56 protein-coding genes and 2 pseudogenes (2 of these 58 only partly in view) are annotated in these 56,671 nt (G+C 67.3%); 30 read left to right on the top strand and 28 right to left on the bottom strand.

Annotated features, from left to right (window positions below):
* Positions 1–16, top strand: the final stretch of a protein-coding gene (locus tag OQF70_RS04900) for a PH domain-containing protein (RefSeq protein WP_280536201.1). The gene continues 1,655 nt to the left of window position 1, outside the view; the window shows 16 of its 1,671 coding nt (coding positions 1,656–1,671); its start codon lies beyond the left edge, outside the window; the stop codon is at positions 14–16.
* 33 nt (positions 17–49) lie between these two features.
* Here OQF70_RS04900 and OQF70_RS04895 read toward each other — a convergent pair whose 3' ends face one another.
* The 5 genes and pseudogenes from OQF70_RS04895 to OQF70_RS04875 form a co-directional block, all read right to left on the bottom strand.
* Positions 50–805, bottom strand: coding sequence for an ABC transporter permease (locus OQF70_RS04895; protein ID WP_280536200.1), 756 nt, complete (start codon positions 803–805; stop codon positions 50–52).
* On the bottom strand, positions 802–1,980 hold the full coding sequence (locus OQF70_RS04890) for an ABC transporter ATP-binding protein (protein WP_280536198.1): 1,179 nt from the start codon (positions 1,978–1,980) through the stop codon (positions 802–804). Before OQF70_RS04890 ends, OQF70_RS04895 begins: the two co-directional genes overlap by 4 nt.
* 104 nt (positions 1,981–2,084) lie before the next feature.
* A complete protein-coding gene (cyoE, locus tag OQF70_RS04885; RefSeq protein WP_280536196.1) occupies positions 2,085–3,560 on the bottom strand; it encodes a heme o synthase in 1,476 nt (491 codons plus the stop codon).
* A 152-nt stretch (positions 3,561–3,712) separates the two neighbouring features.
* On the bottom strand, positions 3,713–4,156 hold the full coding sequence (locus OQF70_RS04880) for an FAD synthase (RefSeq protein ID WP_280536194.1): 444 nt from the start codon (positions 4,154–4,156) through the stop codon (positions 3,713–3,715).
* 110 nt (positions 4,157–4,266) lie between these two features.
* Positions 4,267–4,749 (bottom strand): annotated as a pseudogene (locus OQF70_RS04875) (Mov34/MPN/PAD-1 family protein); the annotation flags it as partial.
* A gap of 121 nt (positions 4,750–4,870) precedes the next feature.
* Here OQF70_RS04875 and OQF70_RS04870 point away from each other — a divergent pair.
* Positions 4,871–6,928 (top strand): OB-fold nucleic acid binding domain-containing protein, encoded by a 2,058-nt coding sequence (locus OQF70_RS04870; protein ID WP_280536191.1) that lies wholly within the window; start codon positions 4,871–4,873, stop codon positions 6,926–6,928.
* Between the two features lie 102 nt (positions 6,929–7,030).
* Here OQF70_RS04870 and OQF70_RS04865 read toward each other — a convergent pair whose 3' ends face one another.
* From OQF70_RS04865 to OQF70_RS04855, 3 genes are all read right to left on the bottom strand, one after another.
* Complete coding sequence (locus tag OQF70_RS04865) at positions 7,031–8,842, bottom strand: phospholipase D-like domain-containing protein (protein ID WP_280536190.1); 1,812 nt, start codon at positions 8,840–8,842, stop codon at positions 7,031–7,033.
* A gap of 66 nt (positions 8,843–8,908) precedes the next feature.
* The gene (locus tag OQF70_RS04860; protein ID WP_280536189.1) at positions 8,909–10,240 is read right to left on the bottom strand and encodes a HEAT repeat domain-containing protein; all 1,332 of its coding nucleotides are present in this window, start codon (positions 10,238–10,240) and stop codon (positions 8,909–8,911) included.
* A gap of 160 nt (positions 10,241–10,400) precedes the next feature.
* Positions 10,401–10,619 (bottom strand): hypothetical protein, encoded by a 219-nt coding sequence (locus tag OQF70_RS04855; RefSeq protein ID WP_280536267.1) that lies wholly within the window; start codon positions 10,617–10,619, stop codon positions 10,401–10,403.
* Between the two features lie 138 nt (positions 10,620–10,757).
* Between OQF70_RS04855 and OQF70_RS04850 the strand changes: the two genes are divergently transcribed.
* The gene (locus OQF70_RS04850) at positions 10,758–11,840 is read left to right on the top strand and encodes an NADH:flavin oxidoreductase/NADH oxidase (protein ID WP_280536188.1); all 1,083 of its coding nucleotides are present in this window, start codon (positions 10,758–10,760) and stop codon (positions 11,838–11,840) included.
* A 51-nt stretch (positions 11,841–11,891) separates the two neighbouring features.
* Positions 11,892–12,836, top strand: a complete 945-nt coding sequence (locus OQF70_RS04845; protein WP_280536187.1) for a hypothetical protein — start codon at positions 11,892–11,894, stop codon at positions 12,834–12,836.
* Between the two features lie 126 nt (positions 12,837–12,962).
* On the opposite strand, the gene OQF70_RS04840 is transcribed toward OQF70_RS04845, so the two are convergent.
* From OQF70_RS04840 to OQF70_RS04830, 3 genes are all read right to left on the bottom strand, one after another.
* Positions 12,963–13,382 (bottom strand): hypothetical protein, encoded by a 420-nt coding sequence (locus OQF70_RS04840; RefSeq protein WP_280536185.1) that lies wholly within the window; start codon positions 13,380–13,382, stop codon positions 12,963–12,965.
* Positions 13,379–14,539: a thiolase family protein gene (locus OQF70_RS04835; protein WP_280536183.1), complete on the bottom strand. Its 1,161-nt coding sequence runs from the start codon at positions 14,537–14,539 to the stop codon at positions 13,379–13,381. The genes OQF70_RS04840 and OQF70_RS04835 overlap by 4 nt, the downstream gene beginning before the upstream one ends.
* Before the next feature lie 95 nt (positions 14,540–14,634).
* Positions 14,635–14,829, bottom strand: coding sequence for a heavy metal-associated domain-containing protein (locus OQF70_RS04830; protein WP_280536265.1), 195 nt, complete (start codon positions 14,827–14,829; stop codon positions 14,635–14,637).
* Positions 14,830–14,953: 124 nt separating this feature from the next.
* On the opposite strand from OQF70_RS04830, the gene OQF70_RS04825 reads away from it, so the two are divergent.
* From OQF70_RS04825 to OQF70_RS04815, 3 genes are all read left to right on the top strand, one after another.
* Positions 14,954–15,550 (top strand): AsnC family transcriptional regulator, encoded by a 597-nt coding sequence (locus OQF70_RS04825; protein ID WP_280536182.1) that lies wholly within the window; start codon positions 14,954–14,956, stop codon positions 15,548–15,550.
* Between the two features lie 85 nt (positions 15,551–15,635).
* Positions 15,636–15,971 (top strand): DUF5798 family protein, encoded by a 336-nt coding sequence (locus OQF70_RS04820; RefSeq protein ID WP_280536180.1) that lies wholly within the window; start codon positions 15,636–15,638, stop codon positions 15,969–15,971.
* Between the two features lie 113 nt (positions 15,972–16,084).
* Entirely contained in the window at positions 16,085–16,624 is a 540-nt protein-coding gene (locus OQF70_RS04815) for a TIGR00725 family protein (protein WP_280536178.1), read from the top strand.
* A gap of 52 nt (positions 16,625–16,676) precedes the next feature.
* Here OQF70_RS04815 and dph2 read toward each other — a convergent pair whose 3' ends face one another.
* A complete protein-coding gene (dph2, locus tag OQF70_RS04810) occupies positions 16,677–17,720 on the bottom strand; it encodes a diphthamide biosynthesis enzyme Dph2 (RefSeq protein WP_280536176.1) in 1,044 nt (347 codons plus the stop codon).
* Between the two features lie 204 nt (positions 17,721–17,924).
* On the opposite strand from dph2, the gene OQF70_RS04805 reads away from it, so the two are divergent.
* From OQF70_RS04805 to OQF70_RS04790, 4 genes and pseudogenes are all read left to right on the top strand, one after another.
* Positions 17,925–18,575 carry a dienelactone hydrolase family protein gene (locus OQF70_RS04805; protein ID WP_280536174.1) on the top strand — a complete coding sequence of 217 codons (651 nt, stop codon included), beginning with the start codon at positions 17,925–17,927 and terminating at the stop codon, positions 18,573–18,575.
* 123 nt (positions 18,576–18,698) lie between these two features.
* Entirely contained in the window at positions 18,699–19,073 is a 375-nt protein-coding gene (locus OQF70_RS04800; protein WP_280536172.1) for a YlbF family regulator, read from the top strand.
* A gap of 84 nt (positions 19,074–19,157) precedes the next feature.
* Positions 19,158–19,835, top strand: a pseudogene (locus tag OQF70_RS04795) (hypothetical protein); the annotation flags it as partial.
* A 253-nt stretch (positions 19,836–20,088) separates the two neighbouring features.
* Positions 20,089–20,718, top strand: coding sequence for a transcriptional regulator (locus OQF70_RS04790; protein WP_280536171.1), 630 nt, complete (start codon positions 20,089–20,091; stop codon positions 20,716–20,718).
* A 78-nt stretch (positions 20,719–20,796) separates the two neighbouring features.
* Here OQF70_RS04790 and OQF70_RS04785 read toward each other — a convergent pair whose 3' ends face one another.
* From OQF70_RS04785 to OQF70_RS04775, 3 genes are all read right to left on the bottom strand, one after another.
* A complete protein-coding gene (locus OQF70_RS04785) occupies positions 20,797–21,834 on the bottom strand; it encodes a sodium:calcium antiporter (RefSeq protein WP_280536264.1) in 1,038 nt (345 codons plus the stop codon).
* 76 nt (positions 21,835–21,910) lie between these two features.
* Positions 21,911–22,171: a hypothetical protein gene (locus OQF70_RS04780; protein ID WP_280536170.1), complete on the bottom strand. Its 261-nt coding sequence runs from the start codon at positions 22,169–22,171 to the stop codon at positions 21,911–21,913.
* A gap of 120 nt (positions 22,172–22,291) precedes the next feature.
* A complete protein-coding gene (locus OQF70_RS04775) occupies positions 22,292–23,233 on the bottom strand; it encodes a peptidylprolyl isomerase (protein WP_280536169.1) in 942 nt (313 codons plus the stop codon).
* Between the two features lie 231 nt (positions 23,234–23,464).
* Here OQF70_RS04775 and cyaB point away from each other — a divergent pair, with 231 nt between their 5' ends.
* A complete protein-coding gene (gene cyaB, locus OQF70_RS04770; protein ID WP_280536168.1) occupies positions 23,465–24,052 on the top strand; it encodes a class IV adenylate cyclase in 588 nt (195 codons plus the stop codon).
* Between the two features lie 43 nt (positions 24,053–24,095).
* Here the strand turns inward: cyaB and OQF70_RS04765 are convergent, their stop codons facing one another.
* Positions 24,096–24,770, bottom strand: a complete 675-nt coding sequence (locus tag OQF70_RS04765; RefSeq protein ID WP_280536166.1) for a uracil-DNA glycosylase family protein — start codon at positions 24,768–24,770, stop codon at positions 24,096–24,098.
* A 77-nt stretch (positions 24,771–24,847) separates the two neighbouring features.
* Between OQF70_RS04765 and OQF70_RS04760 the strand changes: the two genes are divergently transcribed.
* Positions 24,848–24,994 carry a hypothetical protein gene (locus OQF70_RS04760; RefSeq protein ID WP_280536164.1) on the top strand — a complete coding sequence of 49 codons (147 nt, stop codon included), beginning with the start codon at positions 24,848–24,850 and terminating at the stop codon, positions 24,992–24,994.
* An 84-nt stretch (positions 24,995–25,078) separates the two neighbouring features.
* On the opposite strand, the gene OQF70_RS04755 is transcribed toward OQF70_RS04760, so the two are convergent.
* Positions 25,079–26,338, bottom strand: coding sequence for an ABC transporter ATP-binding protein (locus OQF70_RS04755; RefSeq protein WP_280536163.1), 1,260 nt, complete (start codon positions 26,336–26,338; stop codon positions 25,079–25,081).
* A 209-nt stretch (positions 26,339–26,547) separates the two neighbouring features.
* On the bottom strand, positions 26,548–28,782 hold the full coding sequence (purL, locus tag OQF70_RS04750; protein WP_280536162.1) for a phosphoribosylformylglycinamidine synthase subunit PurL: 2,235 nt from the start codon (positions 28,780–28,782) through the stop codon (positions 26,548–26,550).
* Positions 28,783–28,997: 215 nt separating this feature from the next.
* Here purL and OQF70_RS04745 point away from each other — a divergent pair, with 215 nt between their 5' ends.
* The 4 genes from OQF70_RS04745 (at position 28,998) to OQF70_RS04730 (ending at position 34,136) form a co-directional block, all read left to right on the top strand.
* A complete protein-coding gene (locus tag OQF70_RS04745; RefSeq protein WP_280536263.1) occupies positions 28,998–30,821 on the top strand; it encodes an SLC13 family permease in 1,824 nt (607 codons plus the stop codon).
* Between the two features lie 291 nt (positions 30,822–31,112).
* On the top strand, positions 31,113–31,877 hold the full coding sequence (locus OQF70_RS04740) for an NAD(P)-binding protein (protein WP_280536161.1): 765 nt from the start codon (positions 31,113–31,115) through the stop codon (positions 31,875–31,877).
* Between the two features lie 80 nt (positions 31,878–31,957).
* A complete protein-coding gene (locus tag OQF70_RS04735; protein WP_280536160.1) occupies positions 31,958–33,088 on the top strand; it encodes an aminotransferase class I/II-fold pyridoxal phosphate-dependent enzyme in 1,131 nt (376 codons plus the stop codon).
* A gap of 76 nt (positions 33,089–33,164) precedes the next feature.
* A complete protein-coding gene (locus OQF70_RS04730; protein ID WP_280536159.1) occupies positions 33,165–34,136 on the top strand; it encodes a mechanosensitive ion channel domain-containing protein in 972 nt (323 codons plus the stop codon).
* Between the two features lie 79 nt (positions 34,137–34,215).
* Here OQF70_RS04730 and cdd read toward each other — a convergent pair whose 3' ends face one another.
* A complete protein-coding gene (gene cdd, locus OQF70_RS04725) occupies positions 34,216–34,650 on the bottom strand; it encodes a cytidine deaminase (RefSeq protein ID WP_343218144.1) in 435 nt (144 codons plus the stop codon).
* Between the two features lie 115 nt (positions 34,651–34,765).
* Here cdd and OQF70_RS04720 point away from each other — a divergent pair, with 115 nt between their 5' ends.
* Positions 34,766–35,869, top strand: a complete 1,104-nt coding sequence (locus tag OQF70_RS04720; RefSeq protein ID WP_280536157.1) for a DUF4382 domain-containing protein — start codon at positions 34,766–34,768, stop codon at positions 35,867–35,869.
* 125 nt (positions 35,870–35,994) lie between these two features.
* Positions 35,995–37,248, top strand: a complete 1,254-nt coding sequence (locus OQF70_RS04715) for a Glu/Leu/Phe/Val dehydrogenase (RefSeq protein WP_280536156.1) — start codon at positions 35,995–35,997, stop codon at positions 37,246–37,248.
* 65 nt (positions 37,249–37,313) lie between these two features.
* Here OQF70_RS04715 and OQF70_RS04710 read toward each other — a convergent pair whose 3' ends face one another.
* On the bottom strand, positions 37,314–37,700 hold the full coding sequence (locus OQF70_RS04710; RefSeq protein ID WP_280536155.1) for a thioredoxin family protein: 387 nt from the start codon (positions 37,698–37,700) through the stop codon (positions 37,314–37,316).
* 157 nt (positions 37,701–37,857) lie between these two features.
* Between OQF70_RS04710 and OQF70_RS04705 the strand changes: the two genes are divergently transcribed.
* The gene (locus OQF70_RS04705; protein ID WP_280536154.1) at positions 37,858–38,790 is read left to right on the top strand and encodes a PLP-dependent cysteine synthase family protein; all 933 of its coding nucleotides are present in this window, start codon (positions 37,858–37,860) and stop codon (positions 38,788–38,790) included.
* 18 nt (positions 38,791–38,808) lie between these two features.
* Here the strand turns inward: OQF70_RS04705 and OQF70_RS04700 are convergent, their stop codons facing one another.
* The 5 genes from OQF70_RS04700 to OQF70_RS04680 form a co-directional block, all read right to left on the bottom strand.
* Entirely contained in the window at positions 38,809–39,261 is a 453-nt protein-coding gene (locus OQF70_RS04700; protein WP_280536153.1) for a DUF5804 family protein, read from the bottom strand.
* A gap of 92 nt (positions 39,262–39,353) precedes the next feature.
* Complete coding sequence (locus OQF70_RS04695) at positions 39,354–40,556, bottom strand: methionine adenosyltransferase (RefSeq protein WP_280536152.1); 1,203 nt, start codon at positions 40,554–40,556, stop codon at positions 39,354–39,356.
* 578 nt (positions 40,557–41,134) lie between these two features.
* A complete protein-coding gene (locus tag OQF70_RS04690; RefSeq protein WP_092815221.1) occupies positions 41,135–42,202 on the bottom strand; it encodes a TFIIB-type zinc ribbon-containing protein in 1,068 nt (355 codons plus the stop codon).
* Between the two features lie 278 nt (positions 42,203–42,480).
* Positions 42,481–43,701, bottom strand: a complete 1,221-nt coding sequence (locus OQF70_RS04685; RefSeq protein WP_280536151.1) for an asparagine synthase-related protein — start codon at positions 43,699–43,701, stop codon at positions 42,481–42,483.
* Between the two features lie 6 nt (positions 43,702–43,707).
* Entirely contained in the window at positions 43,708–44,391 is a 684-nt protein-coding gene (locus tag OQF70_RS04680; RefSeq protein ID WP_280536150.1) for a PHP domain-containing protein, read from the bottom strand.
* A 161-nt stretch (positions 44,392–44,552) separates the two neighbouring features.
* Here OQF70_RS04680 and OQF70_RS04675 point away from each other — a divergent pair, with 161 nt between their 5' ends.
* The 10 genes from OQF70_RS04675 to OQF70_RS04630 all read left to right on the top strand — a co-directional run bounded on the left by OQF70_RS04675 (position 44,553) and on the right by OQF70_RS04630 (position 54,565).
* A complete protein-coding gene (locus OQF70_RS04675; protein WP_280536148.1) occupies positions 44,553–44,867 on the top strand; it encodes a hypothetical protein in 315 nt (104 codons plus the stop codon).
* A 113-nt stretch (positions 44,868–44,980) separates the two neighbouring features.
* Positions 44,981–46,351, top strand: a complete 1,371-nt coding sequence (locus tag OQF70_RS04670) for a geranylgeranyl reductase family protein (protein WP_280536146.1) — start codon at positions 44,981–44,983, stop codon at positions 46,349–46,351.
* Positions 46,352–46,521: 170 nt separating this feature from the next.
* Positions 46,522–48,516: a histidine kinase N-terminal 7TM domain-containing protein gene (locus tag OQF70_RS04665; RefSeq protein ID WP_280536145.1), complete on the top strand. Its 1,995-nt coding sequence runs from the start codon at positions 46,522–46,524 to the stop codon at positions 48,514–48,516.
* Positions 48,517–48,577: 61 nt separating this feature from the next.
* Complete coding sequence (locus OQF70_RS04660) at positions 48,578–48,784, top strand: DUF5800 family protein (protein ID WP_280536144.1); 207 nt, start codon at positions 48,578–48,580, stop codon at positions 48,782–48,784.
* A gap of 3 nt (positions 48,785–48,787) precedes the next feature.
* Complete coding sequence (locus tag OQF70_RS04655; protein WP_280536142.1) at positions 48,788–49,981, top strand: redox-regulated ATPase YchF; 1,194 nt, start codon at positions 48,788–48,790, stop codon at positions 49,979–49,981.
* 246 nt (positions 49,982–50,227) lie between these two features.
* Positions 50,228–51,292 (top strand): aliphatic sulfonate ABC transporter substrate-binding protein, encoded by a 1,065-nt coding sequence (locus tag OQF70_RS04650; RefSeq protein ID WP_280536141.1) that lies wholly within the window; start codon positions 50,228–50,230, stop codon positions 51,290–51,292.
* Positions 51,292–52,125, top strand: coding sequence for an ABC transporter permease (locus OQF70_RS04645; protein ID WP_280536140.1), 834 nt, complete (start codon positions 51,292–51,294; stop codon positions 52,123–52,125). Before OQF70_RS04650 ends, OQF70_RS04645 begins: the two co-directional genes overlap by 1 nt.
* A gap of 1 nt (position 52,126) precedes the next feature.
* Positions 52,127–52,840 carry an ABC transporter ATP-binding protein gene (locus tag OQF70_RS04640; protein WP_280536139.1) on the top strand — a complete coding sequence of 238 codons (714 nt, stop codon included), beginning with the start codon at positions 52,127–52,129 and terminating at the stop codon, positions 52,838–52,840.
* Between the two features lie 109 nt (positions 52,841–52,949).
* A complete protein-coding gene (gene dacZ / locus OQF70_RS04635; protein WP_280536138.1) occupies positions 52,950–53,759 on the top strand; it encodes a diadenylate cyclase DacZ in 810 nt (269 codons plus the stop codon).
* The gene (locus tag OQF70_RS04630) at positions 53,759–54,565 is read left to right on the top strand and encodes a mechanosensitive ion channel domain-containing protein (protein WP_280536137.1); all 807 of its coding nucleotides are present in this window, start codon (positions 53,759–53,761) and stop codon (positions 54,563–54,565) included. The genes dacZ and OQF70_RS04630 overlap by 1 nt, the downstream gene beginning before the upstream one ends.
* A gap of 57 nt (positions 54,566–54,622) precedes the next feature.
* On the opposite strand, the gene OQF70_RS04625 is transcribed toward OQF70_RS04630, so the two are convergent.
* The 3 genes from OQF70_RS04625 to purD form a co-directional block, all read right to left on the bottom strand.
* The gene (locus OQF70_RS04625; protein WP_280536123.1) at positions 54,623–55,084 is read right to left on the bottom strand and encodes a transporter; all 462 of its coding nucleotides are present in this window, start codon (positions 55,082–55,084) and stop codon (positions 54,623–54,625) included.
* A 429-nt stretch (positions 55,085–55,513) separates the two neighbouring features.
* Positions 55,514–56,020 (bottom strand): acyltransferase, encoded by a 507-nt coding sequence (locus OQF70_RS04620; protein WP_280536261.1) that lies wholly within the window; start codon positions 56,018–56,020, stop codon positions 55,514–55,516.
* Between the two features lie 391 nt (positions 56,021–56,411).
* Positions 56,412–56,671 carry the final stretch of a phosphoribosylamine--glycine ligase gene (purD, locus tag OQF70_RS04615; protein ID WP_280536122.1) on the bottom strand. It continues 1,024 nt past the right edge of the window, so the window shows 260 of its 1,284 coding nt (coding positions 1,025–1,284); its start codon lies off the right edge, out of view; the stop codon is at positions 56,412–56,414.

Below are 56,671 nucleotides of genomic sequence, written 5' to 3'. Positions count from 1 at the left end.
CGACGCCGACCGGTAACCGGATCCCGACGCCGACCGGTGACCGCACCCCTCACTCGGCGCGCGGGAGCAATCGCGCCCCGACGGCGAGCGTGAGAACGGCGATCGCCGCGAGCACGGCCAGATCCCCGGCCCACGGCCCGCCGTCGTAGGTGATCGCTCGCACGCCGCGCGCGAAGTAGGTCAACGGCGAGACCGCGACGGCCGGCAGAAACCACCCCGGGAGCAGCGACGGCGGGACGAAGGTTTCAGACAGGAAGAGAAGCGGGAGGGCGATCGTGTTGCTGGCGGCGATCACCCCGTCCTGCGTGTCGGCCACCGATCCGAGGACCGCGCCCACGCCACAGAACGCCGCCACGCCGACGGCGACGAACGCGGCAACGGCCGCCAACGCGGGAGTGATGCGAACGGCGGCGTCCGTCACGAGCAACACGAGTCCGAAGACGAGCAGACTTGCAACGCCGATGATCGCGACGTTCACGAGCGTGTGTGCGAGCAACCACTCGACTCGGGTCAGCGGCGTGGTCGCCAGTTTTTCGAACCGGTTCCCGTCACGATGGCGGGCGATCTCGGAGCCGACCCGCGAGAGGGGGGTAAAGAGGACGACGACGCCGATGTAGCCGGGGAGGTAGTAGCCGGCCGGCTCGGCGAACAGGCCGCCGCCGGTCGGCTGTGTCCGGACCAGCGCCCCGAAGATCACCACGAGGATCACCGGGAAGAAGAACGTGAAGAAGACCGCCGTTCGCCGCCGCAGGAACGACCGGGCCGCCGCGATCGTCTCCGACCGAATCCGACGCAGGCGGCTCATCGACTTCCTCCATCGGTCGCGGCACGCGACGAGGACGGCCCCGATCCGGCGGTCGAGTCGGCGGTGTCGACAGACTCCCCGGTTCCGGTGGGGCGATAGGCTTCACCCGTGAGTTCGAGGTAGACGTCCTCGAGCGACGGCTCGCTCCAGGACACCGACTCGATGTCTATCTCCGCAGCGGTCAGCGCGTCGAGCACGTCGTTGATCCCCTCGAGCGGAACGTCGTCCACCTCGATCGCCGTCCCGTGGGTCCCATCGGCTGTCTGACCGGCAGTCGGGTCGGCAACCGAGTCGGCGTGTGCCCCCCGCTCCCGGATCTCGAAGTGGGTGTTCGTTCGGATCGCGGCGACGCCGGCTTCGCGAGCGGTCACAGCGTCGGTGGGTTCGTCCGTCTCCGGAATCTCAAGCGTGACCGAGAGCGTGGGGTGCCCGCCGTACTCCGCGATCAGCGACGCCGGCGAGCCGACGGCGACGATCGTCCCCTCACGCATCAATCCGACGCGATCGGCGAGTTGCTCGACCTCGCCCATCGCGTGGCTCGTCAGGAAGACCGTCGTTCCGGCCGCGGCGGCCGCCCGGATCACGCGGTGGATGTCCCGGCGACCGGCCGGATCGATGCCGGTCGTGGGCTCGTCCAGAAAGAGCACGTCCGGGTCGTTGACGAGCGCGGTCGCCACACACGCGCGCCGTCGCTGTCCCCCCGAGAGCGTTTCATACCAGGCGTCCGCGTCCGACTCCAGCCCCACGTCGGCCAGGACGGCATCGACGTCGCGGGCATCCGTGTACAGTCCGGCATAGTACGACACCAGTTCACGGGCCGTGAGCCGCCCGGGTGGATCGAACGACTGCGGAAGCAGGCCGATCCGTTCCGGATCGACCGCCGCCGGTTGGGCCCCCAGGACGCGCACGGTCCCGTCGACCGACGTCGTCCCGGTGAGCGCCCTGACGAGCGTGGTCTTGCCGGCGCCGTTCGGACCGATGAGCCCGAACACCTCGCCGCGACCGACCGCGAGGTCGGCCCCAGAAAGTGCCGTCACGTCGCCGTAGGACTTGTGCACGTCGGCGGCGTGCAAGACCGGCTCGCCGTCGTCGGCCCGTCCGCCGTCGTTGGTTCCGCCGCCCGCATCGGCAGTCGTCCCGCCACCGCTCCCGTCGGCGTCGGAATCGGTTCTCATACCCGTCGGTCGGAGTCGAGTCCGCCTAAGGGATTCGCTTTCCCGCATCGGGATGGACGTCACGATGGAGGACGCGGCTCCGATGCGGGGCGAATACGTCGAGGCTACACGACGAGCGAGTCGAAGACGACGGCCAGCAACACGAGCCCGAGATACGCGTTCGACGCGTGGAACGCGCGGAACGCCGCCGTTTCCGTCTGTTCGTAATGAAGCCTGACGACGGCCCACAGAAAGACTGCGCCGAGCGCGACGCCGACCACGAGGTAGACGACCCCCAGCGCGTCGGCGGTCGCGGCGAGAACCGCCGCGGCCACGAGCGTCGCACCCAGGTACCACAGGATGTGTCGACGTGTCGTCGTCCCGCCGCGGACGACCGGCATCATCGGGAAGCCGCCGCGCTCGTAGTCGTCGCGGTACGCCAACGCGAGGTTGTAGAAATGCGCCGGCGTCCACAGGAAGATGAGCGCGGCCAACAGCAGTCCGCCACCGCCGATCTCGCCGGTGACGGCTGCCCAGCCGATCAGTGCCGGCAGCGATCCTGCTGCCCCACCGAGAACGGTGTTCTGGACGGTGTTCGGCTTCAAAACCAGCGTGTAGACGATACTGTAGAACGCGATCGCGGTGGCGCCGAGCGCGGCCGCAAGCGGATTCACCAGCCAGAACAATCCCACCGAAATCGCCGTCAGCGACAGGCCGAAGGCGATCGCGTGGCTGACCGGGATCAGATCGAGCGCGAGCGGACGATCGGCGGTTCGCTGCATCCGCTTGTCGACGTCACGTTCGAAGACGTGATTGAACGTTCCCGAGGCGCCGATCGCCAGCGATCCGCCGACCAGGGTGAAGGCGATGGTTCGCGGCGTGAACGCCGCTCCGTCGACCATTCCGCTGGCGAGCGCCATCGCCGCCGCGGCGACGAGACACAGCAGCCACATCAACCGTGGTTTCATCAGCCGGAAATACGCCCGTGCGGTCGCCACCCGTCGCGGCCAGCCACCGGCCGGGATGGACGGGGATTCGGAGGCGGAGGCGTCGTCGATGTCGGGGTCGAGGGATACGGTCGGGTTGGCGTCGCCGGTCGAACCGGGCTCAGCGACGGGATCGTCGTGGACGGATCCGGGAGGCGTCGGGTCCTCGTCGGGATCCCCGGTTTCGGCCTCGAGCCACCACGTCAACGCCGCAAGCGACGTGGCAAAGATGGCGATCCCCGTCACCAGATGTAGCACCGAGACGGATCGCGTGATGTCCGTGGTCGCGATGTAGGCACCGAACCCCGCCTGTATCGGGTACGCGAGAAGGACGAGCGCCGTCGCGGCTTTAACCCGGGTCGCGGCGCGGTCGCGAAAGACCGCCACCGCCGCAGCGACCACGAGGAGGCCGACGACGATCGCGGCCACGCGATGCCCGATCGCGATCCACCCGATCGGGTCCGTCGGCGTCGTGTATCCGGTTCCACAGGCCGGCCAGGCGGTACAGGCGGTGGTCGCATCCGAGAGGGCCGTCGTCGCGCCGACGACCAACAGGAGATAGATCCCGATCGTCGCGGCCGAGAGCAGCGCAGGGACGCGGTCGGGTACGCTCACTGATCCTGGCTTCGGGTCGACCACATATATCTCCCGCGTTTTGGCGAACGTCTCCTCGGCCGATCCGTCAAGTCTGTCGATCCGTCAAGTCTGTCGATCCGGCCGATGAGAACCACGGATCGATCGCCCCGATCGATCGTCCCCGGAACGCCCTACCGATCGGCGTCGCCGCCGCGTTCGGCGAGAATGCGGTCGATGATGGCGCCCGTGGAGAGGACCTCGTCCGCGTATTGTTGCTCCCGGGGACTCGCTCGCTCGACGCGGCAGTCGATACCCCGACTCGCGAGCTGTTCGGCAAGCGCCTCCGGGTCGTGGTGTTGGTCATATCCGAGGACGATGACGTCCGGATCGAGCCGTTCGACGGGGACGAAGATGTCGGATTCGTGGCCGAGATGGGCCGTGTCGACCGCGGCAAGGGCGTCGACCATCTCCCGTCGCTGTTCGTCCGAAAGGATCGGCGGACGCTTGTGGGTCACGTTCGCCGCCCGAGCCACGATGACGTGCAGTTCCTCGCCGTAGGTCGCGGCGTCCTCGAGGTAGTGAACGTGTCCAGGATGCAGGAGATCGAAGGTTCCCTGTGCGAGGACGCGGGTCACCGCAACCACCCGCCGGCGTCGTCCCCGTCGTTTGCGTCGTCATCGCGGTCGGAGCGGTGCGTCTCCCCGTTCTCGACGTCCGTCGCCGTGTCGACGTCGACGCCTTCCGCCTCCAGTTCCCGATCGATGTCCGCCTGCGTGAAGTCGAAGAAGTGTGACTCCGGTAGATCGACGTCGAGGACGTCTATCGTCGTCGGATCGCCCTCGTTGTCGAAGACCCGCCAGTCGCCCCACTCGTAGGGTGCGCCGACGATGATGTGGACCTGTCCCTGTCCGAACGTCGCCAGATCGGCCGCGCTCGGACGGAGCGCTCCGTTCGGGTGGGAGTGAACCGATCCGACCGATTGGACGTCGTTCGGCTTCATGTTCGTTCGCACGGTCGCGCTGACCGGGTTCGACTCCGTCCCCGGAATCACGAGGACGTCCGTGATAACCTGTCCGGATCGGTCCGTATCCAGGTCGAGCTTGCGTGCGTCCTCCGCGCGGAGGAACCCCATATACTCGTTCGGGTGCGTGTCCTCGCACGCCTCGAGGATGAACTCCATCGTCTCCCGGGCGATCCCGAGAAGTTCGTCCGACCGGAACAGGCGCATACGCCGACCTCCGAGCCGTCGCTTCAAAGGGATTCCGGAGTCATCGCCCGCCGCACACCGACACTCACACGCGAAACCGAAGATAGCAACCTTAACACCGGCCCGTCCGCAATCGATCGGTATGACCGACCAGACCGCCGGGGATTCCGGCACGCGGGACGATTCGAGTCCCGAACCCGAGGCCGAACACGCCGAGGGGACCGATGCGTTCGAGTACGTCGACGACGCCGAGCCGACCGACGATACCGATGTGGGAACCGCGTCCGACGCGAGCGCCGAGGAGGACGTTCCCGCCGATCCCGGCGCAAGCCCCGAGGACGACCGGCCGGTCGTCTACGACCTCGCACCGGACTGCACACGCGTCGACGTCGAGACGGACGCCTACTACCACGCCGAAGTCAACGGTGTCGTGGAGTACGGCGTCTTCGTCGACGTTTCGGATGCGGTCTCCGGACTCGTTCACGAATCGAACCTTGAGAACGACTACGATGTCGGTGATCGATTCGTCGTCGAGCTCGAGGAGATACGGGAGAACGGCGACATCGCCTTCGACGACGTGTCGCTGACCGACTACCGAACCGAGATAATCGAGCACGAACCAGCCATCACGCGCGTTCGCGGCCTCGAACCGGCGACGAACGTCACGATCGAGGGCGAGGTCGTGCAGGCCAAACAGACCGGTGGGCCGACGATCTTCGCCGTCTCCGACGCCTCCGGGATCGTCTCCTGTGCCGCCTTCGAGGAGGCGGGCGTTCGGGCGTACCCCGAGATCTCCGTCGGCGACCTCGTCCGGGTCGGCGGTGACGTCGAGATCCGGGAGGACGCCCTCCAGATCGAGGTCGAGTCGATGACGCCGATCTCCGGCGATCGAGATGGCGAGGCTCGAGCGCGGCTGGAGTCGGCGATCGAGGAGCGGGCCGAGCCCCGCGACGTCGACCCGCTCGTGGAGTGGGACGCGTTCGCCCCGATCCGGGAGGACCTCCGCGACCTCGCCCGGCTGTTGCGGCGGACCGTTCTTGAGGGACGACCGATCCGGGTCCGTCACCACGCCGACGGCGACGGAATGTGTGCGGCGATCCCGGTCCAACACGCGCTCGAAAACTTCGTGCAGACGGTCCACGAGGACCTGGACGCGCCGCGACATCTGTTCAAGCGGCTGCCCAGCAAGGCGCCCTACTACGAGATGGAGGACGTCACCCGTGACCTCAACTTCGCGCTGGACGGCCAGGCGCGCCACGGCCAGAAGCTCCCGTTCCTGCTGATGCTCGACAACGGGTCGACCGAGGAGGACGTCCCAGCCTACGAGAACCTTGCCCACTACGACATCCCGATCGCGGCCGTCGACCACCACCATCCGGACCCGGAGGCGGTCGAGCCGCTGTTGGACGCCCACGTCAACCCGTACCTCTACGACGAGGATTACCGGATCACCACCGGGATGATGTGTGTCGAGCTCGCCCGACTGATCGATCCCACGATCGACGGCGAGTTGAACCACGTTCCGGCGGTCGCGGGCCTCTCCGATCGGTCGAAGGCCGAGACGATGAGCGACTACCTCGAGCTGGCTGACGCGGCCGGCTACGACCGCGACGACGTCCTCGACATCGGCGAGGCGCTCGATTACGCCGCCCACTGGCTCCGCTATTCGGAGGGCAAAACGCTCGTCAACGACGTCCTAAACGTCGGCTGTGAGGACGCTGATAGACACGAGCGTCTCGTGGAGTTCCTCTCGGAACGCGCCGAACGCGACGTCGACCGGCAGCTCTCGGCGCTCGATGGCCACGTCGAACACGAGCGGCTCGCCTCCGAAGCACACCTCTACCGCGTCGACCTCGACGAGTACGCCCACCGGTTCACCTACCCCGCGCCGGGGAAGACCACCGGCGAACTCCACGACACCCGGGTTCAGGAGACCGGCGATCCGGTGATAACGATCGGCTACGGTCCGGACTTCGCCGTCCTGCGCTCGGACGGCGTCAGACTCGACATCCCGCGGATGGTCACCGAACTGAACGATGAGCTTCCGGAGGCCGGCGTCTCGGGCGGCGGTCACCTCGTCGTCGGCTCCATCAAGTTCGTGAAGGGACGGCGGGAGGAGGTCATCGAGTCGCTCGTCGAGAAGATGGCCGACGCCGAGATCGACGAGGCGCTCTCCTCGGCGACCGTCCTCGAGGAGTAGGTCGGTACCCCGCCGTCGACGACGCGTAACGGGTTGCTGTTCGGATTCCGCAACACCTGCACGGTTTTAAGCAGACGATCCGTACCGGCTTCACCACCAGCCTCAGGTGAATCTCACCCGCCGACGGACCAGCACCAGCGCCGCGCCGCCGACGGTCACGAGTCCCCCCGTGATTCCGATCGGGAACCGGACGCTGCCGCCGCGCCAGTCGGCGACGAACACCGTGTGGAAGTAGTCCGCGGCCGTGGCGCTCTCGAACGCGACCAGTACCTCGCGGTTCCGGGTCGCGGCTGACGGGTTCCAGTTGAGGCTCCCGACGACGACGGTGTCGTCGGCGACGAGACCTTTGGCGTGGATCTTCGCGTACCGACTCCGAGGCTCGGTCACCGCAACCGACAGCGGGATCGAGTCGGCGGCGGCTCGGGCGTTCAGCCGCGCTGCGAGCGCCTCGTTCTGCTCCGCGTCGTACCACGCGTTCGAGAGGAGGAGACGACTGTCGACGCCCCGCTCGGCCGCCCGAATGACGGCGTTCAACAGCCGCCACTCGGGGCCGTCGCTTCGGGGGACGGTCACGAGCACGCGCTCGTCGGCGGCGTCGATCCGCTCGACGATCCCGTCGGCCGCGTTCTCAGGGGCGAGCAGCAGCTCCACGTTCGAGGCGGTGGTCCGGTGGGGTTCGAACCGCGACGGATAAGTCCCGTTGGCTCGCCCGCCCTCGTGGACGGTCACGGTTTCGCGGGCCCGTCGCCACGGCACCGCGTCGACCGCGGTCGCATCCCGGTCGAACACCGACGCAAGCTCGTCGGCAAACCCGCGGTCGAACACGGTGACGCCCCAGCCGCGGTTCCCCGCGCCACCGGTTCCGGAGGGCTTCCAGTTCTCAGTGAGAACGACCGCTCGACCGTCGACGACAGCGTACTTCGGGTGGTGGTAGGCGAACCGGGATCGCGGTCCAGCCAGGACGCGTGGTTCGATCCCGGCCGCGGCGAGGCGATCCAGCGTTCGCGCGGTCTCCGCGGAGAACCCGCCGACCGGATCGCCCTCGACGAGAACCCGAACCGTCACGCCGCGTCGGTGCGCCGCGATCAGCTCGTCGGCGATCCGCGTCGACGAGAACGTGTAGCCGGCGAGAAACAGCCGATCTTCGGCCCCCTCGATCGCCGATAACGGCGCGTCGCTCGCGTCCGGAAGGACGAACGCCTCCACCGTCGCGGAGCGGTTCGCCGGGTCGTCGGACGGATCGATGCTGTCGGAGCCGTGCGGTCGGTACCCGTACGGGCGCCACCCGTCGCCGCGGAGTCCCTCCCACGACCGGTTCCAGACTTCGGCCTCCCGAGCCCGTTCGTAGGCGACGACGTCGACCGGCTCGCCGTCATAGGCGAGGACGATCCGGTCGCCGGATGCCGACAACGGAAAATACCCGGGCAACCGGTGAACGGGAACGTCGACGTGGACGCCTGCGGCATCCGGTGCCGTACTCAGGGCGACCCGACCGGAGACGTTCGACGGGAGCCGCGTGTCGTAGTAGCCGTCCGAGAGGGTCCAGTTCCCGGCGACCGGCAGGTCAACGATCAGGTATTCGCCCTCGTTACCCGCCGCGATCGGGTTCGGATACAGTTCCACGATGACCCCACCGGAGGCGACCGAGGCGTTCTCCCGATCCGTGGCGCTCGCCGTCCGTCCATTCCTGGCGGTCGTCGTCCGTCCATTCCTGGCGGTCGCCGTCTTTTCACCCCTGACGGTCGCCGTTTCCCCGTCCACGGTCTCGCTCGGCGCCGGCGTCGTCGATGCTGACGCGCCGTCGGCGACCGTCGGGACGCTCACGCCACCGATCGCCGCTCCAAGCAGGAGTGCGACGACGAGGAGGAGACGGCACCACCGCGGGCCAGTCGATGTGGCATCGATCGAACGCACGGGACGTCTGGCGCGTGTTCGCTTATAAAACTCCGGAGAAGAAACGGGGTCGAATACCGAAACGACTTACGTGGGCGTTGCAGCGGTCTCGAGGGCCGTTTCGGCCTTCTCGGCCTCGGTTTGAACGATGAAGACGCGTTCGTCGGTGTACTCGGCGACCGCCTCGAGGGCGTCCGTCGTCCCGATCTGGCGCAGTGCCCAGGCGGCCGCGGCGCGGACGTCGTCTGAGTCGTCGGACTCGAGGGTCTCCGCCAGTGGTTCGATCGCGCGTGCATCGCCGAGGAGACCGAGCGCGCGGGCCGCATACGGGCGAACCTGGTCGTTCTCCATCTCGAGTTTGTTCGCGAGCGGCTGCACGGCCTCGGTCGCGCCGATCTCGCCGAGCGCCTTGAACGTCACCTTCTGGAGCTGCGGGTCCGAGTCCTCGTCGACGTACTCGACCAAGGTCTCGGTGGCCGCCTCGGCCGCCATCTTGCCGAGGATCCGGATCGCCGGCTTCTCGCGTTTGCCGGCCCGCTGGAGCATCCGGTCGACCGCGTCGTCGGTCGCCGCGCGTTTGCCCATCCGTTCGAGGGCCTCGAGACAGTGTCGTTCCATGAACTCCGACTGGAAGGCGTCGAGCGCGAGGAGGATCATCTCGACGTTGCCCTCCTGTTCGTGGACCTTCAGCGCGGACCACTCGACCGGGTAGTCCTTGTAGTGGCCGAGCACGTCGTAGAAGCCCTGCGCTTGCAGCTGTTCGTTCGTCTTCAGGTCGTCCCACTCCTCGGCGGCCTCCAGGTCGTCCGATAGCGTCTCGACGCTCTCCACGAGCGCGTCGATCGTGTCGGCGTCCGCGTCCGCATCGAGGTCGGCGTCCGCGACCGCCTCGGCGATGGACTCGAGGGTCAATACGAGCGCCTCGACGTCGTCCGTTTCGGGCTCGACGTCGACGTCGATCTCGTCTGCGACGTCGGCAGCGAACGACTCGATCGCGGCCTCGACATCGACGGTGCCGGCGTCGGTCCATTCCGTGTCCTCGATCGTCTCGATCGACGTTTCGATGGACGCGACGACGTCTCCGGCGTAGGGACCACGAGCGTCCTCGAGGTCGGCACGGAGGTCGTCGATCCGGGACTCGAGCGCCTCCTGGGGATCCGCGGCATCTTCGTCCTCGTCCTCGGTCTCCGCGTCCCCCAGGTCGGCGTCGGTGAGCGACGATTCGGCGTCATCGAGAAGCGCCTCGACGTCGTCGAGATCCGCCTCGGTCTCGGCGTCCGCCAATAGCGTCTCGATCTCGTCGAGATACTCGGTCAGGCTCTCCTCGGTGACGTCCTCGGGGAGCTCGGGTGCCGCCGCGTCCTGTTCCGTTGACGCCTCCTCGGGGGCGTCGTCCGCGTCGTCCTCGCCGTTGCTCATATACCGAAACTGCGCGCGTAGTCCATTAAGTCGTTTCCCTTCGCGCGTCGCCGCGGTTGGTCACCCACGAACCGACTGGCCACCACGAACTGACTGACCACCCACGAACCGATGAGTGCCACGTGTGGTCGCGGTCGACTCCCGTCGACGCCGTCGATCGCTACCGTTCGGGTTCGACGGCGAGATCGGTCGCGATCCAGCCGTCGGTATTATCAGCTTCGGAGAAGACACGTTTCCCCGGCGAGGTGCGAGAGACCGTGACTGCCGGGCGTGAAAACGTTTCAGCCGGATCGTGGTCGTTTCGTCGATCGCCGTCACCGACGACGGGTCCGTCGGCCGGCGTCGGTCGATCGCTGTCGGTCCCGTTCCCGTGGGGCATTATCGGTCCGTATTTCGCTCGAACACATAACGGTTTTGGCCGGCCTAAATAGGTAGGTGATCAGGAACGTCACCGATCTTCGGCGCTGCCCTCGTCGGCGATCGGTGCGACTTACCGTTCCGGAACCGTTGGTCCGATATGCCGTCGTTGTTCTCCCCGGTCACGCTCCGGGATACCGAGATACGGAACCGCGTGATGGTGTCACCGATGTGCCAGTATTCCGCCGAAAACGGGTTTCCGACGGAGTGGCATCGGGTCCACTTGGGATCCCGCGCGGTCGGCGGTGCCGGGATCGTGATGACTGAGGCGACCGCCATCGAACCACGGGGGCGGATCTCCCCGCAGGATCTGGGAATCTGGTCGGACGACCACGCAGAGGCGCTCGAGCCGATCACCTCGTTCATCCGGTCGCAGGGGGCGACGCCCGGGATCCAGCTCGCACACGCCGGCCGGAAGGGTTCGACCACACGACCCTGGGAGGGACACGACCCGCTCGGGCCCGAGGAGGGCGGCTGGGAGACGATCGCCCCAAGCGGGCCGTATCCCTATCCGGACGCCGAGCCGCCGCGTACGCGGACGATGGATCACGACGCCGTCACGGACGTGATCGACGCGTTCGTCGCCGCGGCCGAACGTGCGCTCGACGCCGGCTTCGAGATCGCGGAGGTCCACGCCGCCCACGGTTACCTGCTTCACGAGTTCCTCTCCCCCGTCGCAAACGATCGGGATGACGAGTACGGCGGAAGCTTCCGGAACCGAACGCGACTGACGCGGGAGGTAACGGCGGCGGTCCGGGACGTCTGGCCGGACGGCAAGCCGGTCTTCGTCCGGGTCTCCGCGACCGACTGGCTCCCCGACCGTGAGGCGTGGGACCTCGCGGACTCGATCCGGCTGGCGCCGGCGCTGGCCGAGGCGGGTGCGGACCTGATCGACGTCAGCAGCGGCGGCACCCATCCGGATCAGCAGGTCCCCGAGGCCGGACCGGGCTACCAGGTTCCGTACGCCGAGTCGATCCGTGAGGACACCGACGTGCCGGTCGCGGCGGTCGGCAAGGTGACCGAGCCGACCCACGCCGACGCGCTCGTGCGGAACGGACGTGCGGACGTGGTCGCGCTCGGCCGGGAACACCTCCGCCATCCGCAGTGGGCGCTCGAGGCGGCCCACGAACTCGGCGCCGAGATCGAGTGGCCGGTCCAGTACGGCCGCGCCCGATTCGAGTAGCCTCGTCGTCTCCCCACCCCACTTTTGGTGTGGGACGACGTATCCCGGATAATGGCTCCCTCCGACCGCGATCGCCCCGACGAGACCGGACCGACCGATGATGAACCCCTCGAGGACCGGCTCGCCGAGCTGACCGACGTGCTCGCCGAGCTCCGGTCGGACCTCGAGGCCGATCGTCGGGGGTCGGGGCGATGGTTCGGTTCCGACAGCTCGATCTCGGGGTCGGACCGACGTCCTCCGTTCCGTCCGCCGAACCCGGTCGAGCTGTTGCGGCTCACCGAACGCTACACGATCCCGACGTTGATCGCGCTCCTTGAGACGACGATCCGGTCGCTCGAGCTGCTCCAGGCGTCGCTTCGCCTCGCGGATCCTGACGGCAAGCTCCGTCCGACGGACGATCGCTCGATACCCGGGCGTCGCGGCAGCGATCGATCCCGAACCGGGGACGATCGGCTTGCGGACGTTCGCGACGGCGCGGCCGCCGGGCTCACGCGGTCGCTCTCCGAGCTTCACCGTGCCCTCTCGGAGTCGGATCTCCCGCGAGAGGAAACCTCCCGGGAGATACTCGAGGACGCACGCGAACTCACCGCCGAGATCGAGGCGCGACTGGCGGACGCGGAGACCAGTGATCGAGCCGGGACTCCGGATCGATCCGGGCGCGATTCCGCGGCGGAGCCGGTCTCGATCGACGTCACGGAGCCCACACAGGACGCCGATTCGGACGACGATCAGAACGGAGGACCGGACGACGGGCAGGACGAAGGCACGGACACGCCCGGCGTCGACGTCGACGCCGAACTCGAATCGATAAAGCGGAGTCTCGATGACGACGACGTCTCGGAAGCGACCGACCGGGATGAGACGAAACCGGACGGGACGAAACCGGACGAGACGAAACCGGACGAGACGAAACGGAACGACGAGACCGATGGTGATACTGGGGATGGTTCCGGAAGCGTAGACGAGGATACGGACGAGGGCCTCCACCGGGACTGACGGGTGACGACGTCATACTGTACCGGAGGTCGGGCCCGCAGTCCGATCGTATATCCAGCCGACGATGTGCCGATCCCGGTGTACACCGGTGATGGACGCTTCGACTCCGGGACGCACCGATCCCGACTACTCGATCGGCTCGAACCGGAACCCGTCCCAGTCCTGGCTGTCGGGCTCGCGGATCCCGGCGTCGGGGTCACGGAGCTCCTCGACGTAGACCGGCGTCACCGGATCGCCGACCGCGACGTCGGTGTCCTCCACGACCTGGCCGATCGCTCGGACCGGCGGACCGTCGTATTCCGTGCCGAGATCGAACTCCACGATCGCGAGGGTGTTGGGCGCGCGCACGCCCGGCGGCGTCGCGGTCGACTTCGTCCAGGTGACCACCGTCGCGTCGTACTCCCGGAGGTCGACCGTCCCGACGCGCTCCGCCCCGTTCGGGCCGACCGGATGCGGCGGGTAACTCACCGTGCCGTCCGCGTACTCCGCCGCCTCGAAGACCGGGTCGTCGGTCTCCTCGTCGCCCGCGGCGTGCGACCCGCTCATCGTCCCGCCTCCATCACGGTCGTCGTCACGCAGTTGCCGAACCCGCCGACGTTACACGCCAATCCCACGTCGGCCTCGACCTGCCGTGCCCCGGCCCGTCCGGTCAACTGGGAGAATATCTCGTAGACTTGGGCGACGCCGGAGGCACCGAGCGGGTGCCCCTTGGACTTCAACCCGCCGGAGGTGTTGATCGGCAGCTCGCCGTCCCGATCGGTGACGCCCTCCTCGACGGCGCGCCACCCCTCGCCCTTCTCGAAGAAGCCGAGGTCCTCGGACTGGAGGAACTCCAGGATGGTGAACATGTCGTGTAGCTCCGCGACGTCGACGTCGTCGGGCCCCATCCCGGCCATTTCGTAGGCGATGTCGCTCGAGTCGACGACGCCGCCCATCGTGGTCGGGTCCGCGCGCTCGTGGACGACGTGGGTGTCGGTGGCGCCGCCGATCCCCGCGATCGTGACGTAGTCGTCGGCCGGGACGTACTCCTCGGCGACCGATTCCGGGCAGAAGAGGAGCGCGGCCGACCCGTCCGTGATCGGACAGAAGTCGTACAGGCGCAGCGGGTCGGCGACGATCGGCGACTCGAGGACGGTCTCCAGATCGACCGCCTTGCGGAACTGCGCGTGGGGGTTGTCGACGCCGTTGCGGTGGTTCTTGACCGCGACTTTGCCCAGCGACTCGCGGGGCGCGTCGTAGGTCTCGAGGTAGTGGCGGGCGGTCAGTCCCGCGAACGAGGGGAGCGTCACGCCGTGTTTGTACTCGACCGGATGCGTGAGCGAGGCGATCACGTCGGTCGACTCGGCCGTGCTCCGATGGGTCATCTTCTCGCCGCCGACGAGCATCGTCAGCTCGGAGGCGCCGGAGGCGACCGACTGCCAGGCGGCGTACACGCCCGCGCCGCCCGAGGAGGAGGTTTGGTCGATCCGAGCGGTGTAGGCGGGCGTCGCCGCCAGGTCGTGGGCCAGCGCGTTCGGGATGCCGGTTTGGCCCTCGAACTCGCCGCTGGCCATGTTCGATACGTACAGGTGGTCGAGCTCGCTCGCGTCGACGCCGGCGTCGGCGAGACAGGCCGTCCCCGCCTCCGAGAGGAGATCGAGCACCCACCCGTCACGCTCGCCGAACTGCGTCATCGACGCGCCGATGATCGCGACACGGTCCATACCGGTCGATGCGACGCCCCGGTCGTATACCTTCCCCTTCCCGTTCCGGTTCCCGTCGCCGATCCCGTCCTCGCGGGCGAATCCCGTGGTGAGCGTCAGGCGTCGACGACCTCGTAGCCCGCGTCGTCGATCGCGGCCACGACCGTCTCGGTCTCGGGGTCGCCGGAGACCGTGACGATCCCGGCCTCGTGGTCCGCGGTTGCGTCCTCGACGCCGGGGACCTCCGAGAGCGCCTCGACGACTGCGGTTTCGCATCCGTCACAGGCCATTCCTGACACCGTGTATTCCATCATACCGATACCTTGGGCCCGATGATTGATGTCGATTTCCCTTTCGATCCGAATTCGATCACCCCAATTCGAACCAGAAACCCATAGTCGATCGAGGTTTAAACCTGTATAGCCAAAGCGTCCTATGCGAACCCTCGACGACACCGACCGCGAGATCCTCGCGCTGTTGAGCGAGGACGCCAGACGCCCGTTCAGCGACATCGCCGACCGCGTCGACCTCTCGGCGCCGGCGGTCTCGGACCGTGTCGATCGACTCGAGGAGATCGGCGTGATCGAGGGATTCACGCTTCGGGTGGATCCCGGAACGCTTTCGAGCGGCGTGGCCGTGCTCGTCCGGCTCGACCTGCCGCTCTCGGTCGTCGACGACGCCTACGGTGCCCTCCGCAAGCACGACCGCGTCGACCACGCCTTCAGAACGGTCGACGGCGAGGTGGTGTGTACCGCCACCCTCGATCCGGCGGCGGTCGGTGACCTGCTTGCGGACGTCCTCGACGACCCCGACACAGCCAGGGACGTCTCGGTGCGACTGCTCGAATCCCACGCGTGGGATTCGACGATCGGCCCGGACGTCGACCTCACGATCGACTGTGTGGAGTGTGGCAACTCCGTCACCGAGGAGGGGGAATCGGCGCGGATCGACGGCACGCTGTATCACTTCTGTTGCGGGTCCTGTCTCTCGCGGTTCCAGGATCGATACGACCGGATCGAGGAGGGCGCGTGACCGGATCGGGAGAACGGAGGCGGATCAGGATCACGGTCGGTCCGCGAACGGAAACGCACACATACCTCCGGCCGTATCGGAGCGTATGGGACTCGGCGGCACGGCCAAGAAGATCCAGACGCTCGCGGAGAAGGCGGAACAGACCTATCAACGACTCAACGATCTGCGCGAGGAGGTCGAAAAGACCCAGGAGACGGTCACCGAGACCGGCGATCGGGTCCGCCAGCTCGAGACCGAGATGGCCGAACAGCGCGCGGTCCTGGACGCGGTCGCCGAGGAGGTCGGCGTCGACCTCGAGGCGGTCAGCACCGACGCACACATCACCGAGGCCGAATCGGATGACGAAGCCGACGACGCCGGCGATGACGGCAGCGCCGACACGGACGACGGTGACGGTGAGACTGCCGACGACGACTCCTGACCGGCGTTGAAACGACGCCCGAACGACGCTTGAACGGCCTCGACACGGCGCCGCCATTGGGAGCCGAACCGGCGAACCGATCCGCCTAACTCGTTCTTCGGCCAGGTTCGGATATGCGCGTCAGCGTCATCGGCGGGAGTTCGATCGACGACTCGGAGGCACGGATCGCCGAGGCGGTCGGCCGCGAACTGGCCGATCGGGGCCATACCGTCGTCTGTGGCGGCCTCGGCGGGACGATGGCGGCCGTCTGTCGCGGCGCCCGGACCGCCGACGATCCGGCCGAAACGATCGGGATCCTCCCCGGTAACCGCCGGTCGGCCGCGAACCGGTTCGTCACGGTTCCGATCGCGACCGGGATCGGCCACGCGCGGAACGCGCTCGTGGTCCAGAACGGCGACGCCGTGATCGCACTGGCTGGAGGCGCCGGAACCCTCTCGGAGATCGGAATGGCCGCCGCCTACGACCGCCCCATCGTCGGACTCGGAACGCACGACTGTGATGGGATCGATGCACTTGATCGGTTCGAAGCGGTCGAAACGCCGGCTGAAGCGGTCGCGGCTGTCGAGGAGGAGACCCGCAGGATGGCCGTCGACGAAGCTGTACTCGACGACGCAGCGGTCGACGAGGCGTCGATCGACGACGATCGGAGCTGAGAACTTCCCTCGGTCGCACGGCGAGAAAAGCCTTGTCAGGGGGCGAGGGACGTCACCAAGTGCCGTGGAACGTGTCGAACTCGATGTCCTCGAGGGGACGCTGGCCGACGGCGGCCTCGTACTCGCCGGGCGTCAACATCGGCTTGTGGAACTGCGGGCCGTCGTCGGTCGTGATCCGGGGACAGCCCGTGTTGACGAACGCGTCCATGTCGAAGTTCCGGAGCCGATCCGGGGTGACCTCGTCCATCGTGATGAGGTAGGCGTCGTCGTTGTTCTCGAGGATCTCCTCGGCCTGTTCCCAGCGGCCCTGTCCGATCTTCGTACAGAAGATCACGCCCCACGTTTCGGCATCCATCGCCCGGTGAACGGCGCCGTAGCGCTGTTTGAGGAACTTTTCGTGGTCAGCGATCGTCACGACGTTATTGACCGGGTCGGCGATCACGACGTTCTTGTCGGGATGTTCCATCGCGAGCCCCACTGGGTGGAACTTCCCGCCGCCGACGTACAGCACCTGGTCGGCGTCGATGTCGGCCGACGCGTAGTTGCAGCCGAGCACCTGTCCCTCCTTGGTGAGTCGGTCGTCGCCGCGGCGCGTGTGGACCTCGTAGCCGCGCTCCTCGAGCCATTCGGTCATCTCGTCGAACCGGTTCATGTGCTGGGCGGTCGTGACGAGACCGACGTTCGGGTCCACGTCGGTGTCGGCAAGTTCCCCGAGTGACTCCTCCATGATCGGGAACGGGTCGACGTTCGAGAAGAGGGGGACGTAGATGATCTTGTCCGACTCCTTCATCGGCGTGTGACCGAAGTGGACGAAGACGTCGGTTCGCCGCATCAGGTAGGTGTCGAGGTCGCAGGCGCCGTAGCAGGGCTGCCCGGAGAGCATAAACGTAACGTCGTCGGGCGCGCGCTCGCGAAGGTCGTCGGCGACCTTCGGGCCGCGCCGCTTGAGTCCCTCGGGGAACTGCAGTCCGACGGTCGAGGCGTCCCGCTCCTCGATCGCGTCGATGACGCGCTCCAGCTCGTAGTCCCACTCCCGGTCGTGTTTGAGGGCCATCCCCGTCCGCGTGAGATCGCCTTCCGTTGACCCGCCGCTCATACCCGATCGATACCGTCCACGACGGTTAAATCGCCCGTTCGGGCCCGCTATCCCGTGCCGTTCTCTCGCACGCCGGCGCCGCCACCGGTCTCGGTCCCACCAGCCTCGCCTCCACCGGTCCCGCTCCAACCAGCCTCGCCGCCACCGACCAACATCGCCGTCCGAGCCGACACGCACATCCCGACGGCGGGCGAATGAGGGGGTATGAGCGAGATCCCGCTTGAGCACGTCCACGTCGCGCCCGATGACGACCCGGCCGGGAAGCCGGCGGTCTTCGTCCTTCACGGACGCGGGGCCGACGAACAGGACCTCCTGCCGATCGCCGGCGAGCTCGGCGACGACGTCCACGTGGTCAGCTTCCGGGCCCCCGACCCGCTTCAGGGCGGATACACGTGGTACGAGCTCGACCTCTCCGACGGCGGCCTCCATCAGAGCCAGCCGGATCCGGAGGACTTCAGACGGAGCCTCGATGCGGTCGCCGAGAGCGTGTCGGCGGCGGTCGACGCCTACGACCTCGATCCGGATGCCCTCGGACTGCTGGGGTTCAGTCAGGGCGCGATCACGAGCCTGAGTCTGATTCTCGAGTCGCCCGAGACGTTCGCGTGGGTCGTCGGGCTGCACGGCTATCTGCCCGACTCCCATACCGACCTGGAGCCGGACGGGATCGCGAACAAACCCGTCTTCATCGGCGGCGGAACCGGTGATCGTGTCATCCCGATCGAGCGCGTTCAGGGCGCGGCCGAGCGGTTCGAGGAACTGGGCGCCGACGTCACCTCCGAGACGTACCCAGCCGGTCACGGGGTCGGCCCCGACGAACTCGCCGACGTCGTCGCGTTCGTCGACGCCCATCGCTGACGCAGCGCCGATGATTCGGTACCGGACGCACGCCATCGGACGCCCGGTGTCGGTGTCCGGTGTCGGAAACCCGGATCCGTCGCATCCGGCAGGTTGAAACCGTCGCATCACCAACCCAAACCTATGAGTGCCGAAGCGATCACCGTCGAGGACCTCGGCCGACAGCTCGGCGACCGGATCACCCAGCTTCCGGAGTACGAACGGTTCGAGGCGGCCAGGACGGCGGTCGAGAACGACGACGCGGTCCAGGAGAAGATCGACGAGTTCGAGGGGCTCCGCCAGGAGTTCATGGCCGCCCAGCAGACCGGCCAGGCGACCCAGTCCGGACTCAACGAGGTCCAGCGCGTCCAGGAGGATCTCCACTCGATGCCGAAGATGGCGGAGTACCTCGACGCACAGGAGGAACTGACCGACCGGCTTGCGGCCGTCAACGAAGCGATCTCCGAGCCCCTCTCGATCGACTTCGGCGGCGAAGCCGGCGGCTGCTGTCACGACTAGGCCGTCGACCGTCCGATCGTACCCAGTCCGAGTGGCGCGTTCCCGTTCCTCCACCTTTTTATTCGATGCCGAGCCACCGGCCCTATGATCGCGGTTGCCGGCGGGAAAGGCGGGTGTGGAAAGACGACGACCACCCTCGGGCTCGCGCGGACGCTCCCCGGACCGATCCGTGCCGTCGAGGGCGACTGGGACATGCCGAACCTCCACGCGCTCGCCGGGGCCCCTCGTGACCCCACACACACTCCCGGTGAGACACAGCGCACTCCCGGTGACCTCCCACACACTCCCCGTCAGTCCCAACCGGCCCCGGGAGAGCCGTCGACCCGCAGCTCGACGATCGGCCACCGACTCGACGACAATGTTCAGGTCGTCCCGCCGCCGATCGATCCCGGCGACGCGGACGCATCCCGTCATCTCGAGCGCTGTCGTGAGTCGAGTAGCGAGTCGGTCGCCGCGACGCTCGTCGACTGCCCCTCCGGGGCCGGCCCGGACGCGGCCGTGCCGCTGTCGGTTGCCGATCGGACCCTGCTCGTGACCACGCTCTCCCCGCCGGCGCTTCGCGATACGGCAACGACCGCCGCGATGGCGCGGCGGCTTGACGCCGACCCGATCGGTGTCGTCGTGACGCGGGCCGAAACCGTGCCGGAAGACGTCTCGGCGCTCCTGTCGACACCCGTCCTCGGCGCCGTTCCGGCCGTTCGCCCGCCGGTCGTGTCCGACTCCCGCGTGCGCGCCGCATACCGGGAGATCGCGGACGAGCTCCGATGGTCGATCGGTGACGACACGTCCCCACGATCGATCGGGAACCGGAGTGAGGACGTGGTCCCGACGACCGAGCGCACGCCCTCAGCCGATCCACGGGCTGATCGGACGGCACCCGATCCACGGGGTGATCGAGCGGCGCCCGGTCCACGGGACGACCGGACGACGTCCGGCAGACGGACGACCGACGTCGACCCGTCGAACTGGGCGTATCCGCGATAAACGGTTTAACCCTGGAACGCGTAGTCGACCTATGGCGCGGCTCCCGACCGGAATCTCCGTTCTCGACCGCCAACTCGGCGGCGGCATCCCGAGCGGGAGCATCGTCGCGCTGACGGCGTCGCCGGCGAGCCAGGTCGAGTTGTTCCTCTACGAACTCACGGCCGCCCGCGGCACCCTCTACCTCACGACGATCCGGTCCGAGGAGGCCGTTCGTGACGGGATCGAACGGTCCACGACGCGCGTCGGCGACCCGACGATCCGGGACATCGGCGGGGATACCGCCCTGGATCTCGACCACGCAAACGACCTGATCGCGACGCTTCCGGAGGAGGCGAACCTCATCATCGACGCGGTCGACCCGCTCGAACGCCACGACACCGCCCGCTACCGACGGTTCCTCAACACCTTACAGACGCATATGACCAACACGGGCAGCGTCGCCGTCATCCACGCGATGAAGGGCCGGGACATCCCGTCGAACCGCGATCTCACGGAACACGTCGCGGACGTCGTGTTCGATCTCCACACCGAGGTCACCGCCAACGAGGTCATCAATCGCCTCGCCGTGCCGAAGTTCCGTGGCGGCGCCGCCCTCGACGAGCCGGTGAAGCTCAAACTCGCGGAGTCGGTCACCATCGACACGAGCCGCGACATCGCCTGAGGGCGTGTCCGTCGTTCAGCCGCTGGGTGGGTGGATCCGTTCCCCCGCTTCAGCCGCATCGCGTCGTCCGACGTCGTTTCAGCCGACGTGTATGAGCCCGGTGAGGCCGATCGTCTCGGCCACCATCCACGCGATGAACAGCGTGTAGATCGCAAGCAACGCGGCGGACTCGGTCGCGGTGAGCCGGAGCCCGGTTCGAAGGAACGCGAACAGGACCACCGTCGCGAGCGTCAACACGCCGAACAGCGGGGCGGCGACCGCGAAGTTCACCGGGACGCTCCCGACGAGCAGGACGCCGATCGGGATCGCGACGAGGAGATCGAAGGTGTTGGATCCGAGCACGTTCCCGAGGCTCGTGATTCCTTTCTCGTCCGTCGCGGACCGGATGCTCACGAGTGCGTCGGGGAGGCTCGTGGCGGCGGCGACGATCGTCACACCTGCGAGGAACTCGGGGATGCCGAACGTCGTCGAGAGCGACTCGACGCTCCCGACGAGCGTCTGGACGGCGATCAGAATCCCCAGGAGGCCGCCGGCGAGCCGTGCCCACTCGCGACCGACCGAGATGTCGGTCGGGGGCTCGCCCGCGACGTGGTCGCCCACGTCCTGCCACTGGATGAAGAGATACAGCCCGTAGAGTCCGAGCGGGATCGCGGCCAACGGTCGGGTGAGCTCCCCGACCAGCGCCGGCGGCTCCGGCACCGGAACGTAGATCACCGCGAGCGCGAAGGTCACGACGAGCGCGGAGATGGCGATCATGTAGAACTGCGCCTCCTTGTAGACGATCGCCCGGTTCGTATCGAGGTCCTCGTCGGTCGCAAGCGCCGACAGCGCCGGGATCACGAGCACGTTGAAGATGGCCGACCCGACGATCGCTCCCACCCCCATCTCGAAGACGCCGGCCAGGGCCGTCACCACGACGCTTGCGAACTCCGGGAAGCTCGACCCCACCGCCACGACGATCGAGCCCTGGACGACCGCCGGCAGGCCGTATTGTGCCGACAGCGCCTCGGCCGCCTCCTCGAGCCAGCCGCTTGCGACCCAGACGATCGCGGTGGCGATCGCGATGACCACGACGTCGGCGGCCGGCGTCGACGGGAGGAGACCGCCGAGTGCCAGCGGCACGCCGCCCGTCATCGGCATCGGTCTCCCGTCATCGGCACCGGTCCCCACATCCGCGACGCTCGTCCACCCGTCATCCGAGAATCCCGTACCCGATCGCCGCGAGCGCGCTTGCCACCGCGAGCAGGCCCCAGTTGCGAACCGTATCGAGGGCGGTATAGGGGCCGCCCTTGCGGGTGAACAGGTACAGCAGATACACCCCGATCGGCGCGAGGGTGGGCACGGTTCCGGGGTCGGTGACCGGAACCAGGCGGCCGACCACCGCGACCGCGATCGTCGAGACTGCGGCGACGGCCGCCACGATCACGTCCTCACGGGCGTCTTCGAGGTCCATACGCGTGGCTGTGTGTGCGACCGTTCAAAAGACATCGGTTCGCCGTGTGAACGCCCACGGTCGCCCGTTCCCGGCCGGCGGGCCGGTCGGCGGGCCGGATGGCGTGGGTGGCGTGTAGCGTTACTCCTCGTCGAGGTCCTCGAGTTCCTCGGCCAGGTCGTCGGCGTCGACGTCGACGTCCTCGAGGGCGTCCTCGATGTCGCCGGCGCCGCCGCCACCCATACCGCCCATCATTCCGCCGAGACCACCCATCCCGCCGCCCTCGATGACCTCCTCGATGACGACGCGGTCGAGGTCCAGCCGGTCCATCAGGTCCTGGGCGACCTGCTGTTTCTGGAACATCCACTGCTGGTTCATCTGCATCCCGGGGGAGGCCTCGATGTAGAGGACGTCCTTTTCGACCTCCTCGGTCTCGGGCTCCTCGTCGTCGTCCTCTGCGGGAACCTCTTCGGTCTCGGTGACCGTCTCGATCCGGACCTCGGGCTCCTCCTGGAGGTACATTCCGAGCATTCCGGTGGCCTTCTCCGCGCGGTCCTCGATGACCTCGAGAACCTCGTACTCGTACTCGAGGTCCTCACCGGCCAGCGGATGGTTGAAGTCGACCCGCGCGCGGCCGCCGATGATCGTCTCCAGGCGGCCCTGCTGGCCGTCGATCTGGATCTGTGCGCCCGGGTACCGCTCGTCCTCGCCGATCTTGTCGGCCTTCACCGTCTCGACCTCCTCGGGGTCGTACTCGCCGAACGCCTCCGCCGCAGGCACGTCGACGGTCCCCTCGTCGCCGGCCTCGGCGCCGATGAGCGCGTCCTCGACGCTGGCGAAGACGTGGCCGGCGCCGATCGCGATGATGCGCGGCTCGAAGTCGTACTCCTCGGTGTCGATCTCGGCCTCTTCGGCGACCGCCTCGTCGGTCGTGTCGATGACCTGGTCGTCGTCGGCGGTTCGGATCGTGTAGGCGATACGGACGAAATCGCCGTCCTGCAGGCCGGTTGCTGCGTCCTCGGTCTCCTCGCTATCGGCCTCGCTGGCGTCCGCGGCCGCGTCGGCCTGCTCTTGGTCACTCATACCCCAACGATCCCCCGTTGCACCCTTAAGAAGCACGGTTCTCCCCCACGAGTCCGTTCGGATTCGTTCGGGTATGACTCGGGAATTCGGGGAGTACAGACGACACGCGCCCAGTTCCCGGGTATCCAGCTACTGCTTCCGGACAGCGGTCGTTGCCCCTCGGGTGACCGTGGCCCCGTCGTCGACGCCGCGAACGGCGGCCTTTTCATCGGCACGGTCGTCGAGAGGTGTATGTACGAGGTCGAGCTCAAGGTGGCCGCCGATGTCGCTGCCGTTCGCGATCGGCTCGCGTCGACCGACGCCGATCGATTGGAGGCGATCCGGCAGGTCGACACGTACTACGACGCACCCGACCGCGACTTCGCTGCGACCGACGAGGCGCTTCGGATCCGGGTTGAACGACCGCTTGCCGGGTCGGAAGCCGCTGGGTCACGCGCGGATGATGACGGCACGACGCCGCGAACGAAGGTGACGTATAAGGGGCCCCTCGTCGACGAGGCGTCGAAAACGCGCGAGGAGCACGAGACGACCGTCACCGACGGCGAGGAGCTGGCGGCGATCCTCGACGGGCTCGGATACACGCCGGCCGCGACCGTCGAGAAACGCCGCGAGTTCTACCGGCTCGACGGATACACCCTGACGCTCGACCGCGTCGACGACGTCGGCGAGTTCGTCGAGATCGAACGGGAGATCGAGACCGCGGACGGGATCGACGCCGCTCGCGATCACGCCGGCGACCTGCTCCGAGAGCTCGGCCTCGACCCGGACGACCAGATCCGAACGTCCTACCTCGGGTTGTTGCTCGACGGTGACGCCTGACCGGCGGTGAGGGCGTGTTCCGGATCGGACGGTGCACCACCGGTCACCGCACGTAGTAGGGGTCCTCGCCCGCGATGAACCGACCGAGATCGCTCTCGCGCCGGTAGTCGGTTCGACGGAGTTCTCGGAGTCCCGCCGCGAGCCGGTCCGCGTGGTCGGACCCCCAGTCCCGCGGATCGCGGATCGGAACGACCAGCCAGCCGGAGCCGAGCAGTTCGGTTCCGTGGACCGCCTCGAGGCCGCCGGCCGCGTCGATCTCGGCCCACGTTTTGGCGGTGTAGGACTCGATGACGTGACGGGTGGCTCGGTCGCCGACCGGCAACAGGACGTGGGCGGCGATCGCCCGCAATTCGGCGTCGAAGACCGGTTCGAGCTCCGCATAGGAGTCCTCGGACGGGTCGGCGACGCTCGTGTCCGGAACACACGAGTGGAGGTACGACAGGAACGTGCTCCCGACGTCGATCCACGGCGTCGTCTCGGCGTCGTCATCACCGGATGCATCGGTGCTGACGAGCCCACCGTCAGCGAGCGCACCGAAGAACCGTTCGGACCACGTCTCGCCCGTGAACGGGACCCCCGACGTCCGCCCGCCGTGAACGCCCGGGTGATCGCCGATCACGTGGAAATCGGCGTTTGCGTCGCCGTATCCCGGGACGTACTCGGCGCAGTCGGGCCGCATTCCGAACGGGTTCCGGAGCCGATCGGTGACGTTTCGCACGCTGACGGCTACGACGGTGCCGCCCAAATGGCGTTCGGATCGGATCCGTTTTTGTGGGTCCGCTCCGATCGGCGAGTATGGCAGACCACTCCGCGGAGCCCGACCCGGACGCACGCGTCACCTCACCGATGCAGGAGTTCACCGGCAGCCAGGCGCTCACCGGCGGCGTCGTTCTCCTGATCGGTCTCGCGATCGCGTACCTCGTCCCGGCGCTGTTGCTCTAGCACCCACGGGGACGCCGTCGCGCACGCCATCCAAGAATCAGTCGTCGACTCCGGTCCCGCCCGGTTTCAGGATCGGTCGGTTTTCTACCGCGGGTACCAGGCCAACGGGTGATCGGCGACGAGGTCGACCGACACCTGCTCGTCGAGGTCGAACTCCTCGGAGTGGTTGTGCAGGCAGTGGACCGACTCCCCGGAGTCGAGCTCGACCCGGTAGATGAACGAGGGACCGACGTACTGCCGGGAGACGACGGTACCGTCGGCGACGCCGTCCGCCGCGGGGGACGCTCGGAGGTCATCGGGGCGGACGAGGACGTCGACCGGCGCGCTGTCGTAGACCGTGTCGTACCCCTCGAGCGTTGCGGCGTTGAACCGCCCGATGCCGGTCTCGACGGAGCCTTCACGGAGGTGTCCCTTGAGGAACGCCGCGCGACCGAGGAAGGAGGCGACGAACTTCGACTCGGGCTGTTCGAACACCGACTCGGGGGAGCCGATCTGCTCGAGCTGGCCGTCGTGCATCACGGCGATCCGGTCGGAGATCGAGAGCGCCTCCTCCTGGTCGTGGGTCACCGAGACGGCGGTGACGCCCGCCGCCTTGAGGATCCGTCGGACCTCCTCGCGCATCTCCACGCGGAGCCGAACGTCGAGGTTCGAGAACGGCTCATCCAGAAGAAGCACGTCCGGCTTCGGAGCCAGCGACCGGGCCAGCGCGACGCGCTGTTTCTGGCCACCCGACAGCTGGTCCGGCGTCTTCTCCCCGTGATCCGGCATATTCACCAGATCGAGCAGCTCGTCGACGCGTGCCTCGATCTCGGCGTCCGACCGGTCCGAAAGGCCGAACGCGATGTTCTCCCGAACGGTCAAATGGGGGAATAAGGCGAAGTTCTGGAAGACGATCCCGACGTCGCGGTCCTCCGGCGCAGTGCTTTGGTCCGGTTCCGCGACGCACTCGTCGCCGATCGCGATCCGCCCCTCGCTGGGCGTCTCCAGGCCGGCGATCATCCGGAGCGTGGTCGTCTTCCCGCAGCCGGAGGGGCCGAGCAGGGTCAACAGCTCCCCGTCTCGAACCGCCAGGTCGACGCCCGAGACCGCCGATTCGGGGCCGAACCGCTTGTGGACGCCGTCGAGTGCCAGCACGGTCTCGCTCGCCGTGACGACCCCGTCGGGGTCGGAGCCACCGATCGGATCGGACCGCGACGTCGTCCGCGAACGGTCGTCGGTCGCGGTCCCGGGGTCGAGCGTGGCACCCGACCCGGACGATGGCCTCGCGGTCGACGCCGAGGCCCCATCACCGTCCGTATCGGTCGGTTCGGCCGTCCCGCGAACGGAGCTGCGTTGGTGTGACATGGTCAGAGAGGGTGAAACGCCGCGAAGGGGTTCGTTGCTGATTCATACTTTAGGAACCCCTAAAACCGTTTCGCTGGTCCCGTGTTGACACACATCATATATTGCCCCGTCGGTCAGTCGCTTGCACATCGTTGGCCCACATCGATCGGCGGGAACGTCCGAATCGATCGTCGGAAACGTCCGACTCGATCAGCGGGAAAGGACCCGACTCAGGCGATCTCGCGTTCGAGCACGTCCCGCAGATCGCGGACCTCGGCGGCCGTCGTCTCGACGCGGTCCTCGCCGACCGCCAGCCGGAGTCGCCCGCCGTCCGTTACCGATCCGAGCGTGTGGACCGGGACGTCGCCGGCCAGCTCGGCGACCGCCTCCGAGTCGGTCGTCTGGACCACGAGCCGACCGGGCGTCTCCTCGAAGGCGGCGACGTGGTCGGGCAGTTCGACGTCGGCCCCGGCTTCATCCGTGACGAGCTCGGCGAGCGCGACCGCCAGCCCGCCATCGCTCACGTCGTGGGCGGCGACCGTCGACTCGTGACGGGCGACCTGCGCGAGCGTGTCGATCAGTTTCGCGGGATCAGTTTCGGGAAGCGTCGGGAATCGGTCGGTGCCGCCGACCTGCGCCAGATACTCCGAGCCGCCGAGCGCGTCGCCGCTGCCGCCCACGAGGAGGAGCTCGGAGCCGTCGTCGACGGTCGCGTCGAGCGCGGCGGGCGGCGCGTCGTACCCGCGCTTCGTTCCGAGCAACGCGAGCGTCGGCGTCGGCGGGATCGGGCCCTCGACGCTGTCGTTGTACAGCGAGACGTTGCCGCCGACGACCGGCGTCTCGAGGGCGGCACACATCTCGGCCAGCCCGTCGACGATCGCGGTGAACCCGCCGTAGACGTCCGGCTTCTCGGGGTTGCCGCCGTTGAGGCAGTCGACCGCCGCGAGCGGAACCGCGCCCTTCGCCGCCAGGTTCGTCGCGTTCTCGAGCGCGACCGCCCGGGCGCCGTCGAAGGGGGCTGTCTCGGTCCAATTCGGGTTCGCGCCGGAGGAGAGCGCGAGCCCGACCCCGGTCGCGTCGGTCACGTCGGTCGCATCGGTCGCGTCGGTCCCGTCGAGGGCGTCCGCCTCGGCCGCTTCATCGATCGCCATGATCGCCGCGTCGTCGCCGGGTGTGAGCGCGGTTCGCGTGCCGACCTCGTGGTCGTACTGGCGGTAGACCCAGCGCTTGCTCGCCGTCGAGGGCGCGGCGAGGACCGCCTCGAAGGCCGCCTCGAGGTCGACGTCGGGAAGATTGCGGGTCGCGCGCTCTGGCTCGACCGCATCCAGATCGTTCATCGGCGCGCCATCGGCAAGGAACTCGGCGTCGACGTCGACGACCGTCTCGCCCTCGAAGGTGCAGGTGTAGGTCCCCTCGGTCACCTCACCGATGACCGAGCACCCGAGGTCGAACCGCTCCGCCAGCTCCCGAACGCGCTCGACGTTCTCGGGGGCGACCTCGTAGCACATCCGCTCCTGGGATTCCGCGAGGAGAATCTCCAGCGGCGCCATGTTCGGTTCGCGCTGGTGGACCTGATCGAGTTCGAGACGCGCGCCGAGTCCGCCCTTCGCGACCAGCTCGGAGGAGGCGCCGCCGAGGCCGGCCGCGCCGAGGTCGCGGGCGGAGACGACGAGATCCTCATCGAGCAGCGCCTCGTTGCACTCGATCAGCAGCTTCTCCGCGTAGGGGTCGCCGACCTGCACGGCCGGCCGGTCCTCGGTCTCGGCGTCCTCCGCGAGGTCCTCGGAGGCGAAGGAGGCGCCGCCGAGACCGTCACGCCCGGTCGCGTTGCCGACGAGGACGAGCGTGTTCCCCGGCTCCTGGGCCGTGGCGGTCACGAGCCGCTCCTCGTTCGTCAGGCCGACGCAGGCGACGTTGACGAGGGGGTTGCCCTCGTAGCCCCCGTGGAAGGCGACGCTGCCCCCGACCGTCGGGACGCCGATGCAGTTGCCGTAGTGGGAGATCCCCTCGACGACGCCCTCGAAGAGGTATTTCGCGTGGTCCCGGTCGAAGGACCCGAAGTACAGCGAGTCGAGCAGGGCGATCGGGTACGCGCCCATGCTCATCGTGTCGCGGACGATGCCGCCGACGCCGGTGGCCGCCCCGTCGAAGGGGTCGACGTAGGAGGGGTGGTTGTGGCTCTCGACGCCGAAGGTGACGTAGGTGTCGCCGTAGTCGTCGCCGTCGCGCTCGCCCGCGGGCGTCTCCGCGGCGTCGGGCGTCGGCAGCGCGAGCACGGCGGCGTCGTCGCCCGGACCGATCACGACCGCGTCGCCCTCGCTCTCGAAGGCGCCCAGAAGCGGTCGCGAGGAGCGATACGCACAGTGTTCGCTCCAGAGGTTCTCGAACAGCTCGGCCTCGGCTGGGGTGGGATCGCGTCCGAGCTCCTCGCGCACGAGCTCGGCGTCCGCGTCGGACAGGCTCATTCAGTTGTATGGTGATATCGGCCGTTCTAATGTCTTTCCATACCCACATTCGTGGATCAGGAGTGGCGGACCGGTGGTCCAGCGAGACGGGGCGAATCAACCGGAGCGGTTCGGGTCCACCGGGGTTTTTACTCGATCGCCGTCTCCCTTCGGTATCGATGTCGCCGACGGCCACAGGATCGTTCGAAGCGATCCGTTCCATCCCGCTACAGTCGATCCCCGAGGTCACGCCGGGGATGCTCGTGGTCTTCGCGATCGTCGCCGCGGCGCTGGTGCTGTTCGTGACCGAGCCGCTTCCGATCGACATCTCCGCGCTCGGCGTCCTCGTCGCGCTCATCGTTCTCGAGCCGTGGACCCACGTCGACCCGGCCACCGGGGTGAGCGGGTTCTCCAGCGCGGCGACGCTCACGGTGCTCGCGATGTTCGTCCTCAGCGAGGGGATCCGCCAGTCGGGGCTCATTAACCTCGTGGGCGCGGCGGTCGCCGACCGGTTCGGCGACAGCCAGTTCAAGCAGCTGCTTGCGGTCCTCGGTATCTCCGGCGGGACGGCGGGGCTCATCAACAACACCCCGGTCGTGGCGATCATGATCCCGATGGTGAACACGATCGCGAAACGGACGGGGATCTCGCCCTCCAAGCTGTTGATGCCCGTCTCCTTCATCGCGATGCTCGGCGGGACCCTGACGCTCATTGGGACGTCGACGAACATCCTCGCCTCCGACGTCTCCGCCCGCCTCATCGACCATCCGTTCTCGATGTTCGAGTTCACCTCCCTCGGCGTCCTCGTGTTGATCACGGGCGCCGTCTATCTGGCGACGATCGGCCGCTACCTGCTGCCCGAGCGTGTGGCCGTCGACGACGAGCTGATCGCGGAGTTCGATATGGCCGAGTATCTGACCGAGGTCGTCGTTCGGCCGGAATCCCCGCTCGTCGGAAAGACGATCGATCAGGTCCTCCAGGAGACGGATCTCGACGTCGACATCGTCCAACTCGTTCGCGGCGATCAGGTCTTCACCGAGCCGCTCGCGCGCAAGGAGGTTCGCCCCGACGACGTCTTCGTGCTCCGAACCGATCGCGAGAGCCTGCTCGAGCTGCTGGACGCCGAGGGACTCGACCTGGCGCCCGACGCCGAGGTGACCGAGGAGGTGCTGACCGCCGAAGCGGAGGCGATCGAACCGGAGACCGACCAGAGCCTCGTCGAGGTCGTCGTCGCGCCGGGAGCGTCGCTGGTCGGCGAGACGCTCGAGACGCTGAACTTCCGGAACCGGTACGACGCGACCGTCCTGGCCATCCGTCGGGGCGGGGAGGTCATTCACGCCCGGATGGACGAACGGCGGCTGCGCGGCGGCGACACCCTGCTCATCCAGGCGACCGAGGACACGATACGCCGGTTCGGCGCTGACCGGAATTTCGTGCTCGCGCGCGAGCTGACGCGCCCCGACTTCCGAACGGAGCGGATCCCGGTCGCAGTGGGAATCATCCTCGGTGTGGTCGCGCTCGCGGCCCTCGACGTCCTTCCGATCATGGTGTGTGCGCTCGGGGGCGTGGTCGCGATGGTGGCGACCGGCTGCGTGAAGCCCGGCGAGATCTACGAGGCGGTCGACTGGAGCGTCATCGTCCTGCTGGCCGGACTCATTCCCCTGGGCGTCGCGATGGAACGCACCGGCGGCGCCGAGTGGCTCGCGAGCCTCGTCGTCGTGGGCGCGAGTGACCTCGCACCCGTCGTCATCCTGGGCGCGTTCTACCTCTTCACTGCGCTCATCACCAACGTGATCAGCAACAACGCAAGCGTCGTGTTGATGATCCCCGTTGCGGTCGATACGGCCGAGGCGATCGGCGCCGAGCCCTTCTCGTTCGTGCTCGCGGTCACGTTCGCGGCCTCGACGGCGCTGATGACGCCCATCGGCTACCAGACGAACCTGATGGTCTACGGCCCGGGCGGCTACCGGTTCACCGACTTCCTCCGCGTTGGTGCGCCCTTGCAGGCGATCCTCACCGTCGTGACGACGCTCGGGATCGTCACGATCTGGGGGGTCTAGAGTTCGCCCACGCTCCTCGTCGTGGGTTCGACCGTCGTCGTGGGTTCGACCGTCGTCGTGGCTTCGATCATGTTCGTTGGTTCGATTACGTTCGTGGGTTCGGTTGCCGCCGTGTTCGAACGTCGGGCTGCATCACCGACACGTGTTCGGACGTCGAGTTGATATTCTATTATATGTTTAAGGACAAGTGATATAAAACCCGATACGGGATCAAAAACCGGGATTCAACCAATGGACGAACATCATATATGGGATATGAGATACAAGCGTTGTATTTCTCTTGGTGAGTGAATGGGAAGACGACATCAGCCACACGTCGTCGTCCGGACGATCGCGAAACGCCCGCTGTTGCGTCGCACGCTGCGGCCGATCGCGGCGTTCGCGGTCGTCGTGGCGGCCGGAATCGTGGGGTTCAGTCGGCTGGATGGCGTCGGCCTGGTCGACGCCGCGTTCTGGCTGCTCGACCCGACGAGCATCGAACTGCACTTTCAGGCGCACGACGGGCCGGCACGGGTCGTCAAAGCCTACGCGGTCGCGGTCCTCTCCGGGCTCGTCGTGACTGGGATCTGGATCGGCGAAACGGCGGTTTCGGCGACGTTCGGCGGTCGAATACGGACGGAACTCGAACGTATGAACCACGATCGACACATCGACGCGCTCGACGACCACGTCATCGTCTGCGGATACGGCACGTTCGGCCGGACGATCGCCGCCGGACTCCGTGCGGACGATCGGGACGTGGTCGTCGTCGAACACGACGACGCACAGTACCAACGCGCCCTCGACGACGAGCTGCTGGCAGTCAACGACGACGCCAGACGCGCCGAGACGCTCACGCGGGCCGGCGTCGAACGCGCAGCAACCGTGGTCGGCGCGATCGACGATTCGAAGGAGAACGTACAGATCGCCATCGAGGCTGACGAGCTGTCCCCGACGACCGAACTGGTCGTTCGAGCGGGCGATGCGACCGACGAGGCGCTGGCCCGACGAGCCGGAGCCGACGACGTCATCGTCCCCGAGATCGTGAGCGGCGAGCAGGTCCGGAAGTCCCTGTAGCGCGTGCCGGACGCGAGCCAGCTCGGTCCGACGGACCACAGGTAACAAGAATTATTCGCGACCGGATCGCTGCGTTAGATATGGCACCAGCGACGTTCTCCGACCGGATCGAGCGGATCCCACCGAGCGGCATTCGCGACGTCTTCGAGGCGGCCGACGAGGACGCGATCGATATGGGGATCGGTCAGCCCGATTTCCCGACCCCGAACCACGCACGCGAGGCCGCCGTCGAGGCGATCCGGGCCGGACGTGCGGATAGTTACACGCCGAACCGCGGCCTGGAGTCGCTCCGGGAGGCGATCGTCGCCAAACACGAACGCGATCAGGGCGTCTCGGTCGACGTCGACGACGTGATCGCGACCGCCGGCGGCAGCGAGGGACTCCACCTCGCGATGGAGGCCCACGTCGATGCGGGCGACGAGGTCATCGTTCCCGACCCCGGGTTCGTCTCCTACGCGGCGCTGACGAAGCTCGCGGGCGCGGACCCGGTTCCCGTCGAGCTGCGGGACGACCTCACGCTCGATCCGGCGGCCGTCGAGGACGCGATCACCGAGGACACCGCCGCCTTCGTGATCAACTCGCCGGCGAACCCGACCGGCGCGGTCGCGCCCCGCGAAGACGTCGCGGAGTTCGCCCGCATCGCGCGCGAACACGACGTGCTGTGCATCTCCGACGAGGTCTACGAGTACACCGTCTTCGACGGCGACCACCACTCGCCGATGGAGTTCGACACGGGCGGGAACCTGGTGGTCGTCCACTCGGTCTCGAAGCTCTACTCGATGACGGGCTGGCGGCTCGGGTGGGTCACCGCGACGAGCGAGCGGATCGACCGAATGTTGCGCGTCCACCAGTACGCACAGGCGTGCGCGTCGGCGCCCTCACAGTTCGCCGCGGAGGCCGCACTCACCGGCGACCAGTCGGTCGTCGACGAGATGACGGCCACGTTCGAACGTCGGCGTGACGTCCTGCTCGATGGGCTCGCGGAGATCGGCATCGAGTGTCCAACGCCGCGCGGGGCCTTCTACGCGATGCCGGCGGTGCCCGAGGGCTTCGTCGACGAATGCATCCAGCGCGGGCTCATCATCGTCCCCGGGGACGCCTTCGGCGACGGCGGCGCCGGCCACGCCCGACTCTCGTACGCGACCGACGAGGCGACCATCCGCGACGCGCTCGACGTGATGGCCGACGCCTACGACGCCGTCACCGAGTGACGCCCTCCCACCTCGTGGGAGGGAGAAAGACCCGGCGGGCACAACCGTTTACTTGATGGGCCCGATCGATCGGGGAGTGAACCGACGCGTCGCCATCGGATCCGTGCTCGCCGGGATCGTTTCTGGGGCCGGCGCCGGCCTGCTTTCCGCCGCGGATCCGTCCCCGACGAGCCCGATCGCGACGCTTCCGACGCCCCTCGGAATTCCCCTGGTCCCGACCGCGAGCAAGGGGCTGCTCCTCGCGGCGATCCTGCTCGTCGCGTACGGGCTCTACGTCCTCACGCTCGCCGCCCTCACGCGCCACGCGAGCAAGCGGCGCGCCCACGACGCGCGGAACGTCCTGCGGCTCGCGTTCGGGCTCGCCGCGACCGTCACCGCCCTCGCGGCCCTGACCCAGCAGTGGCTCGGCCTGCTCCTCTCGCTCGGCGTCGTCGGGTTCGCGATCACGTTCGCGCTCCAGCAGCCGCTGTTGTCGTTGATCGCGTGGGGCTATATCCTCCTCAAACGACCCTACGGCGTCGGCGATCGGGTCCGGATCGGCGACGCGAAGGGCGACGTCATCGCCGTCGACTTCCTGGTCACGACGATCTGGGAGATCAACGGCGAACTCGTCACGACCAACCAACCGTCGGGACGCGTGATCACCGTCCCGAACAGCCTCGTACTCTCCTCGGAGGTCGTCAACTTCGGTGGGGGCGGGTCCCCGTCGGTCTGGAACGAGATCCCGGTCCAGGTGGCCTTCGAGACCGACCTCGCGTTCGCCCGCGAGCTGATGCGCGAGGAGGCCACGGACTACCTCGGCGAGGAGATGGCCCGCCACGTCGCCACCTACCGTGAGGCGCTCGCGGAGACGCCGGTGGAGCTGGAGGTCGCTGACGGCCCGTCGGTGAACGTCACCCAGCGCGAGAGCTGGGTCGAGCTGCGGCTCCGATACCTGGCACATCCCCGCCGCGGCCAGCGGGTGAAAAACGAGCTGTACGAACGGATCCTGGACCGGTTCAACGAGCATCCCGACCGGATCGCTTTCCCCGTGAGCCGGAACCGGTGACTGGCGGCGGGGAGCAACGCGCACCTGACGACGTCCGGTTATGCGCCACCGACGACGTCGAACGATTCGCCACCGAGGACTAGCGACGCTCGGCCGCCGAGAGCGTGTCCGCCGAGATCGTGTTCGGCAGCAGCTCCCCGAGCGTGTAGGTCGTCATCCCGTCCGCGCCCTCGTCACAGACGATCGCGAGGTCGTCGTCGCAGAACTCCGCCAGCGTCTGCCGGCACATCCCGCAGGGCGTGACGCCGTCCTTCACACCGGATGTGACCGCGATCCGGTCGAACGCCTCGTGGCCGTTCTTGACGGCCTCCGCGATCGCGACCTCCTCGGCGTGGAGGCTGTTCGAGTAGTTCGCGTTCTCGATGTTACAGCCCGTGTAGACCGTTCCATCCGCGGTTTGAAGCGCCGCGCCAACGGTGTACCCCGAGTACGGGACGTGGGCGTTCTCCAGCGCGTTTCGAGCCGCCTCGATGAGCCGTTCGGCGTCCATCGTCGATCGGTCGGCGAGCTCGATCGATAAATCCACGGGTCGACGGGATCGTCGCCCGACGGCTGTGCGCGTGGCACTCCCACGCGTTCGGAATCGGGCTCCGGCACGCCTTTACGGTTCACTCGTCTCGTCCGAGATGATGCAGAGGCGCACATATATACAGGGGCTCACAGCTGCAGCAACCACCGGCGCGTTTGCCGGTTGTACCGGCGGAAACGGCGGATCTGGCGGAACCGATGGGTCGGATGGGTCCGAGGATGGATCCGGAACCGACGACACGGACGACGGATCGACCGACGGCACGCGCTACGGAACGCTCTCGACGAGCATCACCGATCAGCCGAACGACATCGGCGACTTCGAGTCGCTCGTCGTGACGATCGACGGGATCTGGATCAAGCCCGCCGAATCCGGGGACGATTCGGACGACGCCGACGGCACCCAGACGCCCGATCAAGAAGCGACGGAGGACGGAACCGCCGAGGCGACTGAGACCGATACGGCGACTGAGACCGACACGGCAACTACGACTGACACGGCAACTACGACCGACACGGCGACCGCGACCGATACGGCAACTGAGACCGACACGGCGACTACGACCGACACGGCGACGCCGGCGGGAACCGAGGCTGCGACGGCCACCCCGGACGGCGACGAGAATGACGAGGAGGAGGACGGTGACGACGGTACCGACGCCGACGACGCCGACGGCGGAACCGGCCGGTACTACATCGAGTTCGAGGAGCCGCAGGAGGCGGACCTCGTCCAGCTGCAGGACGGAAGCACGGAGCTCATCGACGAGACCGAGGTCGAAGTCGGCAGTTACCAGTTCCTCCAGCTCGACGTCGCCGGGACGACCGGCGTCTTGACCACCGGCGAGGAGGCGGACGTCCGGACGCCCGGGAACGCACCGCTCCAGTTCAAGCAGTCCTTCGAGGTCCGGGAATCGGTCACGACGACGTTCATCGCCGACTTCGCCCCGAACCGGACCGGACAGGGAACCCGATACGTCATCCGCCCAGTCGCCAGCGGGACGACCGTCCGATACGGGGACGAATCGGGAGCCGAAACGACCGAAACGACTGACACCGCGACGCCGCCCGGAACCGAGACGGAGTCGGGAACGACCGAAACGGAGTCGGAAACGGCAACCACGGACGAACCGGAATCCGGAACCGAATCCGGAACGACCGATCCCGGCACGGAGTCCCAGACGGAGAGTCCGGGAGCCGCACAGTAGCGCGGGATCGGTTGCCACCGTTCGATCCCCACTGTGACGGTTGAACGCAGTGGGTGGGCGTGGCAAAATTCGCCACGGGAGTATGAGACGGTACAGTTAACCACGCGGATGTGGCTCGTGTAGGTATGTCGGACGAGACCAATCCGTTCGAGAGTCTCCAGGAGCAGATCGACGACGCCGCAGCACACCTCGACGTCGACGACGGAGTCATCGAGCGGCTGAAGAACCCCGAACGGGTCCTCGAGACCAACCTCACCGTCGAACTCGACGACGGCTCCCTCGAAACGGTCCGGGCGTACCGCTCGCAGTTCAACGGCGACCGCGGCCCGTATAAAGGCGGGATCCGCTATCACCCGGGCGTCACCCGCGACGAGGTGAAGGCGCTGTCGGGCTGGATGGTGTACAAGTGTGCGACCGTCGATATCCCCTACGGCGGCGGGAAGGGCGGCATCAGCATCGATCCCACCCAGTACTCCGAGGCCGAGCTGGAGCGGATCACTCGGGCGTTCGCGACCGAGCTCCGGCCGATCATCGGCGAGGACCGCGACATTCCCGCACCCGACGTCAACACGGGTCAGCGGGAGATGAACTGGATCAAAGACACCTACGAGACCCTCGAGAACACGACCGCACCCGGCGTCATCACGGGGAAGGCGATCGACTCGGGCGGGTCGGCGGGACGCGTCGAGGCGACCGGCCGATCGACGATGCTCGCGGCCCGTGAGGTCTTCGACTGGATCGGCAAGCGGATCGAGGGGGCGTCCGTGGCCGTGCAGGGGTACGGCAATGCCGGCTGGATCGCCGCGGACCTGCTCGATGACCTCGGCGCCACGGTCGTCGCCGTCTCCGACTCGGGCGGCGGCATCCACGAGCCGCGTGGGCTGGATCCGGTCGACGTGAAGGACCACAAGAACGAGACCGGCAGCGTCGTCGGCTACGGCGACGCCGAGGCGGTAACCAACGAGGAGCTGCTCACGCTTGACGTCGACCTCCTCGTGCCGGCGGCCCTCGAGAACGCGATCGACGCCGAACTCGCCGAGGACGTGCAGGCCGACGTCGTCGTCGAGGCGGCCAACGGTCCGCTGACGCCGGGTGCCGACGACGTCCTCGCCGACAGCAACGTCTGGGTCGTGCCGGACATCCTCGCGAACGCCGGCGGCGTCACCGTCTCCTACTTCGAGTGGGTTCAGAACCGACAGCGATTCAGCTGGACCGAAGAGCGCGTGAACGAGGAACTCGAACGGGTCACCATCGAGGCCTTCGACGGTCTCGTCGATGCCTACGAGGCCCACGACCTGCCGAACCTCCGCACCGCGGCCTACGTCGTCGCGCTCCAGCGCGTGGCCAATGCCTACGACCAGGCCGGGAACTGGCCCTGAGCGACTGAACGCTGAACGGCCCGGAATGGGCTGAAACGGTTTTGAACGGTTCGGGGATGTTCTGCTTAGGCCGTCGCGTCGATCTCGTCGAGCCGTGCGGCGAGGAAGACGGCGATCGGCACGTCCGCCTCCTCGATGAATCGTGCGAGTTCCTCGCCGTCGCGCTCGACGACGACCGTCGGGATCAGTTCGATGTCGTACTCCTCGACGCCCGGTCCGACCTTCGATCCGTCCTCCGCTTTCTCGACGGGATGGTGTTCGATCCGGTCGTCGGGGACGCCGGCGGCCTCGAGGGCCGCGGCGAAGTCGGGGAGCTGTTGGCGGCAGTCGCCACACCAGTCGCCGCCCCAGACCTTGAACACGTACGCGTCATCAGCGCCCAAGGTCTCGATCGCGTCCTCATAGCCCGCTTCGCTCCACGCCGCGTTCGGCTGTAGCGTCCGTAGTGGCATACGCCCACGTAGGGGCGGGACTGATAAAAGGGGCGCGTCGCCGGCGGTTTTCCGTGCGGGTTTCCGTTTCAACGCGAGTGCAATTCGGCCCACCGATCCGATCGCACCGTGCCGCAGTCCGTAGGTGGTTTAGGCGCGCTCGTCGTAGTCGGGGCCAATGGACGACGGCATCCTCGACACCGTCGGATCACCGCTGGTTCGCGTTTCCTCACCGGCGGGGACCACGGTGGCGGCGAAGATCGAATCGAAGAACCCCGGCGGGTCGGCCAAGGACCGCCCCGCGATCGCGATGATCGAAGCCGCCGAGGAGTCCGGTGATCTCTCGCCGGGCGACGGCATCGTCGAGCCGACCTCCGGCAACACCGGCGTCGGGATCGCGATGTGCAGCGCGGCGAAGGGCTACGACGTGACGATCGTGATGCCGGCCTCGAAATCACCCGAGCGACGCCGCATTATGCGGGCCTTCGGGGCCACCGTCGAACTCGTCGAGGGCGACATCTCGGACGCCAAGGATCGGGCCGACGAGCTCGAGGCCGAGGGGATGGTTCAGCTGCGGCAGTTCGAGAACCCCGCGAATCCGCGTTCCCACTACGAGACGACCGGCGCGGAGATCCTCGACCAGGTCGATGGTCGGCCGATCGACGCCCTCGTCGCCGGCGTCGGCACCGGGGGGACGATCACCGGTACCGGCCGGCGTCTTCGGGAGGCGTTCCCGGACGTCCGGATCGACGCCGTCGAGCCCGCCGACAACGCGGTGTTGTCCGGCGAGGAACCGACCGGCGATTCCTTCCAGGGGATGGGGCCGGGATTCATCGCCCCGAACCTCGATACGGATCTCCTCGATGGGGTTCATACGGTCGAACTCGCCGATGCCGAGGCGGAGTGTCGACGGCTCGCACGCGAGGAGGGGATCCTGGTCGGGCAGTCCTCGGGCGCCTCGAACCTCGCGGCGAAGGCCGTCGCCGAGGACCTTCGCGAGTCGGGAGCCTACGTCGGCGACGAGCCGCTCGTGGTCACGGTCTTTTGGGACAGCGGCGAGCGCTACCTCTCGACCGGAATGTTCGAACCCGACGGGAACGACGTCGAGTGATTGAGTAGCGGAACGTACTCAGGGAGAGAACTCCGCCTCGCTCACCCGGACCACGACGGTTCCGTCGAGATCGTCCCGATCGTGTTCCGGGACCGTTCCCCGTTCGCGCCGTTTAAACACCGGATCGACGAGCTCGCCGTCGACGACGCCGAACAGCTCGAGTCGCCGGTCGGTCTCCTCGGGGCGAACCTCGCCGTCGCGGACCTGCCGTGCGAGGTCCCGCGAGAGCCACTCCTCGGCGTCGATCGACGGGTCGCGGATCAGCGTCTCACGGACGAAGCGGACGAGGTACCAGTTCAGGTCGTTACACAGCGAGACGGCCGCGCCGAGGCTCACCGTCTCGACCGCGATGCTGTTGGCGAACGGCTCCGTGATCTCGTAGGTCGACAGCGCCTCCCGGGCGGTCTCGCGTGAGAGGAGTTCGTACGCGAGGCTCACCGCCGGATCGCCCACGAGACACACCTGCGTCATATGCTGAGTCGGGTCCCCGACCGCAAATCGGTTGCGGTCGGTCGATCCGTGGTCGTCACCCCCGTCGGCAGTCGGACCGTCGCGGCCCGCGGTCAGAACGTCGAAACGTCGCCGTCGATGACGCGTCGGGTCACGCCGGTGACGTCGTCGAGCTCCGCGTCGACGATCGCGATGATCTCGTCCTCGACGTCCGCCAGGTCGACCCCGTCCTCGGTGACCACCTGTGTATCGGCGACGTGCGGCTCGTCGATCGGGCGACCGATCTGTGAGAGCAGGCGGACCTGCAGGTCGCGGATCCCGTCGACCTCGGCGGCGACGGACTCGGCGATCTCCGTCGAGAGCAGGTTGTAGATCTTGCCGATGTGGTTGACCGGATTCTTCCCGGAGGTCGCCTCCATCGACATCGGTCGGTTCGGCGTGATCAGCCCGTTCGCGCGGTTGCCGCGACCGACCGAGCCGTCGTCACCCTGCTCGGCGGACGTCCCCGTCACGGTGAGGTAGATGGAGTTCTCCTCGTAGTCGTCGGCGGTGTTGACGTCGACGTGGACCTCGCGGTCGGTCCGGTCGCGGGCGAGATCGGACACGAACTCCCGGACCGATTCGACGGCGTCGTCGTACGCCTCGAAGTCGTCGATGTAGCGGTCGACCATCGCGGCGGCCACCGTGATGTCGATCCGGTCGCCCTCGCGTTTGCCCATAATCTTCACGTCCGGGCCGAGTTCGGGATGGTCGGCGTGATAGGTCGTGTTGAGCTCGCGCTCGGCGTCGTGCACGATCCGCTCGGTTTCGGTGAGCGGCGCGTGGCCGACGCCGAAAGAGGTGTCGTTGGCCATCGGAACCTGTGCTTCCTCCTCGCCGAAGACGTCCTGCAGGTCGCCCGACCCCTCGCCGAGCTTGACGTCGACGATGACGTCGGTCCCGTACTCCAGTTCCGGGATCGCCTCGGCGAGGTACTCGCGGGCCGCCGCCAGTGCCGTCGAGTCGACCGGCAGCTGTTGACCGTCGTATTTCTTGGTTGCGCGACCCACGATGAGGATGTATATCGGCTCGACCACCTCGCCGCCGCCGAACGCGGGGGCGGCGTTGCCGGCGACCAGTTGCGTCTCGTCGGTGTTGTAGTGGAGGACCGTACCGACCCGATCGAGGTATAGCTGTGAGAGCGCCCGGGAGACCGACTCCGCGATGCCGTCGCTTATCGAATCTGGATGCCCGATCCCCTTTCGCTCGACGATCTCGACGTCCTGATCCTCGACCGCCGTCCGGTCGAGGCGACTGACCTGGATGTTCCGACTCATTAGCTACGCGTATCGGACGCGATACAGTATAACTTGCGGAAAGTGTTTTGATGCTATTCATTCCTCTGAGGAATATTTCGGCGGACGGATCGGGATGGTCGGTCCGACTGATCGACCGCCGGGGGATGGGCCGTGTCGATACAGTGGTTGACGGAGGCGGGATCGGTTGGGAGAGAACTGTCGGATCGATCAAAATTGACGTAAATACGTGGCGTGTCGTGTATCTGAGGTCGGTATCACGGCCATAAACGAAACGATACTGAGGATCATCGAGACGGTGTGGCCAGTTTTGACGGAGCAGATGCGGTTTAGGTACCACCGGACCGATCGGCTGACGGCGTCCGTGCCGCGAGGCGGCATCCCGGACGCCGACGCGGACGAGTGCTCCCAGTGGCTTGGTCAGTCACCGGTTCGTCCCGATCGCCTCGCCGCAAGGCGGGGTCGATCGATCTCTGGCCGGTTATCGACCTCTGGCCGGTTCTCTGAACGCGTTCTCTCGCAACGCTCTCCGGTGTGCTCCCGGAATACGCTCAAAAACGTGCTTCCGAAACCGATTCGGTTTTCAAGATGTCCCGCGATCAGGCGGCGGCGTCCGCGTCGCCCTCTCCGACGCCGGGGAACCGCGCCTCCTCGGCCTCGAGCAGCTCCTGGTAGCGGTTCCGGATCGTGACCTCGCTCATTCCGGTGGCGTCGCTGACCTCGCTCTGGGTGAGATCGACGTTGGTGAGCTTGCCGGCGGCGTAGATCGCGGCGGCCGCGAGGCCGACCGGCGACTTGCCGCTGTGGACGTTCTGCCGTTTCCCCTGCTCGAGCAGCTGGCGGGCGAACTGCTCGGTCTCGTCGGGGACCGCGAGGTCGCTCGCGAACCGCGGGAGGTACTCGACGGGGTCGGCCGGCTGGATCTCCAGCTTCAGCTCCCGGTTGATGTACCGGTAGGCGCGCTTGAACTCCTCGGCGTCGACCCGGCTGACGGCCGCGATCTCGTCGATCGACCGCGGTACCTGCTCCATCCGGGCGGCCGCCTGGAGGCTCGCCGTCGCGATCCCCTCGATCGACCGGCCGGGGAGCATGTCGTTGTCGAGCGCCTGCCGATAGATGACGGAGGCGGTCTCGCGGACGTTCTCGGGGAGGCCGAGCGCGGAGGCCATGCGGTCGATCTCGCCGAGCGCCTGCTTGAGGTTGCGCTCCTTGGAGTCACGGGTCCGGAAGCGCTCGTTCCAGGTCCGGAGCCGCTGCATCTTCTGTCGCTGGTTCGAGGAGAGCGAGTTGCCGTAGGCGTCCTTGTCCTGCCAGCCGATGTTCGTCGAGAGCCCGTCGTCGTGCATCATCTTCGTCGTGGGTGCACCCACGCGGGACTTCGAGTCCTTCTCGCTGGCGTCGAACGCGCGCCATTCGGGCCCGCGGTCGATCTCGTCGGCGTCGACGACGAGGCCACAGCTCGAACAGACGGTCTCAGCGCCCTCGTTTCGAAGGGTGCTGCCACACTCCGGACAGGTCGTCGTCGACTCGTGGTCGTGTTCGTGTGCCTGCTCGTCCTCGGTCGTCGATTCGGCGTCGCCGGAGCGCGTCCCGGTCCGTCGGTCGTCGGTCGTCTCTCGGTTCGTGTCGGTCGTGCGCCGGGTGGCGCTGAAGCGTGTCTGACTCATTGGGTGTGCTCGTGATGACTGCGGGCCGCGGTCGCGTGGTGCGCGGCTGAGGAGGACGAAAGGAATATAAAATCGACCTCGCTCGTGTTCTTCACTCAGAGTTAGGAACTGGTTAGTAATAAATGTATTGTGTGATCCGATCACAACCGACGGTAGACGCCTCGAAACACCCGAAAACTCCAACACGATCGTTCATTTATATATGAATATGGTCCCGATTCGGCGACGGGCACGGCGATCCGGATCGATCGATGCCTCCGTTCGGTTCCGATCGCGGTCTATCCGACGGTTTCCTCCGCGGGATCCGACTCGAGCAGCTCCGTCTCGACGTACCGCTCGACGTGGTTCTCCATCCGCCGTTTATACCCGGCCTGCCGGGCGAGCCGGTCGAGCTCGCGGGAGACGTAGGTGCCGTACTGCACCGCTTTCTTCTCGGCGGTCCGGACGGACTCCGGGACCAGTCCCTCGGCGGCGCTCCGGAGCGCGATCTTCCGTTCGTCGGGCGTCGCGAGCAGTTCGCCGGGCAGCCGTCGCGCAGCCGCCACCACACGGTCATCCAGAAGCGGCGTGACGGGCTCGATCCCGGCCGCCCGGATCGCGCCGACGTCGCGTTCGATCTGTGCCGGCAGCGTCCGCATCGTCTCGTCGCGCGCGCCTCGCACCGTATTCGCGTCGACCCGGTGGTCGTCCCCGGGATCGACGACCTTGCTGTACCCACCGAACAGCTCGTCGGCTCCCTGTCCGAGCAGAAGCCGATCGTGACCGTCCGCTGCAGCAGCGCGCGCGGTGCAGTATAGCGGGATCGCGATCGCGAGATCCATCGGGTTCGTTCGTCCGGTTGCCGCGGCGATCTCCGGAACGGCAGCCCGGAGGTCGTCGTGGTCGATCCGGACCTCGTGCAGATCACGATCCATCGCGTCCGCGGCCGCACGGGCGGCTGCGACGTCGTGGCAGCCCTCGAAGCCGGCGACGTAACAGGGTAGCTCGGGAGCACCCGCCGCGATGACCGCTGAATCGACCCCGCCCGAGAACGCGACGGCGGCGTCGGATTCGACGTCATCGACGTCGTCGCCGGCGTCGAGACGGATCACGTCCCGGATCGCCGTCTCAACCGCCGTTTGTGCAGCAGCCGCCGGGTCGGATCGCGAGTCCGGGAGCGTCCAGACGGTCCGTTCGTCCTCGGGCGTCAGGATCGATCCGGCCGGAACCGGACGCGGGTCCGTGAGGGACCGCCGGTCGAACGCCCACGAGCCCGCCGCCGTCGGGTCGGCAGCGTCCGTCTCCACGAACACCGGAACGCGGCCGAGAACGTCACGAACGAGGACCGGCGTCCCGTCCTCGCGGTCGATCCGGCCGCCGAACCCCGCGCCGCCGGGGAACGGGTCGGACTCGCGGATCGCTCGACGAACGCGGTCGGGCGTCACGTCGCCGACGCCGCGGAAGTCGGTATCGGGAGTGCTCGGGTCTCGTTGGGAGTCAGTGGGTCGATCGGGAGTCATCGAGTCTCACCGGAGGTCCTCGAGCCGTCGGAGGACCCGTCGTTTCGCGCCGCCGGCCGCCTGGCGGAAGGAGACGTGCCAGGGGGTCCGGCGACCGATGACGCTCGTTCGTCCGGCGGCGATCGCCTCGAGGATCCCGGCGGCGGACCGCTCGTCGGCGTCGACCTCGGTGACCGCCTGTCCGACCATCTCCGAGACGTGGGCGTCGCTGCCGGCGGTCATCGGGAGGTCACGTTTTAACGCGAACCGCTCGGCCTTTCGGTTCGCCCGTCCGGTCAGCAGCCGGGAGTTGTACACCTCGATCGCGTCGGCACTGGCGAGCTGGTCGTCGTCGATGTGGGCCGCGACGCCGTGGCGAGTCTTCTGGAACGGGTGTGGAACGACCGCGATCCCGCCCTGGTCGTGGATCCGATCGAGGGTTTCCTCGTAGGGGAGCCCGGAGGGAACCAACTCCTCGATGCCGAACGCGAGCACGTGGCCGGCCGCACACGTCACCTCCATCCCGACGATCCCCACGAGGCCGTACTCGGCGGCGCGATCGGCGGCCTCGATCGACGCGTCGATCGCGTCGTGGTCGGTGACCGCGATGGCGTCGAGCCCGACCGCGGCCGCCTGCTCCAACAGCAGGTCGACCGGGTCGCGGCCGTCGTGGGAGCGTTCCGAGTGGGTATGCAGCTCGACCGAAAGCACGACCGTTCGTACGCGGGAGTCCCTGAAAAGCGGCGCGGTGTGCGGGCCACTGGCTACGAAACGGCGCGGTATGTGGGCCGCTGGCTACGAAACGGCGCGGCGGGCCCCCATCGGCCGATACGGTTATGCGTGCCGCCGCCGGTCGTTCATCCGGTGATCCGATGACCGACGTCGAGGACGTTCTGGCCGACCGTGGCGTCGATTTCGACTCAGCCTTCGCGTACGCGCTCAGTCCGGCGATGATCCGGCTGATCATCGTCTTTCTGACCGGGTGGCTGCTGTTGCCGGTCGGGCTGTTGGTCTTCTTCACGCCGGAACTGGTCGTCGGGTATAGCGGGATCGTTCGGGAGGCCGTCGGGATGGTCATCGGGCTCGCCGTCATCGTCGGCGCCGGCGGCCTGCTCGTGGGCGGCCTGATCGGGGCGCTGTTCAAGACGATCGCGGACGCGAACCGGTACGCGGCGTCGTCGGAGTGAATTCCCGGGGCGACCCGGGACCGCACTCCCCGTCGATCCCGGTGTTGTGACGCCGGCTAAAGGACAAAACCCGGCATAAAGAGTTTTGCCCGCCCGGCGGTCACGAATGAGGTATGACCACCCACGAGTACGACGTCGTCGTTGCGGGGGCCGGGACCGCCGGCTGTTACGCCGCGACGACGATCGCTGATGCGGGCCTCGACGTCGCCATCGTCGAGCGAAAGGACGAGACCGAGGCCGGCCACATCGCCTGTGGCGACGCGTTGAAGGGAGCCGACGCGTTCCCCGAGGCGATCCCCAAATCCCGGATCGAGCCCGCGTTCACGAACACGGGCGTCGACCACGGCCGCTTCGAGATCCCCCAGGAGGACACGGTTCTCGAGATCCCCGTTCCGGGCGAACTCGCGGTCATCGACCGCTGGGACTACGGCCGCCGGCTCATCGAGGCCGCCGCGGACGCCGGCGTCGAGTTCCACTACGAGACCGTGATCGGGGACGTGACCCAGGACGAAACCGGCCGTGTGACCGGCCTTCGCGGCAAGCGCCGGGGAGACGCGATCGACTTCGCGGCGGACGTGGTGATCGACGGTGCGGGCTCGCTCTCGCTGTTGCAGGACAAGGCCGACTTTTCGGGCACGACCTTCGACACGAACGTCCGATACTCGCAGTTCTGCTCGGCCTACCGCGAGATCGTGGAGGTTCCAGAGCCGGTCGAGTGGGACGATGCACTCGTGTTCAAACCGACCAAGCGCGCGGCGGGGTACCTCTGGTACTTCCCGCGGACGGACACCGAGATCAACGCGGGGCTCGGCTTCCAGATGAACGAGGAGCCGATGCAGCTCATCGAGTCCCTCAAACGGGACCTCCGGGACCGCCCCGAGTTCGCCGGCGCGACCGTCACCGACAAGCTCGGCGCCGCCCTTCCGACCCGCCGCCCGTACGATTCCGCGATCGCACCGGGGTATATGGCGGTCGGCGACGCCGCCGGCCACGTCAACCCGACGACCGGCGGCGGGATCGCCGGTGCGGCCTACGCCGGCAAGTACGCGGGCGAACAGGCCGTCGAGGCGATCGGTGACGGCGACGTGAGCGAGGACGCCCTCTGGCGGTACAACGAGCGCGTGATGGACCATTTCGGCGGCCGGTACGCCGGCCTCGACGTCTACAACATCCTCTCGACCGCCGTCGACATCGACGACCTGATGGGGCTGTTGGCAGCCCTCCCGGGCGAGAACCTCGCGGAAGCGCTGTATGAGGGCTCGACGTCGATGTCCTTCGGGCTCAAGCTCAAGTGCGCGATCAAGAGCTTCGGCTACTGGGGAACGATCTGGAACTTCTACGAGACCAAACAGCTCGCGGACGAGCTGCTCGACCACTACGGGGCCTATCCGTCATCGCCCGACCGAATGGCCGCCTGGACCGACTCCCGCGACGAGATCCTCGACCGGATCTACGAGACCACCGGCGCCGAGGCGAAGTACTGATCGGACATCGCGTCCCGGTTCGGGCCTCTCGTCGGACGTTGCATCTCGAGTCGGCCGCGACACGCCTCGGTGTCGACGACGATGTGGCGATCGGTCGTGGGGTGACTCCGGTCCCGATCGATGGACATCGGCAAGAGGGTTTATAGTGGTCGACGAAGTCGTTGCCGACGATGGCACTCTCAGCAGGAACGGTGGGCGTCGGGTACCTCGCGTTGGGGTCCGCGCTGCTGTTCCTGTTGCGGGAGCCGCTTCGACACCCTGACACACCCGGCAGCCGTGGGTTCGCGCTCGCGGTGCTCGGGATCTCGCTGTGGCCGATCGGCCTCGGGAACGAGTACCTCGTCGCGAACCCGGACCTCTCGGTGGCCGCCTGGAACGTTCGGTTCCTCGCGTCCTCTCTGATCGCGATCGGGTGGCTGCTGTTGTCGGTCGAATCGACGACGGGCTGGTGGCCCTCGAAACGCGCGCTCGTTCCGTTCGTCGCCTACGTCGGCCTCGGCCAGGCGATCGCGTGGTCGAATCCGTATCACCACCTGGTGTTGACGCCGGAGACGACGGTCCAGGGGACCGTCCTCATGACCGTCTACGGGCCGTGGTTCTGGGTTCAGTCCGGCGTGAACTATTTCCTGATCCTGACCGGAACGGTGCTGCTTGCCGGCGAGTGGTTGCGGTCGCGTGGACTGCGGCGGCGACAGGCCGCGATCCTGACGCTGGCGGTCGTTCCCCCCGTCATTGCGAACCTGCTGACGCTGTTCGGGACCGTCCCGATCCGGTACGATCTCACCCCGATCGGGCTCGCGGGCAGCGGCGTGTTCCTGTTGCAAGCGCTTTATCGGATGGATCTCCTCACCGTCGTGCCGGTCGCTCGGGAGGTCGCGATGGCGGAGATGGACGATGCCGTCGTCACGATCGACGACGAGGAACGCGTGCTCGATTACAACGCCACCGCCGATCGGCTCTTTGCCGGCGACGACGTTCACGTCGGGATGCCGGCCTCGGCGTTCTTCGAGACCCTGCCGTCGACCGTGTACGACCTCGTTCTCGAGGCAGCAACGCATACCGGAGACGGGAGCGAGGCCGAATCGTTCCCTGGAGAGACGGATGGCGGCGCCGAATCGGCGCCCGATGGGACCGAGGTTGATCCCGATCCCGACGATATGGAGATCACCGTCGAGATGGGCGACGCGGATCGACATTTCTCGGTGTCGGCATCGGCGGTCCAACGATCGATCGACTCGACGGCGTGGGTGATCGTCCTGCGGGATATCACGCCGATCAAACGGCGTGAACAGGAGTTGGAGGACCGTGAGGAGGAACTCGAGCTGCTTCGACAGATCCTCTCCCGCGTGCTCCGGCACAACATCCGGAACAAGCTCACGACGATCCGGGGGAACGCCGACCTCCTCGCCGAGGAGATCGCGTCCGGGGCGGTGATCACTGACGATGCGGCGAGTGCGGACGATGCGGTGACCGCGGACGATGCGGCGAGCGCGGACGCCGAAGACGACGACCGATCCGAGGAAGCGATGCTCGAGCGGATCGAGGCGATCCGCGAGGCGACCGAGGAGCTGCTCGGCAACAGCGAGAACGCACGCGAGATCGAACGCATCATCGACCAACGTGGCCGTGTCGTCCGATACGATCTCGAGGGGGTCGTGCATCGGGTCGTCGAGTCGGTCCGCCGGGACCATCCCGACGTCACCGTGTCCGTCGAGCGGAACGGTCCCGAAACGGTGACCGGTGGACCGGGGCTCGAGACCGCGCTTCGGTGTCTCGTCGAAAACGCCGCCGACCACAACGACGCCGCCAACCCCGCCGTCCAGGTGTCGATCGACGGGACGGACTCGGAGACGATCGTCTCCGTGGCGGACAACGGGCCGGGGATCCCCGACAACGAACTCACTGTTCTCGACACGAACGAGGAGACGCCGTTGTCCCACGGGAGCGGCGTCGGCCTCTGGCTGGTCAAGTGGGCCGCCGACTCGGTCGGCGCACGCCTCTCGATCGAGACGAAGGGCTCCGTCTCGACTGCCGGATCGGTTGCTGATGGGGGTGACGCGACGGATACGGGGTCGACTGCGACTGATGCGGAGTCGACTGCAACTGATGCGGAGTCGGCCTCGATCCCGGACGGGGCGACCACGGTCGTCTCGCTTCATCTGTGACGCCATCGCCGCGTGGATGCAGAGCCGCACCCTTATAGGGAGGACACGCCTCGGATCGGCCATGAGCACCATCCTCTCCATCGAGGACGACGGCGTCGACGTCGTCTACCAGGGGACCGAATTCCGACTCGACCGCGATCTGATCGAGGAGGCCACCGAGAAGGACTACCCGAACGTCACCGACCACGAAATCCTCCAGATCGTCGAATCCGATCCCGACCTCACGGGGGAACCGCGCCGCGTCGGGGACGTGCTCGCGGGAGCCTGACCGATGGTGACGGTCGCGCTCGCGGGCAAGCCGAACGCGGGAAAATCGACCCTGTACACGGCCGCGACGATGGCCGACGTCGACGTCGCGAACTATCCGTTCACGACGATCGACGCCAACCGAGGAGTCACACACGTCCGCACCGAGTGTCCGTGTCTCGCTCGAGACGAACGATGTGGGGCGGAGAACTGCCGCGGCGGGAAGCGGTACGTTCCGGTTGAACTCCTCGACGTGGCGGGGCTCGTCCCCGGCGCACACGAGGGGAAGGGACTGGGCAACCAGTTTCTCGACGAACTGACCAACGCGGACGTCATCCTCAACGTCGTCGACGCCTCCGGGGGAACCGACGCGGAGGGCGAACCGGTTCCGGTCGGGAGCCACGATCCGCTCGAGGACGTCGACTTCATCGAACGCGAGATGAACCTCTGGCTCGCCGGGATCATCGACCGCAACTGGGAGGGCGTCGAACGGAAGTCACGATCGCCCGATTTCGACCTCGAGGAGGCACTCACCGACCTACTTACGGGGTTCGGCGCGACGACGGCGGACGTGACGGCGGTCCTCCGATCGATCGACTATCCCGATGACCCGTTTAAGTGGACGGACGAGGATCGCGAACGGCTCGCCCGGGACCTTCGCCGCCGGAGCAAACCGATCGTCGTCGTCGCCAACAAGGCGGACGTGGCACCCCAGGAACACATCGATCGGCTCCGGGAGCAAACCGACCAGCCGGTCGTGTTCGCCACCGCCGACGGCGAGCTCGGACTCAGGCGGGCTGCCGACGCCGGCGTCGTCGAGTATGACCCCGGCGATCCGGGGTTCGAGATCGTCGACGACGACGCGGTCTCGGACGAGCAGCGCGAGGGTCTCGAGCAGATTCGTGACGTGATCGACGACATCGGCGACACCGGCGTGCAGACGGCCCTGAACACGGCCGTGTACGATCGGCTCGACCGGTTCACCGCGTATCCGGTCCAGGACGCCTCGAAGTGGACCGACGCCCGCGGCAACGTTCTTCCCGACGCGTTCCTGCTCCGGGCTGGCGCGACCCCGAGGGACCTCGCGTACGCCGTCCACTCGGACATCGGCGAGGGCTACCTCCACGCGATCGACGCGCGGTCGAACCGCCGGATCGGGGAGGACCACGAGCTCACGGAGGGCGACGTGATCAAGGTCGTCTCGACGGCCGGGCCGTGATCCGACCCTCCCGACGGAGATAGCGGAAATCATATCCTATTTTTGGCACGCGACCGGTCGGACGCCAGTGAATGGGTGATATTCGCACACAGCCACGAATACAGTCCGTTCAGATTCTGAAGGAGACGTTCAGATCGTTCCTCTCGACAGCCACGATCTAGGAATAACTAACAAGCATCATAGATGCGGATGAATATTCCATTTATGCATAGTTTATAGGGGATACGGCCGGTACGTGGAGGCAAGATGGACCGACGAGGATTCCTGACGACGGCCGGAACGACGATCGCCACGCCGCTCGTGGCTGGTTGCATCGCGACCGGCGGAAGCGGCAACGGTGATGACACCGGCAACGGAAACGGCGGCTCGAACGGCGGATCCGGAACGAGTTCCGGGAACGGATCGAGCGGCGGCGACGGCAGAACGATCACGGTCGATTGGGCCTACTACAACCCGATCAGCCTGGTGCTCCGGGACCACGGCTGGCTCGAGGAGGAGTTCGCCGACGACGACGTCTCGATCGAGTGGGTGCTCAGCCTCGGAAGCAACCAGGCCAACGAGTACTCCCAGAGCGGGTCCGCTGAGTTCGCCTCGACGGCGGGGATCGCGGCGCTGCTCGCACGCACGAACGGCGTCCCGATCCGGACGCCGTACATCTACTCGAAGCCGGAGTGGACTGCGCTCGTGGCCAAATCCGACTCGGGGATCGAGGAGGTCGCAGACCTGGAGGGCAAACGCGTCGCCGCGACGCGAGGAACCGACCCGTACTTCTTCCTGCTCCAGGCCCTCGAGACCGCCGGACTCTCCGAGTCAGACGTCGAGGTCGTCCATCTCCAGCACCCCGACGGGCAGTCGGCGCTCGTGCAGGACGACGTCGACGCGTGGGCCGGCCTGGACCCCCATATGGCCGAGTTGGAGCTGGAACACGACGTCGATCTGTTCTTCCGGGAGCCCGACTTCAACACCTACGGCTTCCTCAACGTGCTCGATGGGTTCCTCGAGGACCATCCCGAGGACGCACGTCGGGTCCTCGAGACCTACGAGCGCGGGCGCCAGTGGGCACTCGAGAATCCCCAGGAGACGGCGTCGATCCTCGCCGCCGAATCGGACATGTCCCAGGCGGTCGCCGAGCGCGTGTTCATCGAGCGGAACGATCTCTCGACCGCGCTCCCCGGCGAGCAGCACCGTGACCTCCTCTCCACGCTGGCGCCCATCCTGAAGGACGAGGGGATGGTCCAGCCCGACGCCGACCTCCAGGCGCGGATCGACGAGCTGATCGACTCCGAGACCGCACGCGAGGTGGTGAACTGATGGCGACGGTCGAGGACCACGACGGCGTGACGGCGATCGGGGAGCGCCTGACCGCGTGGGTTCGCGACCGTTCTCCGTCCGCGATCGGCTTCCCGCGCCGTGCCCTCGGCCTCGTCGTGCCCGGCCTGCTCGTCGTCGGCTGGCACCTGCTCGTCACCCAGGGCGTCTTCCAGCCCCACCAGCTGCCGGCACCGACGACCGTCCTCTCGACGTTCGCGGCGATGGGTGCCTCCGGCGAGCTGTGGGGCCACCTCAGCGTCACGATCCAGCGCGTCGCGTTCGGCGTGCTCTTCGGCGTGACCGCCGGAATCCTCTTCGGGACGATCACCGGGCTGTTCGGACTCGCGAACGATCTGCTCGATCCCCTCCTCCAGAGCATGAAGAACATCCCCTCGCTGGCGTGGGTCCCGCTGTTCCTGCTGTGGTTCGGCATCGGTGAGAGCGCGAAGGTGACGCTCATCGCCTTGGGCGCGTTCTTCCCGGTGTACCTCAACCTCTCGACGGGGATCCAGGGGATCGACGAGGACCTCCTCGAAGTCGTCGAGGTCTACGACGTCGGTCGCCTCGAAACGCTTCGGCGCGTCGTCTTCCCCGCCGCCCTCCCGAACCTGCTGGTCGGGATCCGCGGCGGCGTCGGGCTGGCATGGATGTTCGTGGTCGCGGCCGAGCTGATCGCCGCCAGCCAGGGCCTCGGCTTCCTGTTGAGCGACGGCCGGGTGCTTGCACGTCCCGACATCATCGTCGGCTCGATCCTGCTGTTCGCGTCACTCGGCAACCTCTCGGACATCGGCGTGAAGGCGTTACAGCGACGACTTGTCTACTGGAGCGCCTAGGATGCTCGAGACGCGCTCGCTCACCAAGACCTACGACGACACGGTCGCGCTCCGCGAGGTCGACTTCGCGGCCGACGACGGGGAGTTCGTCTCGGTCGTCGGTCCGTCCGGCTGTGGCAAGAGCACCCTGTTGCGCGTGCTCGCCGGCCTCGAGTCGGGCTTCGACGGGACGGCCTCAATCGACGGGACACCGGTGAACGCCGGCGGCAGCGACGACGTCGGGGTCGTCTTTCAGGACCCGCGCCTGCTCCCGTGGGCGACCGTCCGGGAGAACGTTCGGATCGGATTTGACGAGTCGGTGACCGACGACCGCGTCGACGACCTGATCGACCGCGTGGGACTCGACGGCTTCGAGACGGCGCTTCCCGAGGAGCTCTCCGGCGGGATGGCCCAGCGGGTCGCGCTCGCCCGCGGGCTGGCGTACGGCCCGCAGGCCCTCCTGCTCGACGAGCCGTTCAGCGCGCTCGACGCGCTGACGAAGGTCGAGCAACAGGAGTTCCTGCTCGACGTCCGGGACGACATCGACGCGACGGTCGTCCTCGTGACCCACGACGTCGAGGAGGCCGTCTACCTCGCCGACCGGGTCGTCGTGCTGGGTGGCCAGCCCGGCACCGTCGTCGCGGACGTCGAGGTACCCCTCGATCGACCCCGCGATCGAACGGACGAGCGGCTGATCGAGACCCGCGAGCGCGTGACGGACGCGCTCGGGGTGTGAGTATCCCCGTGGTCCCACGACCGGCGGCCCAACAGACCCACCAGTCGTCAGACGCGCGCGTGACGACGGCACAACTGCTTTATATACGGGGTCGGACGTTTAAGTAACGATGTCCACCCTCACCGACCTTCTCGGCGACGTCGTGGCCGACGTCGACGACGTCTTCCTGTTTTCCCCGAGCGGATCGTTTCACGACCGGTTCCGTGAGGCCGACGTCGACGTCGTCGTCGTCGATACCGAAAACGACGTGGACGCCGAGACGTTCGTCGAACTCCCGCTTGAGTTCGACAACGTTCGCGACCGGATCCGGTTCGGCGTCGAGGGCGCGGTCGAGAACGGGATCGTCGAGGAGGGCGACGCGATCGCCTGTTCGGTGGCGGTGTTCGCCGACGACGCGGATTCGGTGATCCGCGTCCGGGCGACCGAGGATATGGGGTCCGGGATCTACGACCTGTTCGTCGACTCACGAGCCGACCCGGACGTCATCCGTGACGTCTTCCAGGTGGCGATCGAACTCGGCAAGAAGGGCCAGAAGGGCAAGCCGGTCGGCGCGCTGTTCGTCGTCGGGGACGCCGGAAAGGTGATGAACAAATCGCGACCGCTCAGCTACAACCCCTTCGAGAAGAGCCACGTTCACGTCGGCGACCCGATCGTGAACGTGATGTTGAAGGAGTTCTCCCGGCTGGACGGCGCGTTCGTGATCTCCGACTCGGGGAAGATCGTCTCCGCATACCGCTACCTCGAGCCGGCCGCCGAGGGCGTCGACATTCCCAAGGGACTCGGCGCACGGCACATGGCCGCCGGCGCGATCACGCGTGACACGAACGCGACCGCGATCGTGCTCTCCGAGTCCGACGGGCTCGTGCGGGCGTTCAAGGGGGGACGGCTCATCCTCGAGGTCGATCCGGAGGCGTACTGATGACGGGGATGTCCGTCCCGATCACGGTACGGGAAACGGTTTCGGAGGTGATCGCGCTGGTTCCGCCGCGTATCTGGCTCGCGTTATTCATCGTCATCTTCGGAGTCATCGCCGGCTACCTCGTCGAAGTGGTCAACCGACGACTGCTTGAACGAGCCGGCGTTCCGGCGTCTACCGAAGGAACCGCCTTCGAGCGAACCGTACGCGGGTTCGGGCTCTCGACGGTGACCATCATCGCGAAACTCTCGAACTACTTCATCGTCGGGATCGCCGTCCTCACGGCCCTGTCGGTCGCCGACGTCCAATACGCCGAGCTCTTCTGGGGCGACGTCGCGACGTTCGTGCCGCGGCTGTTCATCGCGATCGTCGTCCTGATCGTCGGGATCGTGGTCGGCGACAAGATAGAGTTATACGTCGCCGAACGGCTCCGCGGGGTCAAACTCCCGGAGACGGGCGTAATATCCACCGTCGCGAAATACAGCGTCGTCTACGTCGCGGCCCTGATCGCCCTCGATCAGATCGGCGTTGCGACCCTCGCGTTGATCGTCCTGCTTGCGGCGTACGCGTTCGCGCTCGTCGTGCTCACTGCACTCGCCACCAAGGACCTGCTCGCGGCCGCCGCCGCCGGAGTGTTTCTCCTCCTGCGTCAGCCCTACGGGATCGGCGACGAGGTGAAGGTCGCGGACCGACGCGGGATCGTTCAGGAGGTCGACCTGTTCGTCACGCACATCGAGACCGACGGCGAGGAACACGTCTTGCCGAACCACGTCGTGTTCCGTGACGGGATCGTCCGGATCCGAAACTGACCAGGAGTTGAACGCACGGGAGGGTGGCGTAGAACACGTCACACGACGTTATTTTCATTATTTTCCGGTACCGGTATTCGCGGCGACGATACCGCCGATAGCGCCGAAGACGGCAGGGAACACGATTCCGGCCAGAAGAATCGCTGGGAGGAATTCCGGTTGACCGCTGAAGGTACTGCCGAGCGTTTCCATCGAGACGCGGAACACCACCGTACCGATAGCCGACAGCGCCAGATACGGCGGGAGTACGAACACGCCGGCGACCGCGCCGTCAGCCGCCTCCGTGACACCTTGCGAACGACCGACAGCGAGTCCAGAACCGACCAGCAGCGCCACAGGAATCAGATACAAAAGCGGCGTGAACCCATCACCGCCGATGAACGACACCGTGCTCGACCCACCGAATCCGAGGAAGTCGGCCTCGAGGAACGTGTCGACGAAGTGGCTGTTGAAGAACACCCATCCCACGAAGTCGATGCCGCTGCCACCGTCGCCGACAGTATCAGCGATCTCGCCCAATTCGGAGTTCTCGATCTGCGCGAGAACGACGACGGCCGTGAGTAAATAGCTAGCTATCCAAGCGACTGCGCCGGCGATAGCACCTTCTATGAGTGGAAAGTCGTCGGAGTTGAGTGACGATGAGATGTCTGATTACCTCACGCACAATAAAAAACGCTTTCGACACGCGAACCGTACCACGGCGTCGCTTCGGCATCGATTCTACGGCTACCGGGTGGTGTCTCGGGTACCCGTAGAGAGGTATCTCGTGGTCATTTGAACCGGACGGAGCTACGTTCGAGTTAACTCTCGCCTCACCCATCCCGTCTGCGACACTGTATCGGCCTTGAGGATCGAGTCGTCGTTAGGATTGCACGCCGTCCATCCCGTTTAGTCGATCTGGCCACCGATATTGTACCATACGAGCAAGACATCTCGCCACTCCCGGGTTCAACAGGAGTCGGCCGTCCGCTCGGGCTCCGCTTCGCGTTCGGAGACCACCTCGGCCGGCACGCCGGCGACGGTCGTCCCGGCCGGGACGTCCTTGGTCACGAGCGAGTTGGCGGCGACACGAGCGTCCTCCCCGATCGTCACCCCGGGCAACACGACGGCGCCGGCGCCGATCATCGCGCGTTGCCGCACCACCACGTCGCCGAGCCGGTATTCGTCCTGGAGGAACTCGTGACACAGCAGCGTGGCGTCGTATCCGACGATCGCGTCCGATTCGATCGTTATCCGCTCGGGCCAGAACACGTCCGGCGTCGACTCCAGCCCCCAGGAGACGCCCGCGCCGACCGAGACCCCGATCCGCCGCAACAACCAGTTCTTGAGCCGGAGGCTCGGCGAGATCCGGCACACGAGTATCACGAGGTAGTTCCTGACGACGACGAGCGGCGACTTCGCGTTCGGCCAGGACCACAGCGAGTTGCGCGGTCCCGGGGTCGCGACCCGGTCCAACCGGTCACGACGCCGTGGCCCGGTTTCGCCCGAGCCGTCGACGTCCTCGTCCCCGGGGTTCGAGGGATCCGAGGGGCGCTCCGGCGCCCCGTGGTGCTCGTCGTTCACGCCGTTCGATCCGCTCCCCGTGGTTAAAGACCTCGCGCTCACGACTACCTCCACCCGCGGTTGTCTCTCCGCCCACCGCCGCCCCCAGTCACGGCGCCGCCTCCGGTCACGGGTCCCATGTTCCGACCCTTCAAACCGAATGCCGACGCATCCGTCCGCGTGCCCTGATCCCACCGACCCACGACGGTCCAGGCGGGTGCGTGACGCGCCGTCGTGGGATCTTCCCGGACCCCACCGCCCCGGACCGACGGAACGCGTCACCTGCTCGCAAGCGCTCGAGCCATCACTCCCGGATGGCGTCCATATGCTCGAGCCGTCGATCGATGAGGGACGCGGTTCCGATGTCGTGTCGGATCCGCACCCGATCGCCGGCGGCGGAGAGCGCCTCCGATGCCACCGATTCCGCCGCCTCGATCGACGCCCCCAACCCGACGACGGCGAAGGCGCGTGAGGTCGTCGTGTAGAGTCCGTCCTCCCGCTCGTCGACGCTGGCGTAGAACAACAGCGCGTCCCCGACGCTTTCCTCGTCGACGTCGATGCGGG

The sequence above is a fragment of the Halopenitus sp. POP-27 genome, assembly GCF_029889855.1.
Classification (GTDB): Archaea; Halobacteriota; Halobacteria; order Halobacteriales; family Haloferacaceae; genus Halopenitus; species Halopenitus malekzadehii.
Note: the sequence above shows the minus strand (reverse complement) of the source record. Positions and strands in the feature narration are given on the sequence as shown.

Coding starts and splice junctions, on each gene's coding strand:
- OQF70_RS04895 (WP_280536200.1), bottom strand. CDS start 805: ATGAGCCGCCTGCGTCGGATTCGGTCGGAGACGATCGCGGCGGCCCGG.
- OQF70_RS04890 (WP_280536198.1), bottom strand. CDS start 1,980: ATGAGAACCGATTCCGACGCCGACGGGAGCGGTGGCGGGACGACTGCC.
- OQF70_RS04870 (WP_280536191.1), top strand. CDS start 4,871: ATGACCGACCAGACCGCCGGGGATTCCGGCACGCGGGACGATTCGAGT.
- OQF70_RS04860 (WP_280536189.1), bottom strand. CDS start 10,240: ATGAGCAACGGCGAGGACGACGCGGACGACGCCCCCGAGGAGGCGTCA.
- OQF70_RS04855 (WP_280536267.1), bottom strand. CDS start 10,619: ATGCCCCACGGGAACGGGACCGACAGCGATCGACCGACGCCGGCCGAC.
- OQF70_RS04850 (WP_280536188.1), top strand. CDS start 10,758: ATGCCGTCGTTGTTCTCCCCGGTCACGCTCCGGGATACCGAGATACGG.
- OQF70_RS04845 (WP_280536187.1), top strand. CDS start 11,892: ATGGCTCCCTCCGACCGCGATCGCCCCGACGAGACCGGACCGACCGAT.
- OQF70_RS04840 (WP_280536185.1), bottom strand. CDS start 13,382: ATGAGCGGGTCGCACGCCGCGGGCGACGAGGAGACCGACGACCCGGTC.
- OQF70_RS04835 (WP_280536183.1), bottom strand. CDS start 14,539: ATGGACCGTGTCGCGATCATCGGCGCGTCGATGACGCAGTTCGGCGAG.
- OQF70_RS04830 (WP_280536265.1), bottom strand. CDS start 14,829: ATGGAATACACGGTGTCAGGAATGGCCTGTGACGGATGCGAAACCGCA.
- OQF70_RS04825 (WP_280536182.1), top strand. CDS start 14,954: ATGCGAACCCTCGACGACACCGACCGCGAGATCCTCGCGCTGTTGAGC.
- OQF70_RS04820 (WP_280536180.1), top strand. CDS start 15,636: ATGGGACTCGGCGGCACGGCCAAGAAGATCCAGACGCTCGCGGAGAAG.
- OQF70_RS04815 (WP_280536178.1), top strand. CDS start 16,085: ATGCGCGTCAGCGTCATCGGCGGGAGTTCGATCGACGACTCGGAGGCA.
- dph2 (WP_280536176.1), bottom strand. CDS start 17,720: ATGAGCGGCGGGTCAACGGAAGGCGATCTCACGCGGACGGGGATGGCC.
- OQF70_RS04805 (WP_280536174.1), top strand. CDS start 17,925: ATGAGCGAGATCCCGCTTGAGCACGTCCACGTCGCGCCCGATGACGAC.
- OQF70_RS04800 (WP_280536172.1), top strand. CDS start 18,699: ATGAGTGCCGAAGCGATCACCGTCGAGGACCTCGGCCGACAGCTCGGC.
- OQF70_RS04790 (WP_280536171.1), top strand. CDS start 20,089: ATGGCGCGGCTCCCGACCGGAATCTCCGTTCTCGACCGCCAACTCGGC.
- OQF70_RS04780 (WP_280536170.1), bottom strand. CDS start 22,171: ATGGACCTCGAAGACGCCCGTGAGGACGTGATCGTGGCGGCCGTCGCC.
- OQF70_RS04775 (WP_280536169.1), bottom strand. CDS start 23,233: ATGAGTGACCAAGAGCAGGCCGACGCGGCCGCGGACGCCAGCGAGGCC.
- cyaB (WP_280536168.1), top strand. CDS start 23,465: ATGTACGAGGTCGAGCTCAAGGTGGCCGCCGATGTCGCTGCCGTTCGC.
- OQF70_RS04760 (WP_280536164.1), top strand. CDS start 24,848: ATGGCAGACCACTCCGCGGAGCCCGACCCGGACGCACGCGTCACCTCA.
- OQF70_RS04755 (WP_280536163.1), bottom strand. CDS start 26,338: ATGTCACACCAACGCAGCTCCGTTCGCGGGACGGCCGAACCGACCGAT.
- purL (WP_280536162.1), bottom strand. CDS start 28,782: ATGAGCCTGTCCGACGCGGACGCCGAGCTCGTGCGCGAGGAGCTCGGA.
- OQF70_RS04740 (WP_280536161.1), top strand. CDS start 31,113: ATGGGAAGACGACATCAGCCACACGTCGTCGTCCGGACGATCGCGAAA.
- OQF70_RS04735 (WP_280536160.1), top strand. CDS start 31,958: ATGGCACCAGCGACGTTCTCCGACCGGATCGAGCGGATCCCACCGAGC.
- OQF70_RS04720 (WP_280536157.1), top strand. CDS start 34,766: ATGCAGAGGCGCACATATATACAGGGGCTCACAGCTGCAGCAACCACC.
- OQF70_RS04715 (WP_280536156.1), top strand. CDS start 35,995: ATGTCGGACGAGACCAATCCGTTCGAGAGTCTCCAGGAGCAGATCGAC.
- OQF70_RS04710 (WP_280536155.1), bottom strand. CDS start 37,700: ATGCCACTACGGACGCTACAGCCGAACGCGGCGTGGAGCGAAGCGGGC.
- OQF70_RS04705 (WP_280536154.1), top strand. CDS start 37,858: ATGGACGACGGCATCCTCGACACCGTCGGATCACCGCTGGTTCGCGTT.
- OQF70_RS04700 (WP_280536153.1), bottom strand. CDS start 39,261: ATGACGCAGGTGTGTCTCGTGGGCGATCCGGCGGTGAGCCTCGCGTAC.
- OQF70_RS04695 (WP_280536152.1), bottom strand. CDS start 40,556: ATGAGTCGGAACATCCAGGTCAGTCGCCTCGACCGGACGGCGGTCGAG.
- OQF70_RS04690 (WP_092815221.1), bottom strand. CDS start 42,202: ATGAGTCAGACACGCTTCAGCGCCACCCGGCGCACGACCGACACGAAC.
- OQF70_RS04685 (WP_280536151.1), bottom strand. CDS start 43,701: ATGACTCCCGATCGACCCACTGACTCCCAACGAGACCCGAGCACTCCC.
- OQF70_RS04675 (WP_280536148.1), top strand. CDS start 44,553: ATGACCGACGTCGAGGACGTTCTGGCCGACCGTGGCGTCGATTTCGAC.
- OQF70_RS04670 (WP_280536146.1), top strand. CDS start 44,981: ATGACCACCCACGAGTACGACGTCGTCGTTGCGGGGGCCGGGACCGCC.
- OQF70_RS04665 (WP_280536145.1), top strand. CDS start 46,522: ATGGCACTCTCAGCAGGAACGGTGGGCGTCGGGTACCTCGCGTTGGGG.
- OQF70_RS04660 (WP_280536144.1), top strand. CDS start 48,578: ATGAGCACCATCCTCTCCATCGAGGACGACGGCGTCGACGTCGTCTAC.
- OQF70_RS04655 (WP_280536142.1), top strand. CDS start 48,788: ATGGTGACGGTCGCGCTCGCGGGCAAGCCGAACGCGGGAAAATCGACC.
- OQF70_RS04650 (WP_280536141.1), top strand. CDS start 50,228: ATGGACCGACGAGGATTCCTGACGACGGCCGGAACGACGATCGCCACG.
- OQF70_RS04645 (WP_280536140.1), top strand. CDS start 51,292: ATGGCGACGGTCGAGGACCACGACGGCGTGACGGCGATCGGGGAGCGC.
- OQF70_RS04640 (WP_280536139.1), top strand. CDS start 52,127: ATGCTCGAGACGCGCTCGCTCACCAAGACCTACGACGACACGGTCGCG.
- dacZ (WP_280536138.1), top strand. CDS start 52,950: ATGTCCACCCTCACCGACCTTCTCGGCGACGTCGTGGCCGACGTCGAC.
- OQF70_RS04630 (WP_280536137.1), top strand. CDS start 53,759: ATGACGGGGATGTCCGTCCCGATCACGGTACGGGAAACGGTTTCGGAG.